The organism is Modicisalibacter ilicicola DSM 19980 (assembly GCF_900128925.1).
In the GTDB taxonomy this organism is placed as follows: domain Bacteria; phylum Pseudomonadota; class Gammaproteobacteria; order Pseudomonadales; family Halomonadaceae; genus Modicisalibacter; species Modicisalibacter ilicicola.
The window spans coordinates 1-51579 of sequence record NZ_FQUJ01000020.1 but is presented as its reverse complement, the minus strand read 5'-3'; the positions used below and the strand labels follow the sequence as shown (position 1 = coordinate 51579).

At 63.0% G+C, this 51579-nt stretch carries 53 protein-coding genes and 1 tRNA gene; 32 read left to right on the top strand and 22 right to left on the bottom strand.

Annotated elements, in window-relative coordinates:
• Window positions 1-426: 426 nt before the first annotated feature.
• From BUA41_RS17155 to BUA41_RS17145, 3 genes are all read right to left on the bottom strand, one after another.
• Window positions 427-1515, bottom strand: a complete 1089-nt coding sequence (locus BUA41_RS17155) for a DUF3618 domain-containing protein (protein ID WP_072825131.1) — start codon at window positions 1513-1515, stop codon at window positions 427-429.
• Complete coding sequence (locus BUA41_RS17150) at window positions 1512-1949, bottom strand: phage holin family protein (protein WP_072825128.1); 438 nt, start codon at window positions 1947-1949, stop codon at window positions 1512-1514. The genes BUA41_RS17155 and BUA41_RS17150 overlap by 4 nt, the downstream gene beginning before the upstream one ends.
• Before the next feature lie 100 nt (window positions 1950-2049).
• Complete coding sequence (locus BUA41_RS17145; protein WP_072825126.1) at window positions 2050-2535, bottom strand: hypothetical protein; 486 nt, start codon at window positions 2533-2535, stop codon at window positions 2050-2052.
• Between the two features lie 247 nt (window positions 2536-2782).
• Between BUA41_RS17145 and BUA41_RS17140 the strand changes: the two genes are divergently transcribed.
• Window positions 2783-3751: a YihY/virulence factor BrkB family protein gene (locus BUA41_RS17140; protein WP_072825124.1), complete on the top strand. Its 969-nt coding sequence runs from the start codon at window positions 2783-2785 to the stop codon at window positions 3749-3751.
• Between the two features lie 86 nt (window positions 3752-3837).
• Here BUA41_RS17140 and BUA41_RS17135 read toward each other — a convergent pair whose 3' ends face one another.
• On the bottom strand, window positions 3838-5574 hold the full coding sequence (locus BUA41_RS17135; RefSeq protein WP_072825122.1) for a methyl-accepting chemotaxis protein: 1737 nt from the start codon (window positions 5572-5574) through the stop codon (window positions 3838-3840).
• Window positions 5575-5677: 103 nt separating this feature from the next.
• Complete coding sequence (locus BUA41_RS17130; RefSeq protein WP_072825120.1) at window positions 5678-5884, bottom strand: hypothetical protein; 207 nt, start codon at window positions 5882-5884, stop codon at window positions 5678-5680.
• 258 nt (window positions 5885-6142) lie between these two features.
• On the opposite strand from BUA41_RS17130, the gene BUA41_RS17125 reads away from it, so the two are divergent.
• The 5 genes from BUA41_RS17125 (at window position 6143) to BUA41_RS17105 (ending at window position 10392) form a co-directional block, all read left to right on the top strand.
• Window positions 6143-6649 carry a CinA family protein gene (locus BUA41_RS17125; RefSeq protein WP_072825119.1) on the top strand — a complete coding sequence of 169 codons (507 nt, stop codon included), beginning with the start codon at window positions 6143-6145 and terminating at the stop codon, window positions 6647-6649.
• 61 nt (window positions 6650-6710) lie between these two features.
• Window positions 6711-7538, top strand: coding sequence for an NAD(+) synthase (gene nadE, locus BUA41_RS17120; protein WP_072825117.1), 828 nt, complete (start codon window positions 6711-6713; stop codon window positions 7536-7538).
• Between the two features lie 37 nt (window positions 7539-7575).
• Entirely contained in the window at window positions 7576-8799 is a 1224-nt protein-coding gene (locus tag BUA41_RS17115) for a cation:proton antiporter domain-containing protein (protein ID WP_072825115.1), read from the top strand.
• Window positions 8800-8994: 195 nt separating this feature from the next.
• Complete coding sequence (gene cysQ, locus BUA41_RS17110) at window positions 8995-9831, top strand: 3'(2'),5'-bisphosphate nucleotidase CysQ (RefSeq protein ID WP_245791950.1); 837 nt, start codon at window positions 8995-8997, stop codon at window positions 9829-9831.
• A 156-nt stretch (window positions 9832-9987) separates the two neighbouring features.
• Complete coding sequence (locus BUA41_RS17105; protein ID WP_072825111.1) at window positions 9988-10392, top strand: hypothetical protein; 405 nt, start codon at window positions 9988-9990, stop codon at window positions 10390-10392.
• Between the two features lie 95 nt (window positions 10393-10487).
• On the opposite strand, the gene BUA41_RS17100 is transcribed toward BUA41_RS17105, so the two are convergent.
• The 3 genes from BUA41_RS17100 to BUA41_RS17090 all read right to left on the bottom strand — a co-directional run bounded on the left by BUA41_RS17100 (window position 10488) and on the right by BUA41_RS17090 (window position 15815).
• Complete coding sequence (locus tag BUA41_RS17100) at window positions 10488-12530, bottom strand: PhoX family protein (protein ID WP_072825109.1); 2043 nt, start codon at window positions 12528-12530, stop codon at window positions 10488-10490.
• A 77-nt stretch (window positions 12531-12607) separates the two neighbouring features.
• On the bottom strand, window positions 12608-13972 hold the full coding sequence (locus BUA41_RS17095; protein ID WP_084671785.1) for a nicotinate phosphoribosyltransferase: 1365 nt from the start codon (window positions 13970-13972) through the stop codon (window positions 12608-12610).
• Between the two features lie 82 nt (window positions 13973-14054).
• On the bottom strand, window positions 14055-15815 hold the full coding sequence (locus BUA41_RS17090) for a SulP family inorganic anion transporter (RefSeq protein WP_072825107.1): 1761 nt from the start codon (window positions 15813-15815) through the stop codon (window positions 14055-14057).
• Window positions 15816-16049: 234 nt separating this feature from the next.
• Between BUA41_RS17090 and aptA the strand changes: the two genes are divergently transcribed.
• The 3 genes from aptA (at window position 16050) to BUA41_RS17075 (ending at window position 20249) form a co-directional block, all read left to right on the top strand.
• The gene (aptA, locus tag BUA41_RS17085) at window positions 16050-17417 is read left to right on the top strand and encodes an omega-aminotransferase AptA (RefSeq protein WP_072825105.1); all 1368 of its coding nucleotides are present in this window, start codon (window positions 16050-16052) and stop codon (window positions 17415-17417) included.
• Window positions 17418-17454: 37 nt separating this feature from the next.
• Entirely contained in the window at window positions 17455-18954 is a 1500-nt protein-coding gene (locus BUA41_RS17080) for a CoA-acylating methylmalonate-semialdehyde dehydrogenase (RefSeq protein ID WP_072825103.1), read from the top strand.
• 266 nt (window positions 18955-19220) lie between these two features.
• Window positions 19221-20249, top strand: a complete 1029-nt coding sequence (locus BUA41_RS17075; RefSeq protein ID WP_139249163.1) for a hypothetical protein — start codon at window positions 19221-19223, stop codon at window positions 20247-20249.
• Here the strand turns inward: BUA41_RS17075 and rarD are convergent, their stop codons facing one another.
• Window positions 20250-21170: an EamA family transporter RarD gene (gene rarD, locus BUA41_RS17070; RefSeq protein WP_072825099.1), complete on the bottom strand. Its 921-nt coding sequence runs from the start codon at window positions 21168-21170 to the stop codon at window positions 20250-20252.
• Window positions 21171-21341: 171 nt separating this feature from the next.
• Here rarD and BUA41_RS17065 point away from each other — a divergent pair, with 171 nt between their 5' ends.
• The 5 genes from BUA41_RS17065 to BUA41_RS17045 all read left to right on the top strand — a co-directional run bounded on the left by BUA41_RS17065 (window position 21342) and on the right by BUA41_RS17045 (window position 24424).
• A complete protein-coding gene (locus BUA41_RS17065; protein WP_072825097.1) occupies window positions 21342-22145 on the top strand; it encodes an amidohydrolase in 804 nt (267 codons plus the stop codon).
• Window positions 22145-22846, top strand: a complete 702-nt coding sequence (locus BUA41_RS17060; protein WP_072825095.1) for a pseudouridine synthase — start codon at window positions 22145-22147, stop codon at window positions 22844-22846. The genes BUA41_RS17065 and BUA41_RS17060 overlap by 1 nt, the downstream gene beginning before the upstream one ends.
• A 163-nt stretch (window positions 22847-23009) precedes the next feature.
• The gene (locus BUA41_RS17055; RefSeq protein ID WP_072825093.1) at window positions 23010-23282 is read left to right on the top strand and encodes a CopG family ribbon-helix-helix protein; all 273 of its coding nucleotides are present in this window, start codon (window positions 23010-23012) and stop codon (window positions 23280-23282) included.
• Window positions 23282-23557 carry a type II toxin-antitoxin system RelE/ParE family toxin gene (locus tag BUA41_RS17050; protein WP_072825091.1) on the top strand — a complete coding sequence of 92 codons (276 nt, stop codon included), beginning with the start codon at window positions 23282-23284 and terminating at the stop codon, window positions 23555-23557. Before BUA41_RS17055 ends, BUA41_RS17050 begins: the two co-directional genes overlap by 1 nt.
• A 207-nt stretch (window positions 23558-23764) precedes the next feature.
• On the top strand, window positions 23765-24424 hold the full coding sequence (locus tag BUA41_RS17045; RefSeq protein ID WP_072825089.1) for a hypothetical protein: 660 nt from the start codon (window positions 23765-23767) through the stop codon (window positions 24422-24424).
• Here the strand turns inward: BUA41_RS17045 and BUA41_RS17040 are convergent.
• From BUA41_RS17040 to gloB, 6 genes are all read right to left on the bottom strand, one after another.
• Entirely contained in the window at window positions 24421-26013 is a 1593-nt protein-coding gene (locus tag BUA41_RS17040; protein ID WP_072825087.1) for an ABC transporter ATP-binding protein, read from the bottom strand. The genes BUA41_RS17045 and BUA41_RS17040 overlap by 4 nt on opposite strands.
• Window positions 26003-27109 carry an ABC transporter permease gene (locus BUA41_RS17035; protein WP_072825085.1) on the bottom strand — a complete coding sequence of 369 codons (1107 nt, stop codon included), beginning with the start codon at window positions 27107-27109 and terminating at the stop codon, window positions 26003-26005. The genes BUA41_RS17040 and BUA41_RS17035 overlap by 11 nt, the downstream gene beginning before the upstream one ends.
• Entirely contained in the window at window positions 27109-28185 is a 1077-nt protein-coding gene (locus BUA41_RS17030) for a microcin C ABC transporter permease YejB (protein WP_072825083.1), read from the bottom strand. The genes BUA41_RS17035 and BUA41_RS17030 overlap by 1 nt, the downstream gene beginning before the upstream one ends.
• A gap of 15 nt (window positions 28186-28200) precedes the next feature.
• A complete protein-coding gene (locus BUA41_RS17025; protein ID WP_072825081.1) occupies window positions 28201-30033 on the bottom strand; it encodes an extracellular solute-binding protein in 1833 nt (610 codons plus the stop codon).
• Window positions 30034-30188: 155 nt separating this feature from the next.
• On the bottom strand, window positions 30189-31346 hold the full coding sequence (locus tag BUA41_RS17020; RefSeq protein ID WP_139249162.1) for a transglycosylase SLT domain-containing protein: 1158 nt from the start codon (window positions 31344-31346) through the stop codon (window positions 30189-30191).
• Window positions 31347-31404: 58 nt separating this feature from the next.
• Complete coding sequence (gene gloB, locus BUA41_RS17015) at window positions 31405-32172, bottom strand: hydroxyacylglutathione hydrolase (protein WP_072825079.1); 768 nt, start codon at window positions 32170-32172, stop codon at window positions 31405-31407.
• Window positions 32173-32282: 110 nt separating this feature from the next.
• Between gloB and BUA41_RS17010 the strand changes: the two genes are divergently transcribed.
• The 4 genes from BUA41_RS17010 to nudC are packed head-to-tail and all read left to right on the top strand — an operon-like array spanning window position 32283 to window position 35108.
• Entirely contained in the window at window positions 32283-33059 is a 777-nt protein-coding gene (locus tag BUA41_RS17010; RefSeq protein ID WP_072825077.1) for a class I SAM-dependent methyltransferase, read from the top strand.
• Window position 33060: 1 nt separating this feature from the next.
• Window positions 33061-33507 carry a ribonuclease HI gene (rnhA, locus tag BUA41_RS17005; RefSeq protein ID WP_175547003.1) on the top strand — a complete coding sequence of 149 codons (447 nt, stop codon included), beginning with the start codon at window positions 33061-33063 and terminating at the stop codon, window positions 33505-33507.
• A 33-nt stretch (window positions 33508-33540) separates the two neighbouring features.
• The gene (gene dnaQ, locus BUA41_RS17000; protein WP_072825073.1) at window positions 33541-34329 is read left to right on the top strand and encodes a DNA polymerase III subunit epsilon; all 789 of its coding nucleotides are present in this window, start codon (window positions 33541-33543) and stop codon (window positions 34327-34329) included.
• On the top strand, window positions 34329-35108 hold the full coding sequence (gene nudC, locus BUA41_RS16995) for an NAD(+) diphosphatase (protein ID WP_072825071.1): 780 nt from the start codon (window positions 34329-34331) through the stop codon (window positions 35106-35108). The genes dnaQ and nudC overlap by 1 nt, the downstream gene beginning before the upstream one ends.
• On the opposite strand, the gene BUA41_RS16990 is transcribed toward nudC, so the two are convergent.
• Window positions 35105-35419 (bottom strand): SCP2 sterol-binding domain-containing protein, encoded by a 315-nt coding sequence (locus BUA41_RS16990; protein WP_072825069.1) that lies wholly within the window; start codon window positions 35417-35419, stop codon window positions 35105-35107. The genes nudC and BUA41_RS16990 overlap by 4 nt on opposite strands.
• A gap of 163 nt (window positions 35420-35582) precedes the next feature.
• On the opposite strand from BUA41_RS16990, the gene sohB reads away from it, so the two are divergent.
• A complete protein-coding gene (gene sohB, locus BUA41_RS16985) occupies window positions 35583-36614 on the top strand; it encodes a protease SohB (protein WP_072825067.1) in 1032 nt (343 codons plus the stop codon).
• Between the two features lie 20 nt (window positions 36615-36634).
• Here sohB and BUA41_RS16980 read toward each other — a convergent pair whose 3' ends face one another.
• Window positions 36635-36949 carry an ArsR/SmtB family transcription factor gene (locus BUA41_RS16980; RefSeq protein ID WP_072825065.1) on the bottom strand — a complete coding sequence of 105 codons (315 nt, stop codon included), beginning with the start codon at window positions 36947-36949 and terminating at the stop codon, window positions 36635-36637.
• A gap of 373 nt (window positions 36950-37322) precedes the next feature.
• Between BUA41_RS16980 and BUA41_RS16975 the strand changes: the two genes are divergently transcribed.
• From BUA41_RS16975 to BUA41_RS16965, 3 genes are all read left to right on the top strand, one after another.
• Entirely contained in the window at window positions 37323-39233 is a 1911-nt protein-coding gene (locus BUA41_RS16975; protein ID WP_072825063.1) for a propionyl-CoA synthetase, read from the top strand.
• Window positions 39234-39379: 146 nt separating this feature from the next.
• Window positions 39380-40045 (top strand): 7-cyano-7-deazaguanine/7-aminomethyl-7-deazaguanine transporter, encoded by a 666-nt coding sequence (locus tag BUA41_RS16970; protein WP_072825061.1) that lies wholly within the window; start codon window positions 39380-39382, stop codon window positions 40043-40045.
• A 32-nt stretch (window positions 40046-40077) separates the two neighbouring features.
• Window positions 40078-40866 carry an alpha/beta fold hydrolase gene (locus tag BUA41_RS16965; protein ID WP_072825059.1) on the top strand — a complete coding sequence of 263 codons (789 nt, stop codon included), beginning with the start codon at window positions 40078-40080 and terminating at the stop codon, window positions 40864-40866.
• A 3-nt stretch (window positions 40867-40869) separates the two neighbouring features.
• Here BUA41_RS16965 and BUA41_RS16960 read toward each other — a convergent pair whose 3' ends face one another.
• Window positions 40870-42267 (bottom strand): 3'-5' exonuclease family protein, encoded by a 1398-nt coding sequence (locus BUA41_RS16960; protein ID WP_072825057.1) that lies wholly within the window; start codon window positions 42265-42267, stop codon window positions 40870-40872.
• Between the two features lie 86 nt (window positions 42268-42353).
• Entirely contained in the window at window positions 42354-43523 is a 1170-nt protein-coding gene (locus BUA41_RS16955) for an ABC transporter substrate-binding protein (protein WP_084671783.1), read from the bottom strand.
• 245 nt (window positions 43524-43768) lie between these two features.
• Here BUA41_RS16955 and BUA41_RS16950 point away from each other — a divergent pair, with 245 nt between their 5' ends.
• Window positions 43769-45478, top strand: a complete 1710-nt coding sequence (locus tag BUA41_RS16950; RefSeq protein ID WP_072825055.1) for a potassium/proton antiporter — start codon at window positions 43769-43771, stop codon at window positions 45476-45478.
• Between the two features lie 24 nt (window positions 45479-45502).
• On the opposite strand, the gene BUA41_RS16945 is transcribed toward BUA41_RS16950, so the two are convergent.
• From BUA41_RS16945 to BUA41_RS16935, 3 genes are all read right to left on the bottom strand, one after another.
• Window positions 45503-45955 carry a DUF2501 domain-containing protein gene (locus BUA41_RS16945; protein ID WP_072825053.1) on the bottom strand — a complete coding sequence of 151 codons (453 nt, stop codon included), beginning with the start codon at window positions 45953-45955 and terminating at the stop codon, window positions 45503-45505.
• Between the two features lie 206 nt (window positions 45956-46161).
• Window positions 46162-46713: a porin family protein gene (locus BUA41_RS16940; protein ID WP_072825051.1), complete on the bottom strand. Its 552-nt coding sequence runs from the start codon at window positions 46711-46713 to the stop codon at window positions 46162-46164.
• 215 nt (window positions 46714-46928) lie between these two features.
• Window positions 46929-47018, bottom strand: a tRNA-Ser gene (locus tag BUA41_RS16935).
• 175 nt (window positions 47019-47193) lie between these two features.
• Between BUA41_RS16935 and BUA41_RS16930 the strand changes: the two genes are divergently transcribed.
• From BUA41_RS16930 to BUA41_RS16890, 9 genes are all read left to right on the top strand, one after another.
• Window positions 47194-47487, top strand: coding sequence for a hypothetical protein (locus BUA41_RS16930; RefSeq protein WP_072825049.1), 294 nt, complete (start codon window positions 47194-47196; stop codon window positions 47485-47487).
• A gap of 82 nt (window positions 47488-47569) precedes the next feature.
• A complete protein-coding gene (locus BUA41_RS16925) occupies window positions 47570-47848 on the top strand; it encodes a hypothetical protein (RefSeq protein WP_072825047.1) in 279 nt (92 codons plus the stop codon).
• A gap of 152 nt (window positions 47849-48000) precedes the next feature.
• Window positions 48001-48672 carry a Bax inhibitor-1/YccA family protein gene (locus tag BUA41_RS16920; protein ID WP_072825045.1) on the top strand — a complete coding sequence of 224 codons (672 nt, stop codon included), beginning with the start codon at window positions 48001-48003 and terminating at the stop codon, window positions 48670-48672.
• Window positions 48673-48764: 92 nt separating this feature from the next.
• On the top strand, window positions 48765-49157 hold the full coding sequence (gene tusD / locus BUA41_RS16915; protein ID WP_072825043.1) for a sulfurtransferase complex subunit TusD: 393 nt from the start codon (window positions 48765-48767) through the stop codon (window positions 49155-49157).
• A 10-nt stretch (window positions 49158-49167) separates the two neighbouring features.
• Complete coding sequence (gene tusC / locus BUA41_RS16910) at window positions 49168-49539, top strand: sulfurtransferase complex subunit TusC (protein ID WP_072825041.1); 372 nt, start codon at window positions 49168-49170, stop codon at window positions 49537-49539.
• Window positions 49540-49608: 69 nt separating this feature from the next.
• A complete protein-coding gene (gene tusB, locus BUA41_RS16905; protein WP_072825039.1) occupies window positions 49609-49899 on the top strand; it encodes a sulfurtransferase complex subunit TusB in 291 nt (96 codons plus the stop codon).
• 9 nt (window positions 49900-49908) lie between these two features.
• Entirely contained in the window at window positions 49909-50262 is a 354-nt protein-coding gene (locus BUA41_RS16900; RefSeq protein WP_072825037.1) for a TusE/DsrC/DsvC family sulfur relay protein, read from the top strand.
• 10 nt (window positions 50263-50272) lie between these two features.
• The gene (locus BUA41_RS16895) at window positions 50273-50833 is read left to right on the top strand and encodes an acyl carrier protein phosphodiesterase (RefSeq protein ID WP_072825035.1); all 561 of its coding nucleotides are present in this window, start codon (window positions 50273-50275) and stop codon (window positions 50831-50833) included.
• A gap of 363 nt (window positions 50834-51196) precedes the next feature.
• Window positions 51197-51579 (top strand): DUF4123 domain-containing protein (locus tag BUA41_RS16890; RefSeq protein WP_175547002.1); only part of this gene is annotated, 383 nt, incomplete at its 3' end.

The following is a 51579-nucleotide window of genomic DNA, read 5'->3' as shown; positions in this document are numbered from 1 at the left end:
GCGAGCTCCTACAAAAGCCCAGATCTCGGGTGCTGGTGGGGGGCCCGACTCATCGGGCGATTCTGGCCAACCCCTCGCTCGCTGAAGCGAGCTCCCACAAAAGCCCAGATTTCGGGTCTGGTAGGAGCCCGATGCATCGGGCGATTCTGGCCAACTCCTCGCTCGCTGAAGCGAGCTCCCACAAAAGCCCAGATCTCGGGTCTGGTAGGAGCCCGATTCATCGGGCGATTCCGGCCAACCCCTCGCTCGCTGAAGCGAGCTCCCACAAAAGCCCAGATTTCGGGTGCTGGTGGGGGCCCGATTCATCGGGCGATGCCGCGCAGCGGCGCCGGCGGCGTCACGCCAATTTGCAATGGCCTTTAAAAAAAGACGAGGACCGACTACTCGGTCCTCGTAGCCTTGGCTTCATCATTTCGATGCCGGTGCCTATCTGCCCCGGGTCGGCGGGTTGTCTGCATCCATGTCGGCTTTCGAGATGTCCCGGTCCGCGGGCGTTTTCGGATCGGTCGGCGAATTCGGCATTGCGCCGGGCGCGCTGGTAGAAGAAGGACGCTGTGTCGACGAGGTGCTCGGTGTACTTGGAGCACTGCTGCTCGTGCTTGCGGAAGTGCTTGAGGCCGAGGATGAATCAGGTGCTTCCTGTTTCGCCCGTTCGGCCTTTTCGTGCACCTTGGCCTGAGCCTTGTCGGCGTGCTTCTGGCCTTCCTCGGCAGCACGGCCGACAGCCTTGTCGCGCATGTCTCCGAACTGTTCATCCTCGATTCGGGTCGAGGGTAGCAAGCTGCCCAAAGCGGCACCGATCGCTACGCCCAGGGCGCCTGCGACCAGAGGATGCTCCTGGATGAAGTGGGAGGTCTGGGCGCCGGCCCCTTGCGCCCGATACGACATGCTGTGCATGGCCGAGCGGGAGCCGCTTTTCATCTGGGAGGTTTTATCCCGCAGGTTGTCGGACATGCTCTGGGCGCCCCCTTTCACGCTGTCCGACATGTGCTGGGCCCGCCCTTTGACATTGCCGCCCATATGCTGGGCCTTCTCCTTGGCGGCACTCATCTTGCCTTGTCCACTGCCGTGCCGGGTAGTTTCCGGGTGGCCGGCCGGCCCCGTGGTGTGGGCAGCAGGCGGTACCTGGGTCGTGGGCGGCACTCGGGTAGAAGTGGTCGGTGTGGACGTCTCAGCCGGCACGGGGGGGTACGCCGCATGAGACGCCTCCTCACGGGGTCGAGTTCTGGGCGATCGATACGACGACTGGTTGGCGTTGCGTTGTGACAACATCAGCCAACCCAGCCCGATGCCGGTCAGCATCACCGGCACGGGATTCTGCTTGATGGATTCGCCGAGATTTCTGGCGAAATCGTTGGCACCGCCGCTGCGAACGTAATTCAGGGTGGTATTCACCAGTTCTTCAGGCGAAAACTTTTGTTCGAGTTCATGCAAGGTTTCGTCCAGGCGTTCGCGATGCTGTTCGATATCGGATTCGATTTCACCCGGGCTGCGCTGTTGGGTTTGGTCGTTCATTTCAGCTGCTCCTTGGCCTGGCCTTGATGGTGTTGCGCTAGCTGCTTGTCGTTGCGAACGCTGGCTATCGTCCGGTCGGGCTTGAGGTTGGTGGCCTTGAGCTTTTTCTTGCCGCTTTGCAGCATGATGAACCCGATAATGACCACGATACCGCCCACGATCAGTGCGGAGAGCCATGGTGTCGTCTCGGGAGGAAGCACCGTATTGAGTCCGAACACCGCCGCGGCAAGCAATACCAGAAAGCCGCACATCAATACGGCCCCCGCGGCAGCGATGGCACCGATGCCGGTTCCCGCCTGGGAAGCCTTCTCGGACATCTCGGCCTTGGTCAGCTCCACTTCGTTGCGGACCAGGGCCGTCACTTCGTGCGTCAGGTTAGAGATCAGCGTGCCGAAGGAAGAACTCTCGCGCGGGGTTCTGTTTTCTGTATCCATATCGTTTAGCCTCCCTGGCTAATTCCTTGATTGCGCCATCCGCTATCGGGTTGCTATCGCCATATCTATTGTCACTGACTCGGCAGAAACACGATTGTCATCAGGGGGGAGTGTTCGTGATGTCGTGCTCATTGGAAAGGGAAGTGGTAGAAAAGGAAGGGGTGTCCCGATTCCTTGCATTCGAGCTGTTGAGAAAGCGCGCCATCAGGAAGCCTGCGGCAACAGCACCGCCGATGAACACTGCGGGCTGGCGACGGCTATAATCCTGAACCTGGTTCATCAAGGTGCCCAGATCCTTTTCGCGCAATCGTTGCGAGATGGCATCCGTGCAGCGGGCGATGTTGTTGGCATAACCGGAAAAATAGTGCTGATCCTGCTGGTCGAATTCCTTGGCCATCTTGCGAAAGACCGAGGCGAACTTTTCCGCTTCATTCGCCGCCACTTCCTTTTGCTGATCGAACATGCCCTCGGCCTGCTGACGAGCGGCATCCTTGACCTCATGAGCCGACTGTCTCGTCCGTTCCCTGGCCTCGTCCTTGGCAGAAGATGACGAACTGGGGTCCGTTCGATTTTCCGGATCGATCATGTGAGCGTCTCCCTACTTGATCCAGGTTAATAACTCAGAGAAAACAATGAGCTTCCAGCTGCTCAAGCATGTTTTCATCTAGACACAATGAAATGTAGTTACTACACAATGGGTGTCAACCAGGTTTTGGCGACGATAATGAATGAAAAGCCGAGGGTCTTCGTTTCATTGCCCCTCGTTTGTCACCACCCTTCTTGGAGACTGCTCGGAAGTACCAAGAAAAACCTGCCTTCGAAAGGATTCGAACATGCGAAATGGAGAAAAGACTGATGATCCTCGCGGACGCGAGGCCGAGAAGCCTGCCCAGATACCCAGGAAAGGGTGGTGGGACATTGCCAAGCGCGTCAAGGAGGAGGTCGACAACGACCATGTCGCCATGATAGCTGCAGGCATCGCCTTTTATGGCCTGCTGGCAATCTTTCCCGCGATCGTTGCCCTCATCTCGATCTGGAGTCTCGTCTTCGATCCTCAGCAAATCACTCAGCAGATCGCCTCCGTGGGCAACCTTCTGCCTCAGCAGGCTGCCGATATCATCAATCAACAGGCGCGCAAGGCCAGCTCGAATGCCGGGGCCGGTATTGGTCTGGCGGCGCTGGGTGGATTGCTCCTCACGCTCTACAGCGCTTCCAAGGGCACCAAGGGATTGATGGAGGGATTGAACATCATCTATGACGAGCAGGAGGCGCGAGGGCTGCTCAAAAGAACGTTGGTGACGTTGCTCCTGACCCTGGGGGGCATGCTAGTGGCGATCGTCGCCTTGGGCAGCATCTTGCTCATACCGGCTCTCGTGAAGTTGCTGGGCTTGCCCGAGCCTCTTGCCACGCTCATCAACCTGGCGCGTTGGCTGCTGTTGCTGATCATGCTCATGGTGTCACTGGCCATTCTCTACCGTTACGCTGCGGATCGTGACGAACCGCGCTGGCAGTGGACGAGTGTCGGGGCTGTCGCCGGCGTCGTGCTCTGGTTGCTTGGGTCGATAGCCTTCTCGATCTACGTGCGCAATTTTGGTAGTTACAATGAAACCTACGGGTCGCTGGGCGCGGTGGTCATCCTGCTGATGTGGTTCTGGCTTTCGGCCTTCATCGTCTTGCTGGGCGCTGAACTCAACAGCGAAATGGAACGGCAGACGCGCCGAGATACCACGAAGGGCAAGCGTGAGCCCCTGGGAAAGCGCGGCGCCCATGCCGCGGACACGGTGGGCGAGAAGCGGTCTTGATCAAGCCTTCACGCTTGCAATGGTCCTGGAAGCGAGATGCCGGGCAAGCCCGGCATCCGTGTCTTGAACAGATCGAACTGAGGGCGTCAGAACTCTTCCCACTCGAGTTCCTGTTCCTCTTTCCTGGACTTGGCGGGCGCCTTCTTCTGCGCGATCTGCTTGCCGGCGGTCGAGGCGTGCGACGCCTGCTTCGCTGTCGCATCCGGCAGGGCTGCCGAGTGCTGGCGTGCGTTACCGAGAGCGGCAGGACGCCGCGCGGCCTCGTCGGCCAGGCGGAAGGTCGAGACCGCCTTCTCGAGCTGCTCGGCCTGTTCCTCGAGGGAGGAGGCGGCCGCGGCGGCTTCCTCGACCAGGGAGGCGTTCTGCTGGGTCACCTGATCCATCTGCGAGATCGCCTGGTTGACCTGCTCGATGCCGGAACTCTGTTCCTGGGAGGCGGCGGAGATCTCGTCCATGAGGTCGGTGACGCGGCGCACCGAGGCGACCACGTCTCGCATGGTGGCGCCGGCGCTTTCCACCAGGGTCGAGCCTTGCTGCACCTGGGCGGCAGAGGCTTCGATCAGTGCCTTGATCTCCTTGGCGGAATCCGCGCTGCGGCTGGCCAGGTTGCGCACCTCGGAGGCCACCACGGCGAAGCCGCGGCCCTGCTCGCCGGCGCGCGCCGCCTCGACGGAGGCGTTGAGCGCCAGGATGTTGGTCTGGAAGGCGATCGAGTCGATGACGCCGATGATGTCGGTGACCTGCTGGGAGCTGGCGGCGATGCCGTGCATGGTGGTGATCACCTGCTCGACCACTTCGCCTCCCTTGGTGGCCGCGCTGGAAGCTTCGTTGGCCAGGGTGTTGCCCTGACGGGCATTGTCGGCGTTCTGCTTCACCGTGGTGGTCAGCTCTTCCATGCTGGTGGCCGTCTCTTCCAGCGAGGCCGCCTGCTGCTCGGTACGTGACGAGAGATCGGTGTTGCCGCTGGCGATCTCCCGGGCGCCGATGTGGATCGAGCCGCTGCTGTCGCGCACCGTGGCGATGGTCTTCGATAGCCCGCCTTGCATCTCTTTCATGGCCGTGAACAGCTGGCCGATCTCGCTGCGGCCGTAATCGTCGATCTTGTGGGAGAGATCACCCCGGGCGATGTGCTCGAAGTGCTGCACGGCTTCCTGCAGCGGCCTGATCACGGCACGGACCATGCCCATGCGCACCAGCAGCACGATGCCGATGGCCAGGATCAGTACGACAAGCTGGACGACTTCAACGGTATCCGTGTAAGCCATGTGGTTATCCATCAATTCATTGCCACGATCATCTGCATAGCGCATGAATTCCTCGGTGACTTCTTCGAAATATGTTCTTAGCTCTTCGACTTTAGGTGCCAGGGCGCGAAAAGCTTCGATGTCTCCTTGCGCGAGTGCTGTGCGTTGTAGGTCGAGTCCCTGAGTCATGAGATTGTTATAAGCCTGCTCGATGACATCGGCAAACTTTTGCCTCTCTTTCTCCTTGGGTTCCGCGAGGTAGCTTGTGAAGAACTTATCTGCTTCAACGAACTCAGCTTCGGAGCCGGCAAGAGTTTTCTCGGCGTCCGTCGTGCGGCCTTGAGCTGTGTAATCGATGAACTCTTGAAAGTCCAGCATTGCATCGGCAATGCCAACCCGAGTGCGGTTGATAGCATTGAGTTGGTCCACATTGAGGCTATCGAGCTGGTCGATAGCCTGCTCACCCTCCTGATTAGTGATATAGCCCATTCCCGCTACACCCAGTATCAGCAAGGTGAACAGGGCAAGCACCAGGGTCAGGCCGGTCTTTACGGTGATATTGTGTATGAAGCGGCTCATGAGTCTTCCTTTCATTTCTTCTTTGTTGCAGAAAAAGAGGGTTTTATTGGTCCTGCTTTTCCAGGATCTTCACGGAACAAGTCTTCCATGAATCCTGGTTTTTTCATTGCGTACCTGTGCCACCCCTTGGCGAACGATGCTCGCCGGTCATAATGAATCCGGTGAAGAGTATCGGCCTGGCCAAGGCGATAGTGAATGTCTCGAATGTAAAACATTGCAAAAGCTTGATTTGCGTATCGATGGCGTCGTCCAGCCCTCCTATTTTTAATAAAATTACTTGATGAGATTGTAAAATTAATTCTTTGATCATGTTTTTCTCTGTCTCAAGGGCAGGTATCGACACGGGAGGAAAGGACTTTAGTTAATCAAAGTATAATTTGATTTATTTTTGCTATATGAAAATGCTCGGAAGGAGGATTTTTCGGGATAAGGCGACAACCTGTTGAAGCGACTGGTTTTCCTGTCTAGCCCCGGGAAGACGGTGATGAGTATTGTTCATCACAGGTTATGTGAATGTTTTGCCTTGAGGTTCTAGGCTTTGAATACACTCGAGAGCAGGAGGAAGGCTATGGAGTGGCTGAAGGAAATTTCGCGCTACCTCATCGACCGTCGCCTCAAGCTGGCCAGCGCGGAGTCCTGTACCGCGGGGCTGATCGTCTCGGAGCTGGCCAGTATCCCGGGTAGCGGCCAGGCGCTCGACTGCGGGCTGGTCGTCTACTCCCCGGAGGCCAAGAACCGTTATCTCGCGGTGAGCTACGAGACGATCGAGCGCTACGGCCTGACCTGCGAGGCCACCTCGCGGGAGATGGCCCTGGGGGCGCTGGACAACAACGATGCCGATGTCGCCATTGCCAATACCGGCATCGCCGGCCCCGATTCCCATGAGGGGATCCCGGTGGGGACGGTCTGTTTCGCCTGGGCGTTTCGCCACGAGGGCAAGAAATACCTCTACAGCGAGACGCGACGCTTCAGCGGCGACCGCAACGAGGTGCGCCTGGCGGCCGCCCATCATGCGCTGGCGCGCCTCGTACCGCTTCATCGCGGTGTGCTTGAAGGCAAGGCGCCGCCATTGTGACCATGGCGCGTTTTGGCATGAATTCGCCCATGGAAAGGGAACGTGAAGGGAGGCATTCGGGATGACCCAGGAGAGGGACGATATTCAAAAGCGCATCATCGACGAACTCGCCGTTCGGGCCTCGATCGACCCGAGGCAGGAGATCGAGCGTCGCTGCGAGTTCCTGTGCGAGCGCATGATTGCCACCGGCCAGCATGGGCTGGTGCTCGGCATCAGTGGCGGGGTCGATTCGACGGTGGCAGGGCGATTGGCCCAGATGGCCGTGGAGCGGGCGCGCGCGAAGGGCGTGAAGGCTCGTTTCTACGCCCAGCGCCTGCCCTATGGCGAGCAGCCCGACGAGCACGAGGCGCAAGCCGCCATCGACTTCATCGCCCCGGACGAGGTGTTGACGACGAACATCCAGCCGGCCAGCGATGCCATGCTCGATGCCCTGGAGAAGGGCGGTCTCGCCTTCGAGGACGAGCATCACCGGGACTTCGTGCTGGGCAACATCAAGGCGCGCCAGCGCATGATCGCCCAGTACGCCGTGGCCGGCGCGAAAGGGGCGCTGGTGGTGGGCACCGACCAGGCCGCCGAGGCGGTCATGGGGTTCTTCACCAAGCATGGCGATGGTGCCTGCGATCTCGCACCCATGACCGGTCTGACCAAGAGCCAGGTGCGTGAACTCGGGCGCGTCCTGGAAGCGCCGAGCGAACTCGTCGAGAAGACGCCGACGGCGGATCTCGAATCTCTCAAGCCCCAGCTTACCGACGAGGATGCCCTCGGGGTGAGTTACGCCGAGATCGACCGCTTCCTGCAGGGCCAGGCGGTGGGCGACGAGTCCTTCCGGACCATCATCGAGGCGTATCGCCGCACCGCCCATAAGCGGGAGTTGCCCGCTACCCCCTGAGCCTGTCTGATCGATCAAGCCATGGAGCTGGCGAACCATGAAAGAGATCAATATCGTGCTGGCCGCCGCCGGGGGGCTGATATTGCTGCTGGGGCTGCTGTCGCGGCCGATCGATCGTTCCTGGCTGTCGCCCCCGCTGCTGGCGTTCTGCCTGGGGGTGGCCCTTGGCCCCTTCGGGCTGAACGCGCTCGATCCCGCGGCCTGGGGTGACGAACAGCGTCTGCTCGAGGAGGCCACGCGCCTCACCCTGGGCATCAGCCTCATGGGAATCGCCTTGCGCCTGCCTGCCAGGTTCCCGTTCGAGCAGTGGCGCCCGCTGGCGGTGCTGCTGTGCATCGCCATGCCTGCCATGTTCCTGGTCAGTGCCTTGCTCGCTCACTGGGTCATCGGCGCCTCCCTGCTGGTGGCGCTGCTGATCGGGGCGAGCATCTGCGCCACGGACCCGGTCATCGCCTCGTCGATCGTCACCGGCGGCGTGGCCCGGAAGCACCTGCCCGGCGGCTTTCGGCACCTACTTTCCACCGAGTCCGGCGCCAACGACGGGCTGGCCTACCCGCTGGTATTGCTGCCCATCCTGCTCCTGACCAAGCCGACGCAAACCGCCTGGCTGGAGTGGTTCGCCATGGTCTGGCTCTGGGAAGTGGGCGGCAGCGTGCTGATCGGGGCGCTGCTCGGGTGGTGCGCAGGCGAGGCATTGAAGTGGGCGGAGCGCAGGCGCTTCTTCGACCAGCCGTCGTTTCTGGCGGTGACCCTGGCCCTGACGCTTCTGGTGCTCGGTGTGGGCAAGTTGCTGGGCACCGACAGCATCCTTGCGGTATTCGCCGCCGGGATCGCCTACGACCAACGGGTGGGCGGCAAGGATCGTGGCGAGGAAGAGAACGTGCAGGAGATGGTCAACCTGTTCTTCACCATGCCGGTGCTCGCCCTGTTCGGTCTGATGGCGCCGTGGCATGAATGGGCGGCCCTCGGATGGAGCGGCTTGCTGCTGGCCATACTCGTGCTGGTGCTGCGGCGTCTGCCCGCGATCCTGCTGCTCCGTCATTGGCTGCCGCCGGTGCGCGAGCGCAATATTGCACTGGTCATGGGCTGGTTCGGCCCGATCGGTGTCTCGGCGCTGTTCTATACCGTGCTGGCGGCCAGTCGCTCGGGGAACGACCTGGTGTGGGTCGTGGGCAGCCTGTGCGTGTTCGCCTCGATCGTTGCCCACGGGGTGACCGCCGCACCCTTCGCCCGGCTGTATGCCCGCCACGCCAAGACCTGATCAGAGGATGAACGGTGCAAACACTCGTGCTGTAGGTCATCACCACCGCCCTGTTCCTGGGGCGCGACCTTGACGGCGGTTTCCGCCTGGCTCGGGGTCGTGCTGACCCGCTTGATAGTGCCGTCGTGAGCCGTGTCCGTGGAATCTCGTGTAGACTGGTCCGTCATGTCATGCATCGGCCACGGGAGCATCAGCGTGTTGGAACCTGTCGATCGACAACGGCGTGAAAGGTTGCTCCAGGGGGTAGAGCAGGCCGGGCGTCAGGTGATGGCCATCTACCGGCGCGATTTCAGCGTCGAGTCCAAGGCCGACGATAGCCCCCTGACCGAGGCCGATCTGGTGGCTCACCGCTGCCTGATGGAACTGCTCCAGGACGTGCTGCCCGGCGTTCCCGTGCTCTCCGAGGAGTCCGATCTGGCGGCCTACGAGGTTCGCCGGCAATGGACGCGTTACTGGCTGATCGATCCCATCGACGGCACCAAGGAGTTCATCAAGCGCAACGGCGAATTCACCCTGAACGTGGCACTGATCGAGGGATGCGTGCCGCGCTTCGGGGTCGTGCATGCCCCTGCCCTAGGAACCACCTGGTGGGGGCAGCAGGGTGAGGGGGCGTTCAGGATCGACGATGGCCGGAGCCGAGCGATCGAGGCCCGCCAACTGCCCGACCCCGCGCAGGAACCCTGGAAGATCGTCGGCAGCCGCTCCCATGGCTCGGCGGCATTCGAGGCCTTCTGCCGGGCGTTGCCGGCCCACGAACGGGTGACCATGGGCAGTTCGCTCAAGCTGTGCCTGGTGGCCGAGGGGGCCGCCGATCTCTACCCGCGCCTGGTGCCGACCTGCGAGTGGGACACCGCCGCGGCCCACGCCGTGGTGCTCGCGGCAGGGGGCGACGTGCTGGAGGCGCAGACCCTCGCGCCGCTGCGCTACAACCGCAAGGAGAGCCTCTACAACCCCGATTTCATCGTCTGCAGGGGGCGGGACGAGCGCTGGATCGAGGCGCTTCGCACTGCGTTACGCTCGGTTGACATGTAGGTCAATTAGAAAGTCATTGTGTCGCAAGGTAACCGCGAGAGCGGATTGTGTGTTTCCTCGACAAACTGAGCTCTTTTTGCCTTCTTGTTTGCACCATCGCCGCGGCTGCCATGGCCCACAATGATTATCTCAAGTGGACCCTTTGCCGAGCAGCCCATGATCGCCAAGCCCCCTGTGGCGTATTCCCAGCGGTACTACGAAAAGACCCTGCTCAGTGCCAACCGCTTCCTGGGCCTGCCCAATCCGGTCTGGAGTTCGATCATTACCCTCATGCTCGGTTTGACGGGGTGGTTCGCCAGTGGCCTCGAGCTGTCGAAGTACATCTCGGAATACACGGTCTGGCTCGTCGGGGTGGCGATCCTGATCTGGGTGCTGCTGAAATGCATCACGCCGAGTCGTCGTCGACTCAAGCAGGCGGCCCTGGAAGAGCACCAGGCCGAGGTACTGCAAGTCGCCAGGCAGTACGGTATCGACCCGACCAGCGTACGCTTCGTCGACAGCGAAGAGGAGCGACAGGAGGTCGAATGCGGCCCGCTGCCCATGACGGCCAAATTGCCCTGATACCGACTTTTACCGATTCTTACCAATGACGCCTGGCCAGTGGCCAGGCGTCATTCGTTGACGCAGGGCGGCACGCCGATGCCTGCGCCTGCTTGCTATACGCCGACTTCGCCACCGTCCTTGCGCTGAATGACGATGGTGGAGGAGCGGGGCCGCACGGGGTTTCCCGAGGGGGTGGCCTGGGTGGCGTCTTCATCATGAGGCCAGTTGGCCGGATGCTGCACGTTGACGAAGATCGAGGTGTGATCCGGCGTGGCAGCAAAGCCGGTGATCTCACAGCCGTTGGGGCCCACCAGGAAGCGCTTGAGGTGTTCCTGGGTGCGCGTGTCGAGGGTGGTGGCATACCCCTCTCGGGTGGTCACCTGGGAGGGGATCACCGCCAGCATCTGATCGTTGGTGTACTCGGCGACGGCATTGTCGCTGTTGTCGGTCTGGATCCAGAGGATGCCGCGCGGGTCGAACATCAGCCCATCGGGGCTGGCGAACTGGTTGGCCTGGGTCAGCGCCGACCGGTTGATGTAGTCGGGGGCCTTGGCGTGGGCACCGAACACGAAGATCGTCCAGCGGAAACTGCCGTCGTCACCCTCGCGCCAGCGAATGATCTGGCCGTTTTCGTTACGCGGGCGGGGGTTGGGGGCATTGAGCTGGTCGATTTCTCGCTCGTCGTTGTTGGTCAGTGTCATGTAGACATCGCCATTGTGCGGGTCCACGTTGCCCCATTCCGGCCGGTCCATGGGCGTCGCTCCTACCAGGTCGGCGGCCCGGGCGGTATTGAGGATGATCTCCGGCAGCTCGCCCAGTTCCTTGCCCAGGGTACTGTAGTTCTGCTGGGTGGGGGCGTCGGGAGTCAGGGGAAGCCACTGGCCGGTGCCGTCGTCGTTGAAGCGGGCGACATGGAGCGTGCCCTTGTCCATGTACTTGGCGCCGGTGGCCAGCCGATCCCGGGGGTCGGCATCGGCGGGGTCCCAGTTGGCCTCGGAAACGAACTTGTAGATGTATTCGAAGCGGGCATCGTGGCCTGAATAGAACACCACCGGCTTGCCCGGTTCCAGCTTGCCCGGCCAGCATCCCTCGTGGCGAAAGCGCCCCAGGGCGGTGCGCTTGACGGCGCGACGTTGACCATCGAAGGGGTCGATCTCGACGATGTAGCCGAAGGTGCTGGCCTCGTTGCGATAATCTTCACGAGGGTCGTCGCCCCGTGGTGTCAGGTCGAAGCGGGCGAATTCGCCGTCCTTCTCGCTGCCATCGCCGGCGGCGGTTTCCCAGCCGTAACGCGACTGCTCGGTGGGGATTCCCAGGCGCTGCTGGTCCGCGGGAAGCGTCTCGGCGCGATTGACGAAGATGTCGGGCCAGTTTTCCTCGCAGGTCAGGTAGGTGCCCCAGGGCGTGTAGCCATTGCCGCAGTTGTTGTTGGTGCCTCGGGCCCGGGTTCCGTCCCTGGAAAAAGCCGTCTTGACGTGGTCCGTACCGGCCAGGGGGCCGGCCAGGTCCATCACGGTGGCGCTGGTGTAGCGACGATTGAGCGGGTCGTCGCTTGCGACGCTCCATCGGCCCTCCTTTTTGGTGATGCGCACCACGCTGACGCCGTGCGCATTGATCTCCTTGCGCACCTCGTCCGCCGGTCGCTGGCCCGTCTCGCTCTGGGTTGGCCCGTCGGGATGCAGGGCCCGCTGGTCGATGTATTCGTTGTTGACCAGCAAAAGGCCATCGTCGGAGCGGCCATCGATGGGGAAGAAATGCATGCCATCGTGGTGCATGCCCACGGCATTGGCCTGGTCTTCCGCGCTGTTGGTGCCGTCTTCCTTCCAGGCATTGGCCTGGCCGTTCAAGGGCGTGCCCCAGGGCGCGAGTATCGTTGCGGTGTACCCCTCGGGTACCACGACCGCGTCGGTCTTCGAGCCCGGCACCGGCTCGAAACGCAACCGGGTATTGCGGGCCCCGGTGTCGGGGAAGGCTCGCTTCGGGTCGTCGCCTGGCGAGTCCGCCCGGGCCAGGCCCAGATTGCCGAACAGTGTCGCGGCGGCCAGCCCCAGCCCGCCCTGCATGACGTGGCGACGCGTCCAGCTACGCTCGAGAATGGACGAGAATGGCTCGTTGTCGCTCGGGTTGTAGCTGGGTTCGTTGTCGAATTCGCTCATGGCTCTCTCCCTGGGTCACGATGTCGTCAGGGAATTACCCTAGCGAGAGAAAATGACGATTTACTTACGTCTTGTCTTCAATCGTCGGGCGGGAGCCCGAGGCGCGATTCGGCCAGGCGCCGGCACGCGTGGAGCCTGTCGCTGATGGTCACGTGGTAGGTTCGGGTCTCGACGAGGCTGCGCAACTCCGGGGGCAGGCGCGAGACGCTGTCGAGGCTGGCTTCCCGGGCGGCATCGGGGGAGGCCATCGCTGCCTCCTGGAAGTCGCCTTGCAGGACGATGGGTTGCAACAGCGCGGTGCCGGGTGCCTGTTCGTCGCGCAAGGTCAGGTGATCGCAGCGATAGCTGCCGTCTGCCTCCTGCTCGCGGTAGATCTGCTTGCGCCCGGGCAGGGAGTGCTTGCCCGGGGAGTGCTTGAGGCGCGGCTCGCCGGCGTACTCGGTCAACTTGTAGGCGAGTTCCAGGCAAGGGGAGTCGCTCGACGCGCCCAGCGAGGTGCCGACGCCGAAGCCGTCGATGGGCGCTTCGTTGACTACCAGTTCGCGGATGCTGTGCTCGTTGAGACCGCCGCTGGCAATGATCTTGATGTCCTGGTGGCCGGCCTCGTCGAGCAGGTGACGGCAGGTCTTGGCCAGGTATTCGAGGTCCCCGGAGTCCAGCCGGATGGCGCCGATGTCCAGCGAGGAGTCCTCCGCCATGCGCTCGATGAGCCGCTTGACCGCGGCAACGGTGTCGTAGGTATCCACCAGCAGGGTGGTACCGGGGTAGTGGCGAGCGAAGGCCAGCAGGGCATCGTCTTCCTTGCCGTGGGCCTGGACGTAGCTGTGCGCCATGGTGCCCTGGGCGGAAAGCCCGTGGGTCACCGACCCCAGCACGTTGCTGGTTCCGGTCAGGCCGGCGACATGGTAGGCCCGCACGCCGCGCACGGCGGCATCGATGCCATGCATGCGACGCATGCCGAAATCCACCACGCCGCGCCCCTGGGCGGCATTGACCAGCCGGCTGGCCTTGGAGGCGAGGACGGTTTCGAGATGCACGTAGTTCATGACCAGGCTTTCGAGCAGCTGAGCCTCGGCGATAGGGGCCTCCACCTCGAGCAGCGGCTCCTGGGGGAACACCGGCGTTCCTTCCTGTACCGCGTGGATGTCGCCGCTGAAGCGAAAACCGGCCAGCCACTCGAGGAAGCCTTCCTCGAAGAGGTTCAGGCTGCGCAGCTTGTCGATCTGACGTTCGCCAAAGCGCAGCTGGGTAACCAGGCGTGCCACGTGCTGCTGGCCGCAGGCGAGCATGTAGTTGCGCCCCTGGGGCAAGCTGCGAAAGAACAGGCTGAAGGTGGCCCTCTCGTTCATTCCCTCGGCCCAGTAGGCCTGGATCATGGTGAGCTCGTAGAGATCGACGAGCAGGCCCAGATCCTCTTCCTGAACCAATGCTTCCTGGGGCATCGTGACAGGCTCCTTTTGGTGGTGCGTCATGGGTCCGGTCCTAGGCGCCGTATGGGCAAGCGCAGACACTTTTCAGGCATGCCTAGTCATGTATGGGCGGTGGACCGGAAATGCTAGGGGGGTCGGAGCGCGTTCCCGTCGGATTTCTCAGTTCCCGCCAGGCCGAATAGGTGCTCAGGAATACTCGCCCGGTCAGCGCCTCGATCAAATCGGAGCGCGTGAGGCGGTCCATCACCGGGCCCTTGACCTCCGCCAGGTGCAGCGTGACCTCGGAATCCTTGAGCCGGGAGTTGATCGCCTTGAGGCTCTCCAGGGCCGAGGCATCGATCAGGTTGACCGCCGAGCAGATCAGCACCACATGGTCGATGTCCGGGCGGGAGGCGATCAGATCGTAGAGGGTGTCCTCGAGATAGCGGGCATTGGCGAAATAGAGGCTCTCGTCGATGCGCAGCAGGGCGATGTGCTTGTCGCTCTCGACCCGGTGGCGCGCCGTGTTGCGGAAATGCTCGGTACCGGGCACCCGGCCCACCAGCGCGCTGTGGGGGCGGCTGGTGCGATACAGGAAGAGGGCGATCGACAGCCCGACCCCGGCGAGGATGCCCGCCTCGACCCCCTCGACCAGCGTGAAGAGCAGCGTGGCCAGCAGGGCGGCGAAATCACTACGGGAATAGCGCCAGGTGTGGCGCAGGGCCTCGAGGTCGACGAGGGTGAGAATCGATACCGTGATGATCGCGGCCAGGGTCGCGATGGGTAGATGATGAATCAGGTGCGTGAAGAACAGCGTCACGATGGCGATGCCGACGGCGGCGAACACCCCGGCAGCCGGGGTGCGGGCCCCGGCGTCGAAATTGATCACGGTGCGCGACAGCCCACCGGTCACCGGCATGCCGCCGGTGAAGGCGGCGGCCAGGTTGGAGGTGCCCAGCCCGAGCAGCTCCTGGTCCGGGGAGATGCGTTCGCGGCGCTTGGCGGCGAGCATCTGGCCCATCGATACCGACTCGACGAAACCCACCACGCTGATCAGCAGTGCAGGGACCCAGAGCTCGCGCCAGAGCGGCAGGTCGAAGGGCGGCAGGGTCAAGGGTGGCAGGCCGCTGGGGACCTCGCCGACCACGGCCACGCCGGATTTGGCCAGCGCGAAGTACCAGGCGATCAGCGTCGTCAGGACCACGGCGAAGACCGGCCCGGCCCGGGTCATCAGCCTGGCCAGCTTGTCGGGCAGGCCCAGGCGAGTCAGGAAGGGCGTTGCATAGCGGCGCGTCACGATCAGGAACAGCAGCGTGCCGGCGCCGATCGCGAGGGTGGGTAGGTGCAGCTCGGGCAGGTTGGCAAACAGGCTGCCGAGCAGGGCCGGCAGGGTGAAGCCGGCGGAGTCGATGCCCAGCAGATGGGCGGCCTGGCTGGCCGCGATCAGCAGGCCCGAGGCGGTCAGGAAGCCTGAAATCACCGGATGGCTGAGGAAGTTGGCAAAGAAACCCAGCCGCAGCAGGCCCATGACAGTCAGCATCGCCCCGGATAGCAGGGCCAGTAGCAGGGCGGCCTCGACATACTCGGCGGAGCCCGGCTCGGCGATGCCGGACAGGGCTGCCGCGGTCATCAGCGCCAGAATCGCCACCGGTCCCACCGCCAGTGTGCGGCTGGAGCCGAACACGGCATAGACGAACAGCGGCAGGATGCTGGCATACAACCCCACGACGGCGGGCAAGCCCGCCAGCAGGGCATAAGCCAGGGATTGCGGAATGACCATCGCTGTCACGATCAGACCGGCCAACAGGTCGTGACTGAACAGGGTGCGTTGGTAATGGGGTAACCAGGAGAGTATCGGCAGATAACGCTTGAGCATCCGCTTCTCGCAGCAAGAGTGTCGTTGACCGGGTTTTTTCAAGCATGATGAGGGGTTGGCCCAAGGGGTGCAAGGCAGGCTCGCCATCGCTATTTGAGGCGTTTACGTTGAAGAAAGCCAACGCGAAGATTGACACTTTCAAGTGTTCTTGCGCTTGGTTCCAGGGCACGCTGGGAAGACCAGTGCTTCGACCGCTGCCTTCAACCAACCGCCAGCCATCGACAGGAGCCCGCCATGCTGAGTCTCGACCCCCATGCCGCCGCGACACACAAGGGTGCCCAGGAGGACGGCGATGCTCAGTCTCCCAGCACCGCCTACTGGATGCCGTTCACCGCCAACCGGGACTTTCGCCAGACACCGCGGATGGTGGTCGGGGCGGAAGGCCGCTACCTGATCGACGATCAGGGGCGCCGCCTGTTCGATTCGCTTTCGGGGCTGTGGTGCTGCGGCGCCGGCCACAATCGTGAGGAGATCCAGCAGGCCGTGGCTCGCCAGCTTGGCACGCTGGATTATGCCCCGGGTTTCCAGGTCGGCCACCCGCTGGCCTTCCGGCTCGCCGAGCGCATCGCGGCATTGGCCCCGGACGGCCTCGACCATGTCTTCTTCACCAATTCCGGCTCGGAGAGCGCCGACACCGCGCTGAAGATGGCACGGGCCTACTGGCGGCTGAAGGGCAAGCCCGAGAAGACCCGCATCGTCGGGCGCATCAAGGGCTATCATGGCGTCAATGTGGGCGGCACCAGCGCCGGAGGCATGGTCGCCAATCGCAAGCACTACGGGCAACTGCTCGACGTGACGCATCTGCCGCACACCCTGCAGCCCCAGCTGGCCTTCACCCGGGGCCAGGCCGAGACCGGCGCCGAACTCGCCGACGCATTGCTGGATCAGATCGCCCTGAACGATGCTTCCAACATCGCCGCGGTGATCGTCGAGCCGATGTCCGGCTCGGCGGGAGTGATCGTGCCGCCCAAGGGCTATCTCGAGCGCCTGCGGGCTATCTGCGACCAGCATGACATCCTGCTGATCTTCGACGAGGTCATTACCGCCTTCGGGCGCTGTGGTGCCACGACCGGCGCCGAGGCCTTCGGCGTGGTACCGGACATCATGAACGTGGCCAAGCAGATCACCAATGGCGCCGTGCCGATGGGGGCGGTGATCGCCTCGAGCGAGATCTTCGAGACCTTCATGCACGCCGGGGGGGCGCAACATGCCATCGAGTTTCCCCATGGCTATACCTACAGCGCCCATCCCGTGGCCTGTGCCGCCGGTCTCGCCGCCCTGGAGCTGTTCGAGCGCGAGGATTTTCCCGGCCAGGTGCGGGCCATCGCCCCGGCCTTCGAGTCGCGCCTGCATGCCCTGCAGGGGCGCAATCACGTCGTGGACATCCGCAATTACGGCCTGGCGGGCGCCATTCAGCTGGCTCCCCGGGAGGGCGATCCGACGATACGGCCGAGGGACGCGGCGATCGCGCTGTGGGATGCCGGCTTCTACGTGCGCTACGGTGGCGACACCCTGCAGTTCGGACCGCCGTTTTCCTCGACCGACACGGAACTCGAGAACCTCTTCGACGCCGTTGCCACGGTCCTCGATCGACTGAACTGAACGCATACCCGCACTCGACAAACACCAAGGAGACGTCATGGAGCAGGTGTTTCATCTGATCGGTGGTGAGCGGATCGCTGCCACCGGTGCAACGCTGGATATCACCAACCCCGCCACCGGCCAGGTCATCCGTCGGGCGCCGGAGGGCGATGCGGCGACGGTGCAGCAGGCCATCGAAGCCGCCAAGGCAGCCTTCCCGGCCTGGCGCGATACGCCGCCGGCCAGGCGCGCCCAGGTCATGTACCGTTTCAAGCAGCTGCTGGAAGCGCATGCCGAGCGCCTGACCCGCCTGATCAGCGAAGAGCATGGCAAGACCGTCGAGGACGCCCTGGGCGAGCTGCGTCGCGGCATCGAGAACGTGGAATATGCCTGTGGCGTGCCGGAGCTGCTCAAGGGGGAGTATTCCCACAATGCCGGCCCGGGCATCGATGCCTGGTCCAACTTCCAGCCTCTCGGCGTGGTGGCGGGCATCACGCCGTTCAATTTTCCGGCCATGGTGCCATTGTGGATGTACCCCATGGCGATCGCCTGTGGCAATGCCTTCATCCTCAAGCCTTCGGAAAAGGACCCGTCCTCGGCGCTGGCGATCGCCGAACTGCTGGAAGAGGCCGGCCTGCCCCGGGGCATCCTCAATGTCGTGCACGGCGGCCGCGAGGCGGTGGAGGCCCTGCTCGACGCGCCGGAGGTCAAGGCGCTCTCCTTCGTCGGTTCCACCCCGGTCGCCCACGCCATCTATTCTCGCGGCTGTGCCAATGGCAAGCGGGTTCAGGCGCTGGGCGGGGCGAAGAATCATGCCGTGCTGCTGCCCGATGCGGACATCGACAATGCGGCCAACACCCTGATGGGGGCTGCCTACGGCAGCTGTGGCGAGCGCTGCATGGCGATCTCGGTGGCGGTCTGTGTCGGCGACGAGACCGCCGAACGGCTGATCGAGGCGATGCGCCCGAAGATCGCCGCCCTCAAGGTCGGCCCGGGCACCGAGAAGGGCATGGACATGGGGCCGTTGATCACCGCCGACCAGCGCGACAAGGTGCTGGGCTATATCGAGGATGGCATTCGTTCCGGCGCGACCCTGGTGGCCGATGGTCGTGAGCTGACGGTGGCGGGGCACGAGGAGGGGTTCTTCGTCGGTGGCTGCCTGTTCGATCACGTGACTCGCGACATGCGCATCTACCAGGAAGAGATCTTCGGGCCGGTCCTCTGCGTGGTCCGGGTCGATAGCCTGGATGCCGCCATCGAGCTGATCAATGCCCACGAGTACGGTAACGGCACCTGCCTGTTCACCCGGGATGGTGAGGCGGCACGCCGCTTTGCCGACAGCATCGAGGTGGGCATGGTGGGGATCAACGTGCCGTTGCCGGTCCCGGTGGCCTTCCACAGTTTCGGTGGCTGGAAACGTTCGCTGTTCGGTGACCTCCACGCCTACGGACCCGACGCCGTGCGCTTCTATACCCGTCGCAAGGCGGTCTCGCAGCGCTGGCCATCCTCCTTCGAGACCGCCCACGCCGAGTTTCACTTCCCCTCCGGCAGCCACTGAGTCTCCCTCCCCGGCATGCCCTTGGTAGCCCCCGATCCTCTCGGGGGCTACCCGCTCGCGTCTCCCCGCCCTGAGCGTTGATTTTTTTGAGCGACCCCGTTCAAGAATTTTTCCTGCACGCCGTTAAAGTCGGTAACCGATAGTAACTATTCAAGTAATGGCCGACGCCCGCCGTGAAGGAAGCGGCGACACAACAGCGGACAGGCAAGGAATACCTTGCCGGAACCGTGACCGAGGCAACGGCATCAATGCAGGGGAAAACGAGTATGTCGAGTGGAAGTCCGAGGCCTCTGGCCTTGCTCCAGGATTCGTTGCTTGGGAAACCGGCGAGCGAAGTGCTGGACATCGACGCGCTGATCGCGGAGATGGAGTATGCCAGCCGGGCGGTGGCGGTTCCCTTGCTCAGGTTGCGTGGCGAGACGCCGGATGCCGGCAAGGTAGAGCAGAGCGCCGCAAGCCTGGCCCAACGAATGCGTGGCCCCTTGATCGCCTTGCATGCCTGGGTACTGGTCGACGAACCGAGTGGGCCGGCAACGGTTGCAACCGGGGCTCTGGAAGACTTCATCCATTTCATTGCCATGGCGAGAAGCCTTGCCGAGTTCCAGTCGACGCCCTCTCCCGGGCGCCTGATGCATCTGCTGGGGCTGGCGCGGGTGCGCGCCCGCCTGGAAGCGCACGTCGGCCTCGTGCCAGCCATCGACATGCCCCTGCTGCCGGTGGAAGAAGGCCTGAACGCGGTCGAGATCGCCGCGGTGTGCAGTCTCAAGCTCACCACGGTCCGCAACGCCATCTCCCGGCGTGAAATGCCCTACACGAAGCAGGAGGGTGCCCCCCTCGATGAGGTGCTCGACTGGATGGTCCAGCGCAGCGGCTTCCTCTATCCGCATGTCAACGCGGTGACCCTGGACCGTCGCATCAACGGGCGCCTGGCCAACAGCTGGCTGATGCACAATCCGAAGGTGACCTTCGAACGCTGCGTCAGCCGCCTGCGCCTGTCGCTCTGGTACCTGCAGGAGAGCGATCGGCGCCTGGCGCTCAATGCCGAAGGGGTGCGCGGCTGCGTACTGCTGCTGCCCGCCATCGATCCGGTGCTGTTCGAGGATCAGGGACTGGAGCAGCTGGAGGACCGCACCGACGACCCCGCCGCCGCGATGCATCGCGAGGCGCTGTCCCTAGCCCCCGAGGAAACGCTGTGGCAATGCCATGTGCCGACGTTGCGGGTGCTGGAAGCCTTGATCGACCGCCTGCGCGATGGCGATGCGGTCGCGCCGCCCATGTGCTGCGGGGAGTGTTGATCAGCTCGCCGATGCCGCAGTTTCTCGAGGGCGACGGCCCTGCCAGGCGGCATAGGAATAGAGTGCCAGGCCGATCCAGATCAATACGAAGGTCACCAGCTGGATCGGCTGTAGCGGTTCCTCGAAGATCAGCAGGGCAATGAGAAACTGCAGCGTCGGGTTGATGTACATCAGAAAGCCGACGGTGGCCAGACGCAGGCGGTGGGTGGCACCGGCGAAGGCGATCAGCGGCAGGGCGGTGATCACGCCGCTGGCGATCAGCAGCAGGGTGCTGCGTCCATCGCCGTCCAGGAAGTGCGATTGCCCCGCGCTGGTCAGCCAGGACACGGCAGCCAGCGCCAGGGGCAGCAGTAGCAACGTCTCGACGAACAGTCCCGTCACCCCATCCAGGGGCACCTGCTTGCGAAACAGGCCATAGGTGCCGAAGGAGAGCGCCAGGCACAGGGTGATCCACGGCAATTCTCCCAGCACGACCAGTTGAATGGCGATGGCCAGCGCCGCCAGGGCAACGGCGATGTGCTGCAAGCGCTGCATGCGCTCCTTGAGTATCAGCATTCCCAGCAGCACGTTGACCAGCGGGGTAAGGAAATATCCCAGGCTGGCCTGGAATACGTGATGGCTTTCCACCGCATAGATGTAGATGCCCCAGTTCAGGGCGATCAACAGCGCACAGGCGAGCACTCGGCCCAGCCGTCCCGGGTGTCTCAATGCGCCGAGTACCGGCGACCAGCGGCGCAGCAGGGTGACCAGCAGGGCGAGGAACAGGCAGGACCAGAGCACCCGGTGGGCGAGCACCTCCCAGGCGGGGACACCTTCGAACAGGGCGAAGAAGAGCGGAAAACAACCCCATACCGTATAGGCGGAAAGGCCGTAGACAACCCCCCGGGTGGCTTCCTTGTGCGGTGGCATGGGCGGGCTCATTGTGTGCTGGTTCCTTATTACTAATAAGCTAATTTAACATATCCATCAGCGGCCTTGACCGAGTGTAACCTGCGAACTCGTCATTCGGGCTGCACCAAAGGAGCTGCTCGGTTAGTCTTGCCGGTAGACACACCCACAGGATGACGCGGCGCGTCATCCGGGAGGAGACTCATGAGCGAGCTGCGCACGACCCTGGTGCAGGCCGACCTGCGCTGGGAAGATCCCGACGCCAACTGCCGGTTGCTCGACGAGCAGTTGGGCGACCTGGATGGCGATGACACCGATCTGATCGTGCTGCCGGAAATGTTCGCCACTGGCTTCACCATGAATTCCCGGGCCATGGCCGAGCCCATGGAGCGCAGCAGCAGCGTGGCCTGGCTGCGGGAGCAGGCGGTCAAGCGGCGCTGCGTGCTGACCGGCAGCATCGCGGTGATCGCCGAGGGTGAATACTACAATCGCCTGATCTGGGCGACCCCGGACGGCGAGTTGACCCACTACGACAAACGCCACCTGTTTCGCATGGCGGGCGAGCACGAGCGCTATGGCATGGGCAACGAGCGAGTGGTCGTCGAACTCAAGGGCTTCCGCATTCTGCTGACGGTCTGCTACGACCTGCGCTTTCCGGTCTGGTTGCGCCAGCAGCCGAGTTCAGGGGAGCACTTCGAATACGACGCCCTGCTGTGCATCGCCAACTGGCCGGCTCCGCGCCGCCGGCCCTGGCGGACACTGCTTCAGGCCCGGGCCGTGGAAAACCTGTGCTACGTCATCGGCGTGAATCGGGTGGGCGAGGATGCCAAGAAGCTGGCCTATGCCGGCGATTCGATGCTCGTCGATTTCAAGGGGGACCCCCTGATCGACGAGCCACGGGATACGCCCTTCATTCGGACCGGGACATTGGACCGGGAGGCGCTTTCCGACTTTCGCGACAAGTTTCCCGCCTGGATGGATGCCGATCGGTTCACACTGGAGGTTTGATGCGCCTGGACAAGTTTCTCAGCGAGACCACCGATCTGTCCCGCAGCCTGGCCAAGAAGGCCTTGCATCGCCAGGAAGTCAGTGTCGATGGACAGATCACCAGGAACCCGGCGACCCAGGTGGATGAGTCGAGCGATGTGCGTTGGCAGGGCGAGCCCCTCGAACTCACCGGGCTGCGCTATCTGATGCTGTACAAGCCGCTGGGCGTCGAGTGCACCACCCGCCCCGGGCACTATCAGACGGTGCTGGAGCTGATCGATCTGCCCAACGTCGATCGGCTGCATCCGGTCGGTCGTCTCGACGTGGATACGACCGGGCTGGTGCTGCTTACCGACGATGGCCAGTGGTCGCATCGCGTGACCTCGCCGAAAAGGCGTTGCGCCAAGACCTACGTGGCGACCCTGGCCGAGCCGCTGGACGCCGAGGCGGGGGAGCGAGCCGTCGAGGCATTTGCCCGGGGGCTTCAACTCGAGGGGGAGGACAAGCCCACTCGGCCTGCCGAACTCACCTTGCTTTCGCCGCGGGAAGTGCGGCTGGCGATCGTCGAGGGCAAGTACCATCAGGTGCGCCGGATGTTCGCGGCCATCGGCAACCGGGTAGAAACGCTGCACCGGGAAGCGATCGGGCCGCTGCGTCTCGACCCGGATCTCGAGCCGGGAGAATGCCGGTTCCTGCGAGCCGAGGAGATCGCGGCGTTCTGACTTATACCGTTATCTTTTATAATCCAAACACAGAGCCACCTATTCATGCAGAGCCGTTCTGACGTCCAGACAGGGCACAGCTCAACCTGACAAACATCGCTTGATGATTCAAAATTATTTATTATGATTACTATTGACCACCTTGGCAGCAGAGGAAATTATGATGGCCGCCAACACCAAAACCCGATCCGTTACCGCTCATGTCCCTATTGAGCTGGCCGAGCGAGTCGATGAAATTGCCAATCGTCTGGAGCGCTCCAGGAACTGGATTGTCAAACAAGCCCTGGCCGCCTGGCTCGACCAGGAAGAGGAGCGCAGCCGCCTGACCCGTGAGGCTCTGGCCGATGTGGATGCCGGTCGTGTCATCGACCATCAAGCCGTGCAGGCCTGGGCCGACAGCCTGAGTGCCGACACCCCGCTGCCAGTGCCGCGCTGATGGAATTGAAGTGGACGAGCAAGGCCCTCTCTGATCTGGTACGCCTCCACGAATTCTTGGCATCGGTGAACCGGCCGGCAGCGGCCCGCACGGTGCAGCAGCTCACAGCTGCACCGACCACCCTGCTGACCAACCCGCGCATAGGCGAGCGGTTGGAAGAGTTTGAGCCGCGTGACGTGCGGCGGATTCTGGTCGGCCATTACGAGATGCGCTACGAGATCTCGGATTCCATTATCTATCTGCTACGCCTCTGGCATACCCGCGAGGACCGCTAGGTGTGATCTCTCAGTAGGTTGTTCATCCCGCATTGGCCGGGAATCGCCCGGTGGACAGGGCTCCTGCGCTTCCCTTATTCGGGAAAGTAGCGGCGTCACGCCAGTCTGCGATGAACCATAAATGAATCCTCCCATCCATCGTTGGTTTATCTATGCTTAAAACCAGCATGCGGGCTTCCTTTCTACAACCCGAGGAGCACAACAGGAATGGCCAAGGTCAAGAAGCGACAGATCGTCGAGGTATTGCTCGAGACCCACGGACGCACCTTTGCCCGTGAGCTGGGCATCGATCTCAGGCGCAATACCCCTGCGCCGCTGTTCAGGCTGCTCTGCCTGTCACTGCTGACCAGTGCGCCGCTCGGCGCGGATGCCGCGATGCGTGCCTGCAAGGCGCTGGGGGATACGGGCTGGACGACCCCGGCCAAGCTGGCAGACTCGACCTGGGAGCAACGGGTCAAGGTGCTCAACGAGAACGGCTATGCTCGCTATGACGAGAAGACTGCACGTCAGCTCGGCGATCTGGCAGACCATCTGCACCAGGCCTACGAAGGCGACCTGCGCCGACTGCGCGACGAGGCCGCCGGCGACGCGAAGAAGGCGCGACGCCTGCTCAAGGAGTTCAAGGGTATCGGCGGGGTCGGTGCGGATATCTTCCTGCGCGAGGTTCAGGTGGCCTGGGAGGAGTTTCGCCCCTTTGCCGACAAGATGACCTTGAAAGCGAGCGCCAAGCTCAAGCTCGGTGACGACGCCCAGACCCTGGCGAAACGTGTCGATTCAGCCGATTTTCCGAGACTGGTGGCGGCCCTGGTGCGTACCCAGCTGGCGAAGGAGCATGACAGGGTGCTCGAGCAGGCCAGCGACCTCTAGGCATCTGGATCTGCCAGCCCTGCCGCCTCCACCAGTGCCCGCGTGTAATCGCTCCGCGGCGCGCCCAGCACCTGCATGCAGTCGCCGTGCTCCACCACCTGCCCATCCTTGAGCACCATCACCTGGTGTGCCATGGCGCGCACCACTGCCAAATCGTGACTGATGAACAGGTAGCTCATGCCGCGCTTGGCCTGCAGGTCGCGCAGCAACTCGACCAGTTGCCTCTGCACGGTCCGGTCCAAGGCCGAGGTGGGCTCGTCGAGCACCAGCAATTCCGGCTCGAGGATGATTGCCCGGGCCACGGCGATACGCTGGCGCTGGCCACCGGAAAATTCGTGGGGGTAGCGCGCCGCGCAATCCTCGGGCAAGCCGACTTCGCGCAAGGTCGCGGCCACGCGTCGTTCGATTTCGGCATCGTCGAGCTGGGGGTGATGAAAGCGCAGCCCCTCGCTGACGATGTCGGCCACCGGCAGGCGAGGCGAGAGGGAGCCGTAAGGGTCCTGGAAGACGATCTGGAAGCGTCGGCGGCGTCGGCGCAGGGCATTGCCTGTCATGCGGTCGAGGCGCTCGCCGGCGAAGTCGATCTCGCCCGTCGAGGATGTGAGACGCAGCAATGCCATGGCCAGGGTCGTCTTCCCGGACCCTGACTCGCCGACGATGCCCAGGGTTTCGCCTCGCCCCAGGTGCAGGTCGAGGGGGGCGACGGCCACGAAGGGCGCCGGACGGCGCGAGAACAGCCGCTTGGGTCGCGAGAAGCTTACCTGCAGTTTTCTGGCTTCCAGGAGCTGCGCCGCATTGTCGGGTGGCGCCGGGCGCCCTGCGGGCTCGGCGGCGAGCAGCATGCGGGTATAGTCGCTGCGCGGTCGTCCGAAGACCTCGGCGACCGGCCCGCTTTCCTGGACGCGGCCGCGGTAGAGCACGCAGACCCGATCCGCGTGGCGGCGCACCAGATTGAGATCATGGGTGATGAAGAGCATGGCCATGCCGTGGCGGTCGCGCAGATCGGCGAGCAGGGCCAGGATCTCTTTTTGCACGGTGACATCCAGCGCCGTGGTCGGCTCGTCGGCGATCAGCAGGCGTGGATTGTTGGCGATGGCCATGGCAATCATCACTCGCTGGCGCTGCCCACCCGAGAGCTGGTGGGGCCAGGCATCGAGCAGTTCGTCCGGCCGTGGCAGCTTGACCTGGACCAGCAGTTCGCGAACCCGCTCCCGGGCCTGGCGGCCGCCAAGCCCCTGATGCAATCGCAGCGTCTCGCCGATCTGCTTGGCAATGGTGTGCAGCGGGTTCAGGGAGGTCATGGGCTCCTGGAAGATGAAGCCGACCTGATTGCCGCGCACGCCTCGCCAGTCGCGTTCGGTCAAGCGCGACAGGTCGTTGCCGCCAAGACGGCGCTCGCCGCTCACCCGGGCGCTGGCGGGAAGCAGGTTCATGGCCCCCAGGGCACTGACCGACTTGCCGGAGCCGGATTCGCCGACCAGGGCCAGGGTCTCGCCGCGGTGGATGCGCAGCGAAAGCGCCTCGACCACCGGCACGCCGTCGAAGGCCACCCCGAAATCGTTGAGTGAGAAGACCGCATCAGCGCTCATCGACGGGCTCCTCCGTTATGGCTACTCGCTCCGGTTTGGGCGGCATGGGGGCATTGATATGGCGAGGATCGAAGGCATCCCGCAGGCCTTCTCCGATGAACACCAGCAAGGAAAGCATCACGCTGAGGGTGATGAAGGCGGTGATGCCGAGCCAGGGGGCCTGCAGGTTGTTCTTGCCCTGGGCCACCAGTTCGCCCAGGGAGGGCGAGCCCGGGGGCAGGCCGAAGCCCAGGAAGTCCAGCGCGGTCAGGGTGGTGATGGCACCGGTGAACAGGAACGGAATGAACGTCAGGGTGGCGACCATGGCGTTGGGTAGCACGTGACGCCACATGATCAGGTGCGAAGGCAGCCCCAGCGCCCGAGCGGCACGCACGTATTCGAGATTGCGCGCGCGCAGGAACTCGGCGCGTACGATGTCCACCAGGCCCAGCCAGGAGAAGAGCAGCATGATGCCCAGCAACCACCACAGGTTGGGTTCGACCAGGCTGGCGAGGATGATGAGCAGGAAGAGCACCGGCAGGCCCGACCAGATCTCCGTGAGGCGCTGGCCGACCAGATCGACCTTGCCGCCGAAGTAGCCCTGGATACCGCCGACCAGCACCCCCAGCACCAGCGAGCCCAGCGTCAGCACCAGGGCAAACACCACCGATAGCCGAAACCCGTAGATCACCCGGGCCAGGACGTCGCGGCCCTGGTCGTCGGTGCCCAGCCAGTGGCGGGTGCTGGGAGGCGCCGGGGCGGGGTGGTCGAGCGCCTGGTCCAGGGTGTCGTAGGCGAAGGGGATCGGTGGCCACAGCATCCAGCCCTCGGCCTGGATCTGCTCGATCACGAAGGGGTCGCGGTAATCCGTGGCGGTTGGCAGAAAGCCGCCGAATTCCGTCTCGGGATAGTCCACCAGCAAGGGGGCATACCACTGGTCCTGGTACTTGAGCACCAGTGGCTTGTCATTGGCGATCAACTCGGCGCCCAGGCTGAGCAGGAACAGCAGCGAGAAGACCCAGAGGGCGAGTCGCGCCCGACCATTGCCGCGAAACACCGCCAGACGGCGTCGGGTGATCGGCGACAGGCGGGGTCTGAAGCGCTCGAGGATGGCCATCAGGACTCCCTCGTCTCGAAGTCGATGCGCGGGTCCACCCAGACGTAGGTCAGGTCCGAGATCAGCTTGAGGATCAGCCCGATCAGGGTGTAGAGGTACAGCGTGCCGAAGATCACCGGGTAGTCACGCTGCATGACGGCCTCGAATCCCAGCAGGCCGAGGCCGTCGAGGGAGAAGATCACCTCGATGAGCAGCGCGCCGGTGAAGAAGATGCCGACCAGGGCCGAGGGCAGTCCGGCGATGATGATCAGCATCGCGTTGCGGAACACGTGACCGTAGAGCACCTGGCGGTCGCTGGCACCCTTGGCCCGGGCGGTCAGCACGTATTGCTTGTGGATCTCGTCGAGGAAGCTGTTCTTGGTGAGCATGGTCAGGGTGGCGAAGCTGCCGATCGCCGCGGCGATCACCGGCAGGGTGATGTGCCAGAAGTAGTCGCCGATCTTGCCCCACAGGCCCAGCTCGTCGAAATAGGGAGAGGTCAGCCCGCGAAGGGGAAAGACGTCGAAATAACTGCCGCCGGCGAACAGCACGATCAGCAGGATGGCGAACAGGAAGCCCGGGATGGCGTAGCCGACGATCACCAGCCCCGAGGTCCAGACATCGAAACGCGAGCCGTGGCGCAACGCCTTGCGGATTCCCAGGGGGATCGATATCAGATAGACCAGCAGGGTGGTCCAGAGGCCGAGCGATATCGATACCGGCAAGCGCTCGATCATCAGGTCGATGACCGCCCGGTCGCGAAAGAAGCTGGTGCCGAAGTCGAAGGTGGCGTAATCGCCCAGCATGTTCACGAAGCGCACATGGGCCGGTTCGTCGAAGCCGAACTGCTTCTCGAGGGCCTCGATGAAGCGATCGTCGACGCCGCGTGCGCCCCGGGACTCGCTGCTGCCGCCGGTCGAGTCACCGCCCCCGGAGGAGAGGCGCGTGCTGGAGATGCTGTCGAGCCCCTGGTAGCGGGCGATGATCTGGTCGATGGGGCCGCCCGGGGCCGCCTGAACGATGATGAAATTGAGCAGCATGATCCCCAGCAGGGTGGGGATCATCAGCAATAGGCGACGTAGGACGTAGGCGGCCACTGAGCTTCCCTGAGGTTAACGACTGCCATGCTGGCGCTGATTGACGACCCGGGCGCGCTCGGGGTCGACCCACCAGGCATCCAGGTCGAGGTTGTACTCGGGATGCGGTTCGGGGTAGCCGTACTTGTCCCACAGGGCGACGCGGGTGGCCGCCAGGTGGAACTGCGGTATGACGTAGAAGCCCCAGCGCAGTACCCGGTCCAGCGCTTGGGCGGCCGCGTCGAGCTGCTGACGCGTTTCGGCCCGGATCAGCTTTTCCACCAGGTCGTCGATGACCGGGTCCTTGAGGCCGATGAGGTTGCGACTCTGCGGCTTGTCGGCATAGTCGCTGGTCCAGAACTCGCGCTGCTCGTTGCCGGGGGTGATCGACTGCGGGAAGCCGCCGACGATCATGTCGAAATCGAAGTTGCGCAGGCGATTGAGGTACTGGTTGACGTCGACGATGCGAATCTTGCCGCGAATGCCGATGCGCTCGAGGTTGCGCAGCAAGGGTTGGGCAATGCGCTCGAACTGGGAATCGTAGAGCAGTATCTCCAGGGTGAAGGGGTTCCCGGACTTGCGGTTCACCAATTGACCGTTCTGCACCTCGTAGCCGGCCTCGCGCAACAGCCCCAGGGCTTCGCGCAGGCGCGGGCGGATGTCCTCGGGGTGTTCCACGGGCAGCGGTTCCTCGAAGACGCGCTCGGGTAGCTGGTCACGATGCGGGCCGAGCAGTGCCAGCTCGGCATCGCTTGGCGTGCCCTGGGCGGCCATCTCGGAGTTCTCGAAATAGCTGTGGGTGCGTTCGTAGGCGCCGTAGAACAGGTTGTCGTTCAACCAGGGAAAGTCGAAGGCGAGATTCAGGGCCTCGCGCACCCGCACGTCCTTGAACTTGTCCCGGCGCAGGTTCATGACGTAGGCCTGCATGCCCGCCGGCTGTCCGTCCGGGATCAGCAGCTTCTCGACGAAGCCTTGCTCTAGTGCCGGGAAGTCGTAGGCGGTGGCCCAGTTGCGTGCGCTCGATTCGATGCGCATGTCCAGGTTGCCGGCCTTGAAGGCCTCAAGCGCCACGGTCTGGTCGCGGTAGTAGTCGAAGATCAGGCGTCCGATGTTGTGGCGGCCGCGATTGACCGGCAGGTCCTCGCCCCAGTAATCCTCCACGCGCTCGTAGACGATGCGGCGGCCGGGGTCGACCTGGGCGATGCGATAGGGGCCGGAGCCGAGCAACGGGTCGAGAGTCGGCGTCGTGAAGTCGCGATCCATCCAGTAGTGCTGCGGGAGGATCGGCAACTGGCCGAGGATCAGCGGCAGCTCCCGGGAGTTCTCCTCGGCGAACTCGAAGCGCACGGTGTCGTCGTCGAGGCGCTGAGCCGAGGTGACATCTGCATAGTAGGCGGCATAGAAGGGTTGCCCCTCGTCGCGCAGCAGCCGAAAGCTGAAGACGACGTCCTCGGCGGTCACCGGCTCGCCATCGTGGAAGGTCGCCTCGGGATGCAGGTCGAACTCCATCCAGCGGCGGTCAGGATCGAGGCGAACGCCTTCGGCGAGCAGGCCGTACATGGTGAAAGGTTCGTCGGGGTTGCCCACCATCAAGGTGTCGTAGATCTGCGTGAGCCCGTTGGCGGGGGTGCCCTTGACGATGAAGGGGTTGGTGGAATCGAAGCTGCCGATGGCGGCGCGATTGAGTTCGCCCCCCTCGGGCGCATCGGGATTGACATAAGGAAAGTGATCGAAACCGGCTGCCAGTGCCGGCTCGTCATACATGGCCAGGCCATGCTGAGTGGCCACCTCGCCGGACGAAGCGGCAAGTGCCATACCCGGAAACGACAAAGCCGCAAGAACGAGGGCGGCCTGAACCATGCGCAACATCGAGTCTCCTTTCGACTATCGCCCGGCGCGTAACGTCGCGACGGATCACCCAGCGTTAAGGTGTCAGCCGTCGGTCCGGTTGTAAATACTCTTGTGCCGGTTCGCGTGCATGGTGGTTCGCAACGGCAGCAGCCTGATGCGATGCACCGCCCGGGTTATCGGCGTACCAGCGTGTCCTGTCCCACGTCCGGTTCGCCTCGGCCCGGAATACTCAACATCTGGCCGATACGGATGACGTCGCTGCGCAGACCATTGTGCCGGCGCAACTCGTTCACCGTTACCGAGTAGCGGGCGGCCAGGGCAGAGAGCGAGTCGCCCCGACGTACCCGGTAGCGATCTTCGCTGGCAAAGGCCTCGCGACGCTCGGCGAGATGCGTGACCAGGGCGTTCTTCGCGGTATGCGGCACCAGCAGTTCCGGCGCGCGCGAGGGGAGGGTGGTTCCCTGCAGCAGTGCCGGGTTTAGCGCCTCGAGACGCGAGCGGCTGATGCCGGCCATCCTGGCCACCCGGGCCAGATGGATGCGTCCCTCGACCGGTACCCTGGCGAAGGCCGGTTGATTGGGGATGCTGGGCAGGGCGATGTCATAGCGATCGGGTTCGGCGATCATCCGCGAGAGTGCCAGCAGCTTGGGAACGTAGTTCATGGTCTGGCGTGGTAGCCGCAGGTCCCAGTAGTCGCCGCGCTTGCCCGAGGCAACTGCCTTTCGGCGGGCCTTGTTGACCGTCCCGGCGCCGGCATTGTAAGCCGCCAGGGAGAGCTCGATATCGCCTTCGTACCACTGGTCGGCCTGTTGCTGGATATAGTCCAGTGCAGCCTTGGTGGAGGCAATGACATCGAGGCGACCATCGTAGGTACCATCCCGGCGCAGTCCCAGCGCATCACCCGTTCCCGGCATGAATTGCCACATGCCGGTGGCACCGCCGGCATGGCGAGCCGTCGGGTCGTAGGCACTCTCGATGAAGGGAAGCAGCGCGATCTCCCCCGGCATGCCGCGCCGTTCGAGCTCGCTGACGACCCAATACAGCCAGGGACGCGCGCGCTCGGCGATGGTGGTGATGTTACCGGGATAGCGGCGGTAGTAGTCGATCCACTTCTGAACCCTAGGTTCCCTGGCGTCGATCTCCCACTGGAAGTTGTCGCGCATGCGCGTCCAGATGTCTCCCTGAACGGCGGGCTGGAGCATCAGCGCTTCCCAGAACGGCGACTGAGGCGTCGTCGATGGGAAGGAGCTGGCATGGGTCGAGAACGAAAAGGTTAAAAGAATTCCTCCTATCAGACTGTAGGCCTGACGACAGGACGATCGGCTGCTCATGGGTTCGGGTCCTCATAGGCGCATCAGGGAACAACCCCTGGGCGGCGTCCATGGTGTTTTAAAAGTTGTCTTTCCAGTGGCGAAGCGTTGCAAAGGTTATATCGGGCGAATCGGTAGGCCCTTGAGCGGCGGCCGTGGAGCGGATGTGCTCGTTGTCGACACGCAGAAAGGGGTTGACCTGACGCTCGCGGCCAATGGTGCTGGGAAGCGTCGGTCGACTCAGATCTCGTGCACGCTGGCATTCGCTCATCAATCGGTCGCGCACCCTGTTGTCCGGCTCTGCGGCCTGGGCAAAGCGGAGGTTGGCCAGGGTGTATTCGTGGGCGGCGAATACCAGGGTGTCTTCGGGCAGGGAGGCCAGCCGCGAGAGCGATCGGTGCATCTGTTCTGGCGTGCCTTCGAAGAGACGTCCGCAGCCCCCGCAGAAGAGGGTATCACCGCAAAACAGCAGGGATGGCGTCCCGGAAGCGAAAAAGGCAATATGATCAAGGGTGTGACCCGGCACCGCCAGCACCTCGAAACGGCGCCCCAGCACACGGAAGTCATCGCCATCGGCCACGCGCTCGCCGATCTCCTCGATATTCGGGTTGTCGGGACCGATGACGCGTGGTGCGTAACGCTTGGTGAGCTCCGGCAAGCCGCCGGTATGGTCGTGGTGGTGATGCGTGATGAGAATCGTGGAAAGATTGAGGCTTTCCCGCTCCAGGTACTCGATCACCGGCTGGGCATCGCCAGGGTCGACTACCGTCACATCAGTGGTAGAGTCTTGACGCAATAGCCAGATATAGTTGTCGTTGAAGGCGGGAATCGGTGTCACGCTCAGCATCAATGTCTTTCCTCGGCGCGGTTGGTCGACACTCCGATGGCCAATGACAAGCGCCATTCCGGAAGCCGGACTGCACAAAATGTGCCTAACCATGGGGGGAAGAGCGTGCTGTGTCAAATTCTAATATGACGATATCTCTGGCCCAGACGGTCCGCCAGGGTCGCCTCTACTGGGCGTCCCCCGCCGGAAAGGCGCACTGGCAAGCCGAGCGGGCTTGCATCGGGCCGGTCTGCGAACGCCTTTTCGGGGTGCGTAGCCTTCATCTCGGCATGGCGCCACGGCTGACGGACATGTGCCCGATTCGCCATTCGCTGGCCTGGTCGCCGACCCGGGAGCTGGCCGAGGACGAGGCCTGCCTGGTATGCAATCCTGGCACTCTGCCGCTGCCCGACGACTCCCTGTCGCTGGTGGTCGTGCACCACCTGCTGGAAGTCGCCCCGGAGCCTCACCGTGTGCTGCAGGAGGCAACTCGCGTGGTGGCCGACAATGGATGCCTGGTCATCTTCGGCTGGTTTCCGCTGGGTGTCGAGGGGCTGCGGCGCGTCTGCTCGAGGAGCCGCTCGAGCCTGCCTTGGCGAGGCAAGTGGAGAACCCCCGGGCGTCTGCGGGACTGGCTCGAGTTTGTCGATTTCGAAATCGAGCGGGTAGACTACTGCGGCTTTCGCTTGCCCGGCCGACCGCCCGGCAATGCCAGGCTCGAGTCCCTGGGGCGGCGCTACAATCTGCCGCTGGGTGACACTTACATGATTCGTGCTCGGCGCCGAATGCAGCGTGCCCAGATCGTGCGTCCCCGCCTGGCCACGCCAGCCATGGGGCGTCCGATGCTCGGCAACTCGCCGCGCATCGTCGCTGAACAGGAACGCGAAAGGGTGAGTGAGGTTGACTGAATTGCCCGAGGTGATTATCCATACCGATGGCGCCTGCCGCGGCAATCCTGGCCCCGGCGGGTGGGGGGCGCTGCTCAACGCGGGGCGTCACGAGAAGACGCTCAACGGCTTCGAGGCATCGACCACCAACAATCGCATGGAACTGATGGCGGCCATCATGGCCTTGCGAGAACTCAAGCGTCCCTGCCGCGTGGAATTGCACACCGACTCGCAGTACCTGCGCAAGGGCATCACCGAATGGATCCACGGCTGGCAGAAGCGCGGCTGGAAGACCGCGGCCAAGCAGCCCGTCAAGAATGCCGAACTGTGGCGGCAGCTGCTGGCCGAAAGCCAGCGCCATGATGTGCGCTGGCACTGGGTCAAGGGGCATAGCGGCCATCCTGGCAACGAGCGCGCCGACGCACTGGCCAACGAGGCGATCGACGCCGCGCTGAGTCTGCAAGGCTGACGTACCTCCAATCCAAGCGACGACGAGAAACCCATGCGCCAGATCATTCTGGATACCGAAACCACCGGCATCGATCCCAAGGAGGGCCACCGCCTCATCGAGATCGGTGCCGTCGAGATGATCAATCGCCGCCTGACCGGCAACACCTATCATCAGTACATCAACCCCGAGCGCGAGATCGACGCCGAGGCCATTGGCGTCCACGGCATCACCAACGAGCGTGTGGCCGATGAGCCGCGCTTCGCGGAGGTGGCGGACGCCTTCTGGGCGTTCATTCAGGGAGCGGAGCTGGTCATTCACAACGCGCCCTTCGATGTCGGTTTCATCGATCACGAATTCACCTTGCTGAATGCTCGCCGAGGTGAGCCGCGGCTCGGCCCGGTGGCGGACGCGTGCGGCATTCTGGATACGCTGAAGCTGGCCCGGGACAAGCACCCGGGACAGCGCAACAGTCTCGATGCGCTCTGCAAGCGCTACGAGATCGACAATGGGCACCGCGTGCTGCACGGCGCACTGCTCGATGCCGAGATTCTGGCTGACGTCTACCTGGCCATGACCGGGGGGCAGACGGCGTTGCTGCTCGATGCGGAGGCGACGGGGTCGGGAGCCAGCAGCGGGGGCATCAGCGGCATTCGGCGCCTGCCTGCCGAACGACCCAGGCTGGCGGTGCCGCTGCCGACCCAGGCCGAACTGGAAGCGCATCGGGCCAAGCTGGGGCGCATCCGCGAGGGAGCCGGAGCCTGTGGCTGGGATGCCCTGGCGGGGTGGGAAAACGCCACCCAGGCGAGCGACAAAGGGCTGAATGAGCCGGTCGAGCAGTGATGTTTCGCCGCGATCTGCCCTCGAAAGACCACCACGGCGGCTGGTTGGTCCGGGTTGGCGAGCACCACGGTATCGCACCCGCCGGCGAGCAGGAGGTGCTGCAGCATGTCGATAAGTGGCCCGACTCGGCACAGCCCCTGGGCTTCTGGAACGATCGTCCGGTCGCGGTCGTCCAGGAAAGGGGAGAACCGCAATGGCCCTCGGCCAGAGAGTGGCTGGCCCGGCTGCCGGAGTCCCGGTTTCCGCTGATCTCGACGGCCTTGCAGGTGGTGGCGTGGCAGCGCGATCACCGCTTCTGCGGTCGCTGTGGTCAGGCCAGCGAACGCGTGAACGGTGAGTTTGCCATGCAGTGCCCGGCCTGCGGGCATCGCAACTATCCGCGCATCTCGCCTTGCATCATCACGCTGGTGACTTGTGGCAAGGATCTGCTGCTGGCGCGCAGTCCGCGCTTCCCGCCGGGGCGCTATTCGACACTGGCTGGCTTCATCGAGCCTGGAGAGACCGCCGAGGATGCGGTACGCCGAGAGGTCCACGAGGAAGTGGGGCTTACCCTGGGCGAGGTAACCTACTATCGAAGCCAGGCGTGGCCATTTCCGCATTCGCTGATGCTTGGATTCTTCGCCGAGGCGACGAGTCGTCGAATCCGCATCGATGGCACCGAAATCGTCGATGCGGCCTGGTATACGCCGCATCGGTTACCTCAGCTTCCGCCGCCCTACTCGATCGCGAGGGCGCTGATCGAAGCGCACCTGAGAGCCGTGGGTGCGGACAGGGATTAGCGGGGGAACAGAGTATTGAGCTTGGTGGCCAGCATCAGGTTGCCGGTGGCCTTAAGCTTGCCGGACATGAAGGCGTGCATGCCGTCGATCTCGCCGTTCATGATCCCCTTGAGCGTGGCACTGTCGGTCGTCAGCGTGACCGAGGGGTCGTCATGCTCGCCCTGGTGGATGCCCAGCGTGCCGTCCTGGACCTGGAGATAGTAGTCGTCGGCATCGCTGACATTGAATTGAAAGACATCATCCATGCCCTTGGCAGCCTGGGGGTCGAAGCGTGATTGCAAGTTGTCGAGGGTGGTGCTGGAGCTGGACATCGGGTGACTCCTGAGTTGAGTAAATTTTCTTGGGGGGTGAATGTGTTGCAAACCGGCAGTCGCGTCAAGCCCCTCTCCACCCCGTTACCCAGGCCGCCGTGACGAGTGGCATCGAGAGGCCCATGATCGAAAAGTCACGACACACTGACCAAGAGGTACGCACGTGAATGCATGGCTCGCCGACTACGGCATGTTTCTGGCACAAGTGATCACCCTGGCGTTGGTCGTGGGCGTGCTTGTCGCCCTGGCAGGCCGGTCCCATGGCCAGGAAGAGCACTCCCGCCTGCGCATCGAAGAACTCAACAAGCGTTACCGTTCTCGCCAGCGGCGCCTGCGACTGGCCGGCATGGACCGCAAGCGGCGCAAGATGGCATTGAAAGGGTTCCGCAAGGACGACAAGCACGAGTCGCGTGGCCGCGACAGCAAGAGCCCCCTGCCGACGGTCTGGGTCCTGGACTTTCGTGGCGATATCAAGGCGTCGGCCACGTCGCGACTCAGCGAGGAGATCTCCGCATTGCTTGGCGTGGTCAAGGACGACGACGAGGTGGTGGTGCGCCTTGAATCGCCCGGCGGGCTGGTGCATGCCTACGGCCTCGCCGCCGCACAGCTCGATCGTCTTCGCGAGGCCGGCCTCTCTACCACGGTGTGCATTGACAAGGTGGCGGCTAGCGGCGGCTATCTGATGGCGTGTTGTGCCGACCGCCTGCGTGCGGCGCCCTTCGCCGTGATTGGTTCGATCGGGGTGGTGGCGCAATTGCCCAACATCCACCGGTTGCTCAAGAAAAACGATATCGATATAGAGTTGCTGACTGCCGGACGCTACAAGCGAACCCTCACGGTGCTGGGCGAGAATACCGAGGAAGGGCGCGACAAGTTCGTCGAGGAACTGGAAAACACCCACGAGCTGTTCAAGCGTCATGTCAGCGAGCGGCGCCCCGAGCTCGACATCGAAAAGGTGGCGACCGGTGAAATCTGGTATGGCAGCGAGGCGGTGAAGTTAGGCCTGATCGACGACTTGGGAACCAGCGAGGCCTACCTGCTCGAGTGCATGGAGCGAGCGCGGGTCATCACCGTGGCATTGGAAAAAAGGCGCGGGCTCGTCGAGCGAATGGGTCTGGCAGTCTCGGCAGGGATCGAGTACGGCATACAGCGAGTGTACGAGGTGATCGAAGCGAGTGGCTGGCATCGGCGTTGAGTCTGCGCCAGCGCCACGCATCAAGCGTAGAGTCTGGCGAGGGTGTCGACGACGGTGCGCGCCTCGTTGCCCTGTAGCGAGTAGTAGATCGTCTGGGACGAGCGCCGTGTCGCGACGAGCCCCTCGCGGCGCAGGATCGCCAGATGCTGGGACAGGGCGGACTGGCTCAGGGCCAGGCGGGCATTCAGTTCGGAGACAGACAGCTCTCCTTCATCGAGCAGGCACAGGATGCGCAGGCGGTTCTCGTTGGCCATGGCCTTGAGAAGGTTGGTAGCGTCGCTGACGACGCCATCCCCCTTGTCGAGCAGCAGTGCAGCGGGCTGGTGAGTGCTCATGATGCGTCTCCCAGTGGTGACGTCATATTCGTGCAGCGAGTGCGAAGTGGCGACCTGCTGCGCTACCCTTAAATTATGACCTGTTATTTCCTTCCTGATTTAGCAAATCTTCAATAACTTTGTCTTAGTTGTCCAAGTTGATATTTAACGATAAATCATCGTGCTGCTGGACGTTTTTTGAGCATTTCGCCTTCAAGATTGTCGACAATTATGGGCGGTGAAAAAAGGAAAACTGCTGATTTGGTAATTTTATACGCCTATTAGCCGATGGTAGGAGTGGAAAATGCCCGCGCTTGGCCTAAAGTGTCAACAATCGCCAGGTCGTTGAGATCAAAAGAACCGTTTGTTCACCCCTTATAGGTAGGGCTTTTCCATGCGCGCGTACCAGTCCGAATATCAGCAATCGATCCAGCATCCCGAAACGTTCTGGGCCGAGCAGGCCCGCCGCGTCCCCTGGTTCAAGCCACCAGAGACGATACTGAGCTACGACGAGCACGGGCACGCCCGCTGGTATGCCGATGGAGAGCTCAACACCTGTCATGTGGCACTCGATCATCACGTCGAATCCGGGCGCGGCGATCAGCCGGCGGTGTTCTGGGACTCGCCGGTCACCGGTGGGCGGCGCACCCTCAGCTATCGCGAGTTGCGCGACCAGGTGGCCACCTTTGCGGGAGCGCTGGCCGGCCTCGGGGTGGAAAAGGGCGATCGGGTGGTCATCTACATGCCGATGGTGCCCGAAGCGCTCGTGGCGATGTATGCCTGCGCGCGTCTCGGGGCGGTGCATTCGGTGGTGTTCGGCGGCTTCGCCCCGCACGAGCTGGCCATGCGCATCGAGGATGCCGAACCCAAGGTGGTGATCGCCGCTTCCTGCGGCATCGAGGTCGACAATGTCATCGCCTACAAGCCGATCATCGACAAGGCGCTGGCCCAGAGCACGCACCAACCCGCTGCCTGCGTGATTCTTCAGCGCGACCAGGCGCAGGCCGACCTGGGCAGTATCGACCACGACTGGCAGGTGCTGGTCGAGAATGCCGCGCCCGCCGACTGCGTACCGGTCAAGGGCACCGATCCGCTCTACATCCTCTACACCTCGGGAACCACCGGCAAGCCCAAGGGGGTAGTGCGAGACCACGGCGGCCATGCGGTAGCGATGCACTACTCCATGGAGCGCATCTATGGCATGGCGCCGGGGGAGGTGTTCTTCTCCGCGTCGGACGTCGGCTGGGTCGTGGGCCACTCCTACATCGTCTATGCGCCGCTGATCCTGGGCTGCACGACCGTCGTCTACGAAGGCAAGCCGGTCCGCACCCCGGATGCCGGCGCCTTCTGGCGACTGATCGCCGAGTATCGCATCAAGGCCTTCTTCACGGCACCCACGGCATTTCGCGCCATCAAGAAGGAGGATCCAGACGGCAAGTGGCTCGAGAAGTACGACATTTCCTGTCTGAGAACGCTTTTCCTCGCCGGAGAGCGCCTCGACCCCCCGACATTCCATTGGCTCGACGACCTGCTCGATGTACCGGTGGTCGATCATTGGTGGCAGACCGAGACCGGCTGGGCCATCGCCGCCAACCTGCAAGGGCTGGAACCCATGCCGATCAAGGCCGGCTCGGCGACCGTGCCGGTACCCGGTTTCAACGTGCAGGTGCTCAACCGCCAGGCCGAGCCCGCCGCCGATCATGAGCAGGGCAGCATCGTCATTCGCCAGCCTCTGCCGCCGGGCTGTCTGGCGGGTATCTGGCGTGATCCGCAACGCTTCCATCAGGCTTACATGGCCGCATTCCCGGGGTGTTACCTGACCGGGGATGGCGGGTATTTCGATGAAGAGGGCTACCTGTTCATCATGGGGCGCACCGACGACGTCATCAACGTGGCGGGGCATCGCCTCTCCACCGGTGAAATGGAAGAGGTGCTTGGCGCACACCCCGCGGTAGCCGAATGTGCCGTGATCGGGATCCTCGACAATCTCAAGGGCCAGGTACCGCTGGGGCTGGTGATTCCCAAGGACGGCTACAACGGTGATCCACAGACCCTGGAAAAGGAACTGATCGCCAAGGTCAGGGAGCAGATCGGCCCCATCGCCTGCCTCAAGCAGATCCTGGTGGTGTCACGGCTGCCCAAGACGCGCTCGGGCAAGATTCTGCGCAAGCTGTTGCGTACCATCGCCGATGGCAACGAGTTCAGCATGCCGTCGACCATCGACGACCCCACCAGCCTGCAGGAGGTGCATGAGCACATGATGAGTTGCGAGGTGGGGGCTTCTCATCAGGCGCGCCAGGTCTGATCCCAATCCGAAGAAGGAAGTTCGGGCTCGCCAACGGCGGGCCCGATTCGTGTATACTACGCCCCCGTTTCATGGCCGCGAGGTCGTGAGTCCTACCGAAGCACGAGGGTTCCCTTACCCCTCGGCGGTACAAAAAGGAATCTTCGATGCTGTTGCTGTCCGATCGACAAAGGCGTCACTGCCTGGCGGTCCTGGTGGCCTTTCACATTTTCATCATTGCCGCCAGCAACTATCTGGTGCAATTGCCGTTTACCGTATTTGGCGTGCACACCACCTGGGGGGCGTTCAGCTTCCCGTTCATCTTCCTGGCGACCGACCTGACGGTTCGGCTGTTTGGCAAGGGCCCGGCACGAGTGATCATCGCCCGGGTGATGTTGCCCGCGCTGGTGATCTCCTACCTGCTGTCGGTGATGTTCGAGAAAGGTGAGTTCCGCAGCTTCGAGGCCCTTGGCGACTTCAACCTGTTCGTTGCACGTATCGCCCTGGCCAGTTTCATGGCCTACGTGATCGGCCAGCTGCTCGACATACAGGTCTTCGATCGCCTGCGGCGCAGCGCGCGCTGGTGGGTGGCGCCGGCCGTGTCGACGGTATTCGGCAACCTGGCGGATACCTTTGCGTTCTTTGCCATCGCCTTCCACCAAGGGCCGGATGCCTTCATGGCCAGTCACTGGGTTGAAATCGCCTGGGTCGACTATGGTATTAAACTGACAGCGTCACTTGTACTGTTCTTGCCCATGTATGGCCTGTTGCTGGGGTGGTTGAGTCGAGGTCTGCTGCGCTGGGGAGCCAGGCCCTCGCAGGAAGGAGTCTGACCGCTGATGCATCGCTTGCGAGAAGGAGGCATATGAGCAACACGATCGAACTCCACCACCAAGACAGTGGCCCCCGAGAGGGCGTGCCCCTGGTAGTGCTGCACGGCCTGTTCGGCAGTGCCGACAACTGGCGCTCCCATGTGAAGCAGTGGCAGGAGCGCCGGCGGGTGATCACGGTCGATCTGCGTAATCATGGTCGCTCCCCCCATGCACCCGGCATGGATTACGCTACCATGGCCGACGATGTGCTGGCGCTTCTCGACAGGCTCGACGTACCACGTTGCGACCTCCTGGGACACTCCATGGGCGGCAAGGTGGCGATCAGCGTGGCACGACTGGCGCCCGAACGCCTGGCATCCCTGATCGTTGCGGACATCGCCCCGATCGCCTACGGCCACGATCACGACAGCGTCTTCACCGCCATGCGCCGGGTCGAGGAGGGTGAACCCACCTCGCGCAAGCAGGCCGACGCGTTAATGGCCGAAGCCGTCGAAACTCCGGCGGTACGCATGTTCCTGGCGACCAATCTGGTGCGTGACGACGATGGCGTGATGCGCTGGCGGGTCGGGCTGGACGAGATCGACGACGCCTATGAGGACGTCGCCGCCGCGCCGGCCGGCGAGGGCGCCTATCATGGCCCGACCCTGGTGCTGCGCGGTGCCCACTCCGATTACGTCAGTGATGAACGCTTGTCTGATTTGAAAGACGTATTACCCGAGGCCGAGATCGAGACGCTCGACGCCGGACACTGGTTGCATGCCGAGGTGCCGGAAGCGTTCCAGCAGGCGGTGAACGCCTTTCTTGAGCGTCGGTCGTCCTGATCCTCAGGCGGCCCCGCTCAATGGTCGAATCTCGAGCCGCTGCTTGGCCTGGGTCAGGAAGCGATTGAGTATCTTGTAGGTATCCACATCGAAGCGGGGCTTGCCGGTGGCCAGGGAGGCCAAGCTCCGCTCGTCGAGATCGGGCAGGGTGCCCAGATAGCACCAGTGATCCACGACATGCCAGGCGCGGGTGCCATCCTCGGCGGTCTCGCCGAAAGCGACGCGGCCCGGCCAGGGCCAGTGATGCACTTTCAGGCGTTCGAGCGCCTCCCGGGCGCGATGGGTGTGTGCCTCGAGGGTTTCCTCCCCGCAACAGGCCCCCGCGCAGCGCCTAAGTTGCCGAGCGAAGCAGCGCCCACCCTCGTTGGTCAATCCCAGAACCTGCGGGCACAGGCGGTAGTCCTCGGCGATCCGGTCGAGTGCCTTGTGGGCATCACGGCGCGCTCGGAACAACCCGAAGAGGGCCAGGTCGTTCGAGGGGTCGATGCTCTCCCCGTCGGTCAGGTGCGGCGCTGCTTCCCCCTCCGGCCAGCACCAGCTCACTAGCCGGCTGTTCCGGCGCAGCAGACGGTTGTGCACCGGCATCAACTCCTTGATCAGCTGCGCTTCGAGCAATTGAGCGCCTAGGTCACCCGCGGTTTCCTGCCATTCCAGGTCATGAATCTGCTGGGTCAGGCGCATTTCCCGATCGTTGCGGTGGTCGTTGTTGAAATGGCTGAGTACCCGTGCCCGCAGATTGACGCTCTTGCCGACATACAGCACGGCACCCTTCTCGCCATGAAACAGGTAGACGCCGGGGCGTTCGGGCAAGGCCTGCAGGCGGGCAGGGTCCAGGTGCGCGGGCAGACTGGCCTGGCGCAACTGGGCCTGGATCAATGCCTCGATCCGGTCGCTGTCGTGTTGGACCTGCCAGCATCGCCAGAGTGCAAGCATGGCCCGGGTATCACCCTCCGCACGGTGGCGGTCGTAGCCCCCCAGACCGTGCCGCTCGAGCAGGGTGTCCAGGTTGTGCTGGCGATGCTGGGGGGCCAGCCGTCGCGACAGCTTGAGAGTGCAGATCACGCTGGCGCTGTAGTCGAGACCGGCGCGCTTGAACTCGTTGCGCAGGAAGCCGTAATCGAAGCGAGCGTTGTGAGCCACGAGCGCATCGTCCGCCAGCCAGGCGAAGAATTCGTTGGCCAGCGCCTCGAAGCAGGGGGCATCCGCCACCATGGCATCATCGATGCCGGTGATTCGTTGTATGTGCGCGGGAATGCCTTTTCGAGGGTTGACCAGGGAAACGTAACGATCGACGACCTCACCGTCGATCACGCGCAGGGCAGCGATTTCGGTGATTCGGTCTCGGGTAGTGCGAGTGCCGGTGGTTTCCAGGTCGATGAAGACGAGCGGGCGATCATTCATGAAAAGAACAAGCAAGATTCGTGTGCGGAAGTAGGGGCAGGGCCGCGGGTCGACGACGATTAGGTGCTTCGTCAGCCTCCCCTCGACTACCCGGAGCCGTCGCGGGTGGTCCCGTTCTCCCCCGGGGAGTCGACATCGCTGACATCGACGGCAAGCCGCTCAATGGGCGTCAGCGTCTCGATGAGACCACGCCCTTGCAGATAGGTTTCGAAGCGCAGGTAGCGCCGGGCCTGAAGTGTGGCCGGTCGCAAGGCAAGGTAGCGAAGCACGTCGGGCCAGGCTTTCGCATTTCCTGCTGTGTCGATACCCGGCTCGGCTCGGCTCACGAGCTCCCAGCCCCTCTCGGGATTGTTGACCAACCATAGGGTGGCCTGCTCGAGGGCGTCAAGAAAGTCCGCGATGTCCCGCCGATGCTGGCCCAGGACATCGCGATTGGCCACCAGGATCAATTCGTCGTAGACGGGCAGATCGCTTGCCTCGACCAGAAACTCCACAGCGTCGACGCCCTGCTGCATCAGCTGGTGCCGGGTGACATGGCGCATCGCCCCGATCACTGCATCCACCTCACCCTCGAGCAGGGAGGGCGTCAGCGCGAAATCAATCCTGCGCAGCGACAGGTCATCTGGCCCGATGGGCTGATCCTCGAGTATCGCGTCCAGCCATATGCGTGCCGGGCCTTCTTGTGCGTAGCCAAGTGTCTTGCCCTTGAGGAGCACCAGGCCGTCGATGCCGTTGTCCTTGCGGGCCAGCAAGGTCGCCAGCGGGGCCGGTACCAGGGTGCCCACTCGAATTAGGGGAAGCCCCTGTTCGACCAGGAGATGCAACTGCGGCTGTGAGGTCAGGGCCAGCTCTGCGCGCTGAGCGGCGATCAGCTTGGGGGGCACGCTCGGGTCTGCAGGGGTGGTCAAGGTGACCTCGAGGCCCTTGCGATCGAACAGGTCCTGTTCGCGCGCCACGATGAGGGGGGCGTGATAGGGTGTCGGGTACCAGTCGAGAACCACCCTCAGCCGGCGAGCCGGTGGCGGGATGAGTGGCTCGGGCTCGCGGTTGCTCACCGTTGGCTTGTCCGGGATGTCGATTGTCGGGATAGCGTCACTGCCGCTATCGTTCAGCATCCGTTTCAGAGCCAGGGAGGCGTCGATCGCCGCGTCGCTTACCGGCGGCTTGGCCGCGTTCTGGGCAAGCACATTGACGACCATGCCAAGCAGCAGCAGCAACACTGCCGCGACTGAGATTCGACGCAGCCCTGGGGTCATGGCGTTCTCATCTTGTCTGCAATATCCCGTCCACTGCGCCTGAGCTGCCAGTCTATCCCTGGGGCTACGATATGACTAGAGCAGTAGGGTGGCACACATGGTTTTTCTGGTGTCGTGGCTGATATGCGGGCCCTCTGTGCCCGGTCACTGCCTCATTGTCTCAGCCTTTCCAGTTTGTCCCAACGGCTTCGTCGCCGGTTTGCCGGTATGGCATACTTAATCACCTCTATTTTCGTGTTCGCGCTATGGACAGCATCAATACCCTGTTTCTGTTTACCGGCTCGCTGATCGCCCTCAGCGTGCTGGCGAGCCGATTGTCGTCCTTGTTTGGTTTGCCGCTGTTGCTGCTTTTCCTCGCCCTGGGCATGCTCGCCGGTGAGGACGGCATCCTGGGTGTCGACTTCGACAGCTATTCCCTGGCCTTCGTCATCGGCCACCTTGCGCTGGCGATGATTCTTCTCGACGGCGGCCTGCGAACGCGCATGAAGACCTTTCGGGTCGGCCTCAAGCCGGCACTGTCCCTGGCGACCCTGGGTGTCTTCGTCACCGGTGCCCTGGTGGGGCTGTTCGCGATGTGGTTCTTCGGGCTGAGCCTCACCGAAGGGTTGCTGGTGGGGGCAATCGTAGGCTCTACCGACGCGGCAGCGGTATTCTCGATGTTGCGCGGGCAGGGAGTCAGTCTCAACGAGCGTGTCGGGGCGACCCTTGAAATCGAGTCGGGCACCAACGACCCGATGGCGATTTTCCTGACCATCACCCTGGTCGAGATCCTGGTCGGGGGTATCGGTGGCCCCCTGGAGATGCTCCTGCTCTTCGTCAAGCAGTTCGGCCTGGGCCTGGCGATAGGACTGGGAGCCGGTTGGCTGGCAGCGCGCCTGCTCCGCTGGCTGGACCTGGCGCCGGGGCTCTACTCGTTGCTGGCGCTGGCTCTCGGATTCTGCGTGTTCGGGCTGACCAGCGCGCTGGATGGCAGCGGTTTCCTGGCGATCTACCTAACGGGGTTGATGATCGGCAATCAGCCGGGGCGGCACCTCAACTTCATCCTGCCGGTACACGATGGCCTGGCCTGGCTGAGCCAGATCGGTCTGTTCCTGGTGCTGGGGTTGCTCGTGACCCCCAGCGATATGGTCGCTTATGCCGTGCCCGGCGCGCTGCTCTCGCTGGTGCTGATCTTCGTCGCACGCCCGCTGGCGGTGGTGCTGGTCATCAAGCCTTTCTTCAGCTTTCGCTGGCGTGAGATCGCCTTCATTTCCTGGGTCGGCTTGCGTGGTGCGGTACCGATCGTGCTTGCCATCTTCCCGGTGGTCGGCGGGGTCGAGAATTCGGCGCTTTACTTCAATGTCGCGTTTTTCGTGGTGCTGATGTCCCTGGTGATCCAGGGTACGACCCTGTCGCTGATGGCGCGATGGACCCGGGTCGAGGTCCCGGCCAATGTGGCGCCCAATCGGCGCGGCCCCCTGGGCATATTGCCGGAAAACGATTTCGAGATGTTCGTCTACAAGGTGGACAACGAGGCACTCGAGGACGTGCCGATCCGGCTGCTGCGATTTCCCTCCGGTGCCCTGATATCGGCGCTGTTCAGGCAGCATGTCATGCTGCATCCCAAGGGCGGGACGCTTCTGAAGCTCGGCGACGTGATCTGCGTCATCGGACGCAGCGAGGACCTGCCGGCACTCAACCGGCTGTTCAATGGCGAGGCACGTCTCAAGCGCGAACGCGCTTTCTTCGGCACCTTCACCCTCGATGGCGGGGCGCTGATGAGCGATGTCGCTGCTGCCTACGGGCTGACCCTGAGCCCCGGGGAGCAGAACATGACCCTCGGCGAGTTCATCTCGTTGCGGGTCGGCGGCCATCCGGTGGTCGGTGACGACGTCGGCTGGCATGGCATCCACTGGGTGGTCAGCGTCATGGAAGGCAACAAGGTCACCAAGGTGGGGCTCAGGCTTTATCAATGACACTCCAAGGGATGCCGTGGCGGTCTAGCCGCCCAGGAAAGACGACATGGCCTTGTCGGCGATGGCGCCGCAGACCTTTTCACCCACCTGATCCTTGATGCCGCCGAGGTTGAAACTCTTGCCTTCCTCCTGGCCTTGCAGGATGCCGCTCAAGCCTTCCTGGTAACTCTTGTCTCGGGAGGCCTCCTGTTGCCCGCCGAGCTTGCCCAGCAGTTTCTCCTTGACCGTCTGTGTCGCACTCTTGCTGTAGCCCTGCTCCTGACAGTAGCCCAGCACGCCCGCGACGTTGCTCATGCTGCCCAGATCGAACGACCCCGAAGAAAGCGAACTCAACAAGGAGCCGCTCGACGAGTCGGACTGACCGGACAGGAGGCTGCCCGCCTTGTCCTTCATGCTGTCGAGGCTCGTGGCCGAACTCAGGGGGGCGAAGCCGACGATGGCGACCAGACCCGCGGCGCAAGCAAGGTGCTTGTTCATGCGAAGAACTCCTTGTTCATGTGATCGATGGAACTAACGCTTCTGATCGATGATTCCAGCATGAGCCGGACGGAGGCTGCTTGCAAAGCCGCGAGGGTAACGGGATGTACGCAGACGCCAGGAGGTGCCCGACGCCGGTATGCAAAAGGAGGCTGGTGAAGTCCCGGGGTGAAGGCGCCTGCCGACAGACGCCTCCGGTCGATCACTCAGAATTGATAGTTCACGCCGGCACTGATGGCGCTGACTTCGTAACTGGACTTGTCCAGGTAGGACATGTATTCGAGGGTGCCCGAGAATTGACGCGAAAAGAAGTTGACTTCGCCTCCCACGCCGTAGGAGAACCCGGAGTCGTCATCGGTTGCGGACATGCCATCGGCCTTTGCAGTCGCTTCCCCTTGAGTGAAACCGGCCAGAGCGTAGATGGAGACGACATCGGTGACGGGCAGGTGACCGACGGCATAGGCGCCAAACAGATGATCGACTTCTACCGTGACGTCGGTGTCGTAGCCGTTCACTGTCACTTCATCGTCGGAGAGTCCAAGACCTACGCGGCCTTCGAAAGAAAAGTTGTCGGTCAGGTAATGGCCGAGGCGGCCAACGAGCACGCTCGGGTCGCCTTCGATGTCGTACCCGTAGACAGTTTCTTCGTAGCTTGCCTGGGCGTATTGCAACCCGGCATAGCTGGTGCCGGCATCACCGGCCAGGGCGGGGCTGGAGACCAGGGTGGCAAGAACTAGCGCGCTAACCTTGAGTTTCATTTGGTGATCCCTGTGATGGACGTCTTTTCGGTCCTCGCTCGGCGGATGCTTGGTTGCCAGCAAGGTCCGGTCGATGATAACGCCGGGAGATCGTGCCAAATCGAAAATGAGCAGCGTTTTGCAGCGCCAGCTTGAAGGTTGACGCCGAGAGGCGATACGCAGGCAGGGTAGAGACGAAAAAAGCACCCGAAGGTGCTTTTCTGAAGAAGGGTGAGTGGCGGAGGGACAGGGATTCGAACCCTGGAAGGGCGTTAACCCTTGCCGGTTTTCAAGACCGGTGCATTCAACCGCTCTGCCATCCCTCCGGCTCACGGCGCTAGATACTACCAACTTTGGCTGGCCCGTCAAGGTATGTTGGCAATCAGGGGGTTAAACTGCCCGATCTTGGCTAAGATTAGGAAAATGGTGGTTGGCATGGGTGGAAATCCAGGTCGGGCGCCTGCATAACAGGTAAGGTTTACGGCGATGAACGAGGTGGGTATGTCAGAGAATATCATTCGGGTGCCTATAGAGGAGGCTGAAGGCGTCCAGCTTGCAGACGTGCATATCGTCGGTGCGGTAGGTCGCCACGACGACTCGCATCGCTACGTCGAGCTGATGAGCGATCTTCAGCATATCCCTATCGATAGCCCCAGTGGCGCCGAGGGTTCGCCCAATCTGCTGCTGGTCGAGGTCGATGACCCGAACGATCCGGAATGCCTGCGCAAGGCGATGGACATTCTGGCGCAGCACGAGCATTTCGAGCAGCGCCGCCATCGCTTCAAGCATTACTAGCGTCGCGAGCATTGGCTTGACAGGGCTGTTATCGTAACGTTTGGCTATTGCCTGCCAACATGGAAAAACGCAAGGAGCACGAATGGAAATCACGATTCTGAGCACCGGCATGGAGAACGACGAGTTTCATGAACTGGCGGGTGGCGAGATGGGTTCAACCCTGCGCAAGGCTGGCAAAGACTATCTGGGCAGCAAGAATCTCTCCGAAAACCAGTTGCGCGAGATGCAGCGCAATGACGAGCAGGCATTCCAGCAACTGCAGGAGGAGATGACGCACCACGCCCTCAATGTCGCCAACCTGTCAACCGATAGTACCCTCATCGCCTTGCGCCTGAATCTCGAAGGCCCCAAGCAACCCTGAGAACCCGGACGTTGGAGAAGGATGAACGAGCCCCGGGACCAGCGGGGCTCCTCGTTTCGTGGGAACGTTGGAATGATGGCTTGCGCAGGGAACGATCAAGCGGCATTCTCTGTCTATAGCTTGTCCAATAATCTATGAAGGAGCCTACATCCATGGCCTATCAGCAGTCGTCGCACGTAACGCAGCGTCAGACTAGCGCGGTCAGTACCAACAAGGTCCTCCGCAACACCTACATGCTCCTGGCAATGACGCTGCTGTTCTCGGCAGCCACTGCAGGGGTTTCCATGGCAATGGGCATCGGTCAGATGAACATCCTGGTGTTCTTCATCGGTGCCTATGGTCTGATGTTCCTGGTTCACAAGACCGCCAACTCTGCCGCCGGGTTGCTCGCGACCTTCGCCTTCACCGGTTTCATGGGCTTCACCCTCGGACCGATCCTGAGCCTCTATCTGTCGATCCCCAACGGGGCCCAACTGGTGATGACCGCCTTGGCCATGACCGGCGCGACCTTCCTGGGGCTGTCTGCCGTGGCACTGGTCACCAAGAAGGATTTCAGCTTCCTGGGCAACTTCCTGTTCGCCGGGGCCATCGTGCTGATCCTGGCGATGGTGGTGGCGTTGATCTTCAACATCACCGCACTGGCGCTGGCGGTTTCCGCGGGCTTCGTTCTCTTCTCTTCCGCGGTGATCCTGTACCAGACCAGTGAGATCGTGCACCGGGCCGGCGAGACCAACTATATCCTGGCCGCCGTCACGCTGTACGTGTCGATCTACAATCTGTTCATCAGCCTGCTGTCGCTGCTGGGCGTAATGAACAACGATTGATCGATCGCTCCTGATGTCCTGCATGGCCCCGCCTTATCAGGCGGGGCCGCATTGTTTTGAATGAAGCGTTCCTGCGAGATAGAGGTCGGGTCATGCGCTATGCACTGCTTGTCCAGGGGGCTCCCTACAGTCACCAGGCGGCTCACTCGGCCTTGAGATTCGCCGAGGCGTTGATCGCGCGGAGCCATCGTCTCGAGACGGTATTCTTCTATCATGATGGCGTCTATAACGCTCAACGGCTGGCCACGCCTCCCCAGGACGAACCGCAGCTGGTGGATGCCTGGTGCCGCTTGCACCACGAGCATGGCACTGCGCTACTGGTCTGCGTGGCCGCGGCGTTGCGGCGCGGGGTGGTCGACGAGCGGGAATCGCGTCGTCACGGCAAGCAGGGGCACAGCCTCGAGTCGCCCTTCGAGCTGACCGGGGTGGGCCAGTTGGTCGAGGCTGCCATGACCCATGATCGTCTGATCACGTTTTCCCCTTGAGGAGCGAACGATGAGCGATAGATCGCCAATGCCCATGCTCGTCGTCTTGCGTCATGCCCCCCACGGTAGCAGCTGGTTGCGCGAGGGGCTGGATGTGGCGCTGGTTGGTGCGGCGTTCGGTCAGTCGGTGACTCTGCTGTTCATCGGAGATGGGGTCGAAGCGCTCGTGAAAGGCCAGCAGACAGGACCGCTGGGTCAGAAGGGCACGCATCCGACGCTGGATATGCTGGCGATGTACGACATCGAGACCTTGCTGGTCGATGCCGAGTCCCTGGCTCAGCGAGGCTTGATCGAGACAGACTTGCAGCTACCGGTGACGCTCGTTGCTCCGGAGAGGCTGCCATCTCTCTTCGCCCATCATGCACCGGTGTTCAATTTCTAGTGTCTTGGGTTTCGTGCCTTGATGGATGATCATTGATGAATCGGGCATGTCGTAAGGAGGCGATCGCCGATGCTGCTGCACCTACTCAATCGCTCTGCGGCCTCGAGCCATGTGTACCGGGACGCGTTGCGCGCCATGGCTGAGGACGACTGCCTGCTGCTGACCGAGGATGGCGTTTACTCGGCCCTGATGCCTCTCGCCGAGCATTTCTCGGCGGTATACGGTCGTCTGTTCGCCTTGCGGGAAGACCTGGCCTCCCGGGGCCTGGAAGGGCGTTGCGCCGAGCAGATCGTCATCGTGGACATGGAGGGGTTCGTGCAATTGACCGAAGACGCCGATCGTGTGGTGAGCTGGTTCTGAGAAATCCTGATGGCAACGACGACGATTGAACGCTGGGTGAGGGTCGAAGGGCAAGAGATTGCCCTGGACCCGGAAGGCTACCTGGTTGACATGACAGACTGGTCGCCGGCCGTGGCCGAGGCACTGGCCGCCGAAGAAGAGCGCGAGTTGACCGCCGAGCACTGGGAGGTCATCGAGGTGCTGCGGGACTTCTATGCGCGCTACGAGATGGCGCCAGCCATGCGGCCGCTGGTCAAGGCGGTGGGGCAGGCCCTGGGGCCGGAGAAGGGCAAGTCCCTGCACCTGATGAAGCTGTTCCCGGACAGTCCGGCCAAGGCTGGGGCGCGCCTGGCTGGCCTGCCCAAGCCCACCAATTGCCTGTGAGGGGTACGGCATGAACTTCCTGGCCCATGCCTGTCTGGCCCGCGGGGGCAGCGACGCCTTTCTCTACGGCAACCTGATCGCCGATGGAGTCAAGGGTAGCGACCTTGGCGACTGGCCTGGCGACGTTGCTGCAGGCATACGTCACCATCGCCGGGTGGATGCGGTCGTCGATTCGCATCCCATCGTTCTGGCGGCCCGGGCCCGGGCTCCCTGTCCGGGGCGCCGCTACGCCGGCATCGCGCTTGATCTGGTGTGGGATCATTTCGTGGCCCGCGATCATGGGCCGGACCGCCGGAATCAGGCATTGATTCGCCGCTGCTACCGGCTACTCGAAGAGCGCCCGGCCCCCGCCCGTCTGGCGAACATGGTGCCGGTGCTGATCGAGCAGGATTGGCTGAACGGCTATGCCGACTTCGAATTTACCTGTGCCGCAGTGGCCGGGGTGGGGCGTCGCCTCAGGGGCCCCAACCGCCTGGCCGAGCTGATTCCCTGGCTCGAGGCCGATTACGTGGCGCTCGAACAGGACTTTGCCAGGCTGTGGCCCGAGTTGAACCATCGACTGGGTCTCTAATTCTGGCCAATCATGCTTTGCCGAGAAACGAGACGTCGATCTTCAGACTGAACTACACGGTACCGTGATCCTTGCAAGCCTACCCTGTTACCAACGACACGGCTTGAGATTATTGCGGGACTGAACACTCACGTTTGCCGTGCGCTTGTAAGACATTTGCAACAAGGCTTGTCAGCCATTTCATACAAATAATGTAATCAACTGTTTTAACTAGCTAATTTCGTTATCTTTGGTCAGATCGTTTTTTCAGGGAACTCCCATGGCGACCTCGACCAACCTCAAACTCCTTCTTCAATGTATCAATAGTGGCGATACTGCACGGGCCTCCGGCCCCGACAACTGCAGCCTAGGGGCGCAATGCCGATGCGGATGACGCGTTTCCTGGTCGATCTGGCCTGGCATCGGGACGGGCTGCGCCAGCTGTTCGAGACCGAACCGTCGCCTCGCTATCACCTGCTCTACCTGCAGACCCACCAACACGAACAGGCCACTGCCGGCCCGCTGCTCGTCGAACCCGCCTCGCCGGTTGCCCTTCAACGCTACCGCCCGTGGGTCGAAGAGGGGCTGGCCATCGAGCTGGTCTCGACGCAGCCGTTCGAGGTCGTCGCCGAGCATCTGAAGACCCTGACGGTGATCGAGCGCGAGCAGGCACCCCCCTCCCTGTTTCGTTACGCCGATCCCCGCGTCCTTGCCGGGCTCGAAGCCTCGTTGAACGCGCCTGAACGGGCGCGGCTACTGGGGCCGAA

Coding starts and splice junctions, on each gene's coding strand:
- BUA41_RS16945 (WP_072825053.1), bottom strand. CDS start 45,955: ATGAACAAGCACCTTGCTTGCGCCGCGGGTCTGGTCGCCATCGTCGGC.
- nudC (WP_072825071.1), top strand. CDS start 34,329: ATGTTTCGCCGCGATCTGCCCTCGAAAGACCACCACGGCGGCTGGTTG.
- BUA41_RS17140 (WP_072825124.1), top strand. CDS start 2,783: ATGCGAAATGGAGAAAAGACTGATGATCCTCGCGGACGCGAGGCCGAG.
- BUA41_RS17145 (WP_072825126.1), bottom strand. CDS start 2,535: ATGATCGATCCGGAAAATCGAACGGACCCCAGTTCGTCATCTTCTGCC.
- BUA41_RS16895 (WP_072825035.1), top strand. CDS start 50,273: ATGAACTTCCTGGCCCATGCCTGTCTGGCCCGCGGGGGCAGCGACGCC.
- BUA41_RS16900 (WP_072825037.1), top strand. CDS start 49,909: ATGGCAACGACGACGATTGAACGCTGGGTGAGGGTCGAAGGGCAAGAG.
- BUA41_RS16920 (WP_072825045.1), top strand. CDS start 48,001: ATGGCCTATCAGCAGTCGTCGCACGTAACGCAGCGTCAGACTAGCGCG.
- gloB (WP_072825079.1), bottom strand. CDS start 32,172: ATGCTGAGCGTGACACCGATTCCCGCCTTCAACGACAACTATATCTGG.
- BUA41_RS16940 (WP_072825051.1), bottom strand. CDS start 46,713: ATGAAACTCAAGGTTAGCGCGCTAGTTCTTGCCACCCTGGTCTCCAGC.
- BUA41_RS17125 (WP_072825119.1), top strand. CDS start 6,143: ATGGAGTGGCTGAAGGAAATTTCGCGCTACCTCATCGACCGTCGCCTC.
- BUA41_RS17080 (WP_072825103.1), top strand. CDS start 17,455: ATGGAGCAGGTGTTTCATCTGATCGGTGGTGAGCGGATCGCTGCCACC.
- BUA41_RS16955 (WP_084671783.1), bottom strand. CDS start 43,523: ATGACCCCAGGGCTGCGTCGAATCTCAGTCGCGGCAGTGTTGCTGCTG.
- BUA41_RS17040 (WP_072825087.1), bottom strand. CDS start 26,013: ATGAGCGCTGATGCGGTCTTCTCACTCAACGATTTCGGGGTGGCCTTC.
- BUA41_RS16930 (WP_072825049.1), top strand. CDS start 47,194: ATGTCAGAGAATATCATTCGGGTGCCTATAGAGGAGGCTGAAGGCGTC.
- BUA41_RS17055 (WP_072825093.1), top strand. CDS start 23,010: ATGGCCGCCAACACCAAAACCCGATCCGTTACCGCTCATGTCCCTATT.
- nadE (WP_072825117.1), top strand. CDS start 6,711: ATGACCCAGGAGAGGGACGATATTCAAAAGCGCATCATCGACGAACTC.
- BUA41_RS17050 (WP_072825091.1), top strand. CDS start 23,282: ATGGAATTGAAGTGGACGAGCAAGGCCCTCTCTGATCTGGTACGCCTC.
- BUA41_RS16990 (WP_072825069.1), bottom strand. CDS start 35,419: ATGTCCAGCTCCAGCACCACCCTCGACAACTTGCAATCACGCTTCGAC.
- BUA41_RS16965 (WP_072825059.1), top strand. CDS start 40,078: ATGAGCAACACGATCGAACTCCACCACCAAGACAGTGGCCCCCGAGAG.
- rarD (WP_072825099.1), bottom strand. CDS start 21,170: ATGAGCCCGCCCATGCCACCGCACAAGGAAGCCACCCGGGGGGTTGTC.
- BUA41_RS17100 (WP_072825109.1), bottom strand. CDS start 12,530: ATGAGCGAATTCGACAACGAACCCAGCTACAACCCGAGCGACAACGAG.
- BUA41_RS17090 (WP_072825107.1), bottom strand. CDS start 15,815: ATGCTCAAGCGTTATCTGCCGATACTCTCCTGGTTACCCCATTACCAA.
- BUA41_RS17095 (WP_084671785.1), bottom strand. CDS start 13,972: ATGCCCCAGGAAGCATTGGTTCAGGAAGAGGATCTGGGCCTGCTCGTC.
- BUA41_RS16980 (WP_072825065.1), bottom strand. CDS start 36,949: ATGAGCACTCACCAGCCCGCTGCACTGCTGCTCGACAAGGGGGATGGC.
- BUA41_RS17115 (WP_072825115.1), top strand. CDS start 7,576: ATGAAAGAGATCAATATCGTGCTGGCCGCCGCCGGGGGGCTGATATTG.
- aptA (WP_072825105.1), top strand. CDS start 16,050: ATGCTGAGTCTCGACCCCCATGCCGCCGCGACACACAAGGGTGCCCAG.
- BUA41_RS17135 (WP_072825122.1), bottom strand. CDS start 5,574: ATGAGCCGCTTCATACACAATATCACCGTAAAGACCGGCCTGACCCTG.
- BUA41_RS16960 (WP_072825057.1), bottom strand. CDS start 42,267: ATGAATGATCGCCCGCTCGTCTTCATCGACCTGGAAACCACCGGCACT.
- BUA41_RS17150 (WP_072825128.1), bottom strand. CDS start 1,949: ATGGATACAGAAAACAGAACCCCGCGCGAGAGTTCTTCCTTCGGCACG.
- BUA41_RS17025 (WP_072825081.1), bottom strand. CDS start 30,033: ATGTTGCGCATGGTTCAGGCCGCCCTCGTTCTTGCGGCTTTGTCGTTT.
- tusD (WP_072825043.1), top strand. CDS start 48,765: ATGCGCTATGCACTGCTTGTCCAGGGGGCTCCCTACAGTCACCAGGCG.
- BUA41_RS17045 (WP_072825089.1), top strand. CDS start 23,765: ATGGCCAAGGTCAAGAAGCGACAGATCGTCGAGGTATTGCTCGAGACC.
- BUA41_RS17105 (WP_072825111.1), top strand. CDS start 9,988: ATGATCGCCAAGCCCCCTGTGGCGTATTCCCAGCGGTACTACGAAAAG.
- BUA41_RS16950 (WP_072825055.1), top strand. CDS start 43,769: ATGGACAGCATCAATACCCTGTTTCTGTTTACCGGCTCGCTGATCGCC.
- BUA41_RS16925 (WP_072825047.1), top strand. CDS start 47,570: ATGGAAATCACGATTCTGAGCACCGGCATGGAGAACGACGAGTTTCAT.
- BUA41_RS16975 (WP_072825063.1), top strand. CDS start 37,323: ATGCGCGCGTACCAGTCCGAATATCAGCAATCGATCCAGCATCCCGAA.
- tusB (WP_072825039.1), top strand. CDS start 49,609: ATGCTGCTGCACCTACTCAATCGCTCTGCGGCCTCGAGCCATGTGTAC.
- BUA41_RS17075 (WP_139249163.1), top strand. CDS start 19,221: ATGTCGAGTGGAAGTCCGAGGCCTCTGGCCTTGCTCCAGGATTCGTTG.
- BUA41_RS17060 (WP_072825095.1), top strand. CDS start 22,145: ATGCGCCTGGACAAGTTTCTCAGCGAGACCACCGATCTGTCCCGCAGC.
- BUA41_RS17130 (WP_072825120.1), bottom strand. CDS start 5,884: ATGATCAAAGAATTAATTTTACAATCTCATCAAGTAATTTTATTAAAA.
- dnaQ (WP_072825073.1), top strand. CDS start 33,541: ATGCGCCAGATCATTCTGGATACCGAAACCACCGGCATCGATCCCAAG.
- BUA41_RS16970 (WP_072825061.1), top strand. CDS start 39,380: ATGCTGTTGCTGTCCGATCGACAAAGGCGTCACTGCCTGGCGGTCCTG.
- BUA41_RS17020 (WP_139249162.1), bottom strand. CDS start 31,346: ATGAGCAGCCGATCGTCCTGTCGTCAGGCCTACAGTCTGATAGGAGGA.
- BUA41_RS17155 (WP_072825131.1), bottom strand. CDS start 1,515: ATGAACGACCAAACCCAACAGCGCAGCCCGGGTGAAATCGAATCCGAT.
- BUA41_RS17035 (WP_072825085.1), bottom strand. CDS start 27,109: ATGGCCATCCTCGAGCGCTTCAGACCCCGCCTGTCGCCGATCACCCGA.
- tusC (WP_072825041.1), top strand. CDS start 49,168: ATGAGCGATAGATCGCCAATGCCCATGCTCGTCGTCTTGCGTCATGCC.
- BUA41_RS17065 (WP_072825097.1), top strand. CDS start 21,342: ATGAGCGAGCTGCGCACGACCCTGGTGCAGGCCGACCTGCGCTGGGAA.